This window comes from Mycobacterium sp. NPDC006124 (assembly GCF_040614235.1).
In the GTDB taxonomy this organism is placed as follows: Bacteria; Actinomycetota; Actinomycetes; order Mycobacteriales; family Mycobacteriaceae; genus Mycobacterium.
The window spans coordinates 331,243-382,265 of sequence record NZ_JBEXUA010000005.1; the positions used below are offsets into that span (position 1 = coordinate 331,243).

General features: G+C 68.9%; 51 protein-coding genes and 2 pseudogenes (1 of these 53 running past the window's edge). 23 read left to right on the forward strand and 30 right to left on the reverse strand.

The features are described from left to right. Nucleotides 1–584, forward strand: partial view of a LysR family transcriptional regulator gene (locus ABZ195_RS13580; protein WP_355218413.1) — the 3' portion only. The gene continues 328 nt to the left of window position 1, outside the view; the window shows 584 of its 912 coding nt (coding positions 329–912); its start codon lies beyond the left edge, outside the window; it ends in the stop codon at nt 582–584. Here the strand turns inward: ABZ195_RS13580 and ABZ195_RS13585 are convergent. After that, nucleotides 550–2,121 (reverse strand): DUF222 domain-containing protein, encoded by a 1,572-nt coding sequence (locus ABZ195_RS13585; RefSeq protein ID WP_355218415.1) that lies wholly within the window; start codon nt 2,119–2,121, stop codon nt 550–552. The two genes, ABZ195_RS13580 and ABZ195_RS13585, sit on opposite strands and share 35 nt — an antisense overlap. Nucleotides 2,122–2,235: 114 nt before the next feature. Next, complete coding sequence (aspS, locus tag ABZ195_RS13590; RefSeq protein ID WP_355218417.1) at nt 2,236–4,002, reverse strand: aspartate--tRNA ligase; 1,767 nt, start codon at nt 4,000–4,002, stop codon at nt 2,236–2,238. A gap of 76 nt (nt 4,003–4,078) precedes the next feature. On the opposite strand from aspS, the gene ABZ195_RS13595 reads away from it, so the two are divergent. Together ABZ195_RS13595 and ABZ195_RS13600 are read left to right on the forward strand one after the other, a co-directional pair. Continuing rightward, nucleotides 4,079–4,981 (forward strand): oxidoreductase, encoded by a 903-nt coding sequence (locus ABZ195_RS13595; protein ID WP_355218419.1) that lies wholly within the window; start codon nt 4,079–4,081, stop codon nt 4,979–4,981. Between the two features lie 37 nt (nt 4,982–5,018). Beyond that, entirely contained in the window at nt 5,019–5,543 is a 525-nt protein-coding gene (locus tag ABZ195_RS13600) for an SRPBCC family protein (RefSeq protein ID WP_355218421.1), read from the forward strand. On the opposite strand, the gene ABZ195_RS13605 is transcribed toward ABZ195_RS13600, so the two are convergent. After that, nucleotides 5,512–7,008 carry a carboxylesterase/lipase family protein gene (locus tag ABZ195_RS13605; protein ID WP_355218423.1) on the reverse strand — a complete coding sequence of 499 codons (1,497 nt, stop codon included), beginning with the start codon at nt 7,006–7,008 and terminating at the stop codon, nt 5,512–5,514. The two genes, ABZ195_RS13600 and ABZ195_RS13605, sit on opposite strands and share 32 nt — an antisense overlap. Before the next feature lie 75 nt (nt 7,009–7,083). On the opposite strand from ABZ195_RS13605, the gene ABZ195_RS13610 reads away from it, so the two are divergent. From ABZ195_RS13610 to ABZ195_RS13630, 5 genes are read left to right on the forward strand one after another with little or no spacing between them, the layout of a single operon-like run. After that, nucleotides 7,084–7,983, forward strand: coding sequence for a neutral zinc metallopeptidase (locus ABZ195_RS13610; protein ID WP_355218425.1), 900 nt, complete (start codon nt 7,084–7,086; stop codon nt 7,981–7,983). Continuing rightward, nucleotides 7,980–8,504, forward strand: coding sequence for a DinB family protein (locus tag ABZ195_RS13615; RefSeq protein ID WP_355218427.1), 525 nt, complete (start codon nt 7,980–7,982; stop codon nt 8,502–8,504). Before ABZ195_RS13610 ends, ABZ195_RS13615 begins: the two co-directional genes overlap by 4 nt. Before the next feature lie 32 nt (nt 8,505–8,536). Beyond that, nucleotides 8,537–9,136 (forward strand): TetR/AcrR family transcriptional regulator, encoded by a 600-nt coding sequence (locus ABZ195_RS13620; protein WP_355218429.1) that lies wholly within the window; start codon nt 8,537–8,539, stop codon nt 9,134–9,136. After that, the gene (locus ABZ195_RS13625; RefSeq protein ID WP_355218431.1) at nt 9,133–10,698 is read left to right on the forward strand and encodes an NAD(P)/FAD-dependent oxidoreductase; all 1,566 of its coding nucleotides are present in this window, start codon (nt 9,133–9,135) and stop codon (nt 10,696–10,698) included. Before ABZ195_RS13620 ends, ABZ195_RS13625 begins: the two co-directional genes overlap by 4 nt. After that, entirely contained in the window at nt 10,695–11,522 is an 828-nt protein-coding gene (locus ABZ195_RS13630) for a mycofactocin-coupled SDR family oxidoreductase (protein WP_355218433.1), read from the forward strand. The genes ABZ195_RS13625 and ABZ195_RS13630 overlap by 4 nt, the downstream gene beginning before the upstream one ends. Here ABZ195_RS13630 and ABZ195_RS13635 read toward each other — a convergent pair. Together ABZ195_RS13635 and ABZ195_RS13640 are read right to left on the reverse strand one after the other, a co-directional pair. After that, nucleotides 11,519–12,274, reverse strand: a complete 756-nt coding sequence (locus ABZ195_RS13635; protein WP_355218435.1) for an alpha/beta hydrolase — start codon at nt 12,272–12,274, stop codon at nt 11,519–11,521. The two genes, ABZ195_RS13630 and ABZ195_RS13635, sit on opposite strands and share 4 nt — an antisense overlap. A 57-nt stretch (nt 12,275–12,331) precedes the next feature. After that, on the reverse strand, nt 12,332–13,054 hold the full coding sequence (locus tag ABZ195_RS13640; RefSeq protein WP_355218437.1) for an SDR family oxidoreductase: 723 nt from the start codon (nt 13,052–13,054) through the stop codon (nt 12,332–12,334). A gap of 131 nt (nt 13,055–13,185) precedes the next feature. Between ABZ195_RS13640 and ABZ195_RS13645 the strand changes: the two genes are divergently transcribed. Both ABZ195_RS13645 and ABZ195_RS13650 read left to right on the forward strand, forming a co-directional pair. Further along, nucleotides 13,186–14,025 carry a helix-turn-helix transcriptional regulator gene (locus ABZ195_RS13645; protein WP_355218439.1) on the forward strand — a complete coding sequence of 280 codons (840 nt, stop codon included), beginning with the start codon at nt 13,186–13,188 and terminating at the stop codon, nt 14,023–14,025. 68 nt (nt 14,026–14,093) lie between these two features. Further along, a complete protein-coding gene (locus ABZ195_RS13650) occupies nt 14,094–14,705 on the forward strand; it encodes an RNA polymerase sigma factor (protein ID WP_355218441.1) in 612 nt (203 codons plus the stop codon). A 34-nt stretch (nt 14,706–14,739) separates the two neighbouring features. Here the strand turns inward: ABZ195_RS13650 and ABZ195_RS13655 are convergent, their stop codons facing one another. Further along, entirely contained in the window at nt 14,740–15,762 is a 1,023-nt protein-coding gene (locus ABZ195_RS13655; protein ID WP_355218443.1) for an Rv2578c family radical SAM protein, read from the reverse strand. Between the two features lie 139 nt (nt 15,763–15,901). Between ABZ195_RS13655 and ABZ195_RS13660 the strand changes: the two genes are divergently transcribed. Beyond that, nucleotides 15,902–16,105 carry a cold-shock protein gene (locus ABZ195_RS13660; protein WP_056548397.1) on the forward strand — a complete coding sequence of 68 codons (204 nt, stop codon included), beginning with the start codon at nt 15,902–15,904 and terminating at the stop codon, nt 16,103–16,105. 129 nt (nt 16,106–16,234) lie between these two features. Here ABZ195_RS13660 and ABZ195_RS13665 read toward each other — a convergent pair whose 3' ends face one another. From ABZ195_RS13665 to ABZ195_RS13680, 4 genes are read right to left on the reverse strand one after another with little or no spacing between them, the layout of a single operon-like run. After that, a complete protein-coding gene (locus ABZ195_RS13665) occupies nt 16,235–16,669 on the reverse strand; it encodes a hypothetical protein (protein WP_355218446.1) in 435 nt (144 codons plus the stop codon). Between the two features lie 58 nt (nt 16,670–16,727). Beyond that, complete coding sequence (gene dtd, locus ABZ195_RS13670; RefSeq protein ID WP_355218560.1) at nt 16,728–17,159, reverse strand: D-aminoacyl-tRNA deacylase; 432 nt, start codon at nt 17,157–17,159, stop codon at nt 16,728–16,730. Between the two features lie 44 nt (nt 17,160–17,203). After that, nucleotides 17,204–18,463 carry a histidine--tRNA ligase gene (gene hisS / locus ABZ195_RS13675; protein ID WP_355218448.1) on the reverse strand — a complete coding sequence of 420 codons (1,260 nt, stop codon included), beginning with the start codon at nt 18,461–18,463 and terminating at the stop codon, nt 17,204–17,206. Nucleotides 18,464–18,479: 16 nt separating this feature from the next. Next, on the reverse strand, nt 18,480–19,139 hold the full coding sequence (locus ABZ195_RS13680; protein WP_355218450.1) for an MBL fold metallo-hydrolase: 660 nt from the start codon (nt 19,137–19,139) through the stop codon (nt 18,480–18,482). 101 nt (nt 19,140–19,240) lie between these two features. On the opposite strand from ABZ195_RS13680, the gene ABZ195_RS13685 reads away from it, so the two are divergent. Next, complete coding sequence (locus ABZ195_RS13685) at nt 19,241–20,134, forward strand: peptidylprolyl isomerase (RefSeq protein WP_355218452.1); 894 nt, start codon at nt 19,241–19,243, stop codon at nt 20,132–20,134. Between the two features lie 18 nt (nt 20,135–20,152). Continuing rightward, on the forward strand, nt 20,153–21,178 hold the full coding sequence (locus ABZ195_RS13690; protein WP_355218454.1) for a peptidylprolyl isomerase: 1,026 nt from the start codon (nt 20,153–20,155) through the stop codon (nt 21,176–21,178). On the opposite strand, the gene ABZ195_RS13695 is transcribed toward ABZ195_RS13690, so the two are convergent. Beyond that, nucleotides 21,175–23,940, reverse strand: a complete 2,766-nt coding sequence (locus ABZ195_RS13695; protein ID WP_355218456.1) for a LuxR C-terminal-related transcriptional regulator — start codon at nt 23,938–23,940, stop codon at nt 21,175–21,177. The two genes, ABZ195_RS13690 and ABZ195_RS13695, sit on opposite strands and share 4 nt — an antisense overlap. 232 nt (nt 23,941–24,172) lie before the next feature. Here ABZ195_RS13695 and ABZ195_RS13700 point away from each other — a divergent pair, with 232 nt between their 5' ends. Both ABZ195_RS13700 and ABZ195_RS13705 read left to right on the forward strand, forming a co-directional pair. After that, nucleotides 24,173–24,478 (forward strand): DUF732 domain-containing protein, encoded by a 306-nt coding sequence (locus ABZ195_RS13700; protein WP_355218458.1) that lies wholly within the window; start codon nt 24,173–24,175, stop codon nt 24,476–24,478. A 39-nt stretch (nt 24,479–24,517) separates the two neighbouring features. Further along, on the forward strand, nt 24,518–25,198 hold the full coding sequence (locus ABZ195_RS13705; RefSeq protein WP_355218460.1) for a hypothetical protein: 681 nt from the start codon (nt 24,518–24,520) through the stop codon (nt 25,196–25,198). A 63-nt stretch (nt 25,199–25,261) separates the two neighbouring features. Here ABZ195_RS13705 and ABZ195_RS13710 read toward each other — a convergent pair whose 3' ends face one another. Beyond that, entirely contained in the window at nt 25,262–25,624 is a 363-nt protein-coding gene (locus ABZ195_RS13710; protein WP_355218462.1) for a helix-turn-helix domain-containing protein, read from the reverse strand. 70 nt (nt 25,625–25,694) lie between these two features. On the opposite strand from ABZ195_RS13710, the gene ABZ195_RS13715 reads away from it, so the two are divergent. Next, a complete protein-coding gene (locus ABZ195_RS13715; protein ID WP_355218562.1) occupies nt 25,695–26,891 on the forward strand; it encodes an MFS transporter in 1,197 nt (398 codons plus the stop codon). A gap of 11 nt (nt 26,892–26,902) precedes the next feature. Here the strand turns inward: ABZ195_RS13715 and ABZ195_RS13720 are convergent, their stop codons facing one another. The 6 genes from ABZ195_RS13720 to yajC form a co-directional block, all read right to left on the reverse strand. Further along, complete coding sequence (locus tag ABZ195_RS13720) at nt 26,903–29,209, reverse strand: RelA/SpoT family protein (protein WP_355218564.1); 2,307 nt, start codon at nt 29,207–29,209, stop codon at nt 26,903–26,905. An 81-nt stretch (nt 29,210–29,290) separates the two neighbouring features. Next, the gene (locus tag ABZ195_RS13725) at nt 29,291–29,830 is read right to left on the reverse strand and encodes an adenine phosphoribosyltransferase (protein WP_355218464.1); all 540 of its coding nucleotides are present in this window, start codon (nt 29,828–29,830) and stop codon (nt 29,291–29,293) included. Then, entirely contained in the window at nt 29,827–31,479 is a 1,653-nt protein-coding gene (locus ABZ195_RS13730) for an ABC transporter substrate-binding protein (protein WP_355218566.1), read from the reverse strand. The genes ABZ195_RS13725 and ABZ195_RS13730 overlap by 4 nt, the downstream gene beginning before the upstream one ends. A 9-nt stretch (nt 31,480–31,488) precedes the next feature. Continuing rightward, complete coding sequence (gene secF, locus ABZ195_RS13735; RefSeq protein ID WP_355218466.1) at nt 31,489–32,766, reverse strand: protein translocase subunit SecF; 1,278 nt, start codon at nt 32,764–32,766, stop codon at nt 31,489–31,491. 4 nt (nt 32,767–32,770) lie between these two features. After that, the gene (gene secD, locus ABZ195_RS13740; protein ID WP_355218468.1) at nt 32,771–34,618 is read right to left on the reverse strand and encodes a protein translocase subunit SecD; all 1,848 of its coding nucleotides are present in this window, start codon (nt 34,616–34,618) and stop codon (nt 32,771–32,773) included. A 76-nt stretch (nt 34,619–34,694) separates the two neighbouring features. Next, nucleotides 34,695–35,081 (reverse strand): preprotein translocase subunit YajC, encoded by a 387-nt coding sequence (gene yajC / locus ABZ195_RS13745; RefSeq protein ID WP_355218470.1) that lies wholly within the window; start codon nt 35,079–35,081, stop codon nt 34,695–34,697. Between the two features lie 363 nt (nt 35,082–35,444). Between yajC and gabT the strand changes: the two genes are divergently transcribed. Continuing rightward, a complete protein-coding gene (gene gabT, locus ABZ195_RS13750) occupies nt 35,445–36,785 on the forward strand; it encodes a 4-aminobutyrate--2-oxoglutarate transaminase (protein WP_355218472.1) in 1,341 nt (446 codons plus the stop codon). A gap of 2 nt (nt 36,786–36,787) precedes the next feature. Continuing rightward, entirely contained in the window at nt 36,788–38,221 is a 1,434-nt protein-coding gene (locus tag ABZ195_RS13755) for an aminobutyraldehyde dehydrogenase (protein ID WP_355218474.1), read from the forward strand. Here ABZ195_RS13755 and ABZ195_RS13760 read toward each other — a convergent pair whose 3' ends face one another. Continuing rightward, nucleotides 38,222–38,836, reverse strand: a complete 615-nt coding sequence (locus ABZ195_RS13760) for a hypothetical protein (RefSeq protein WP_355218476.1) — start codon at nt 38,834–38,836, stop codon at nt 38,222–38,224. 627 nt (nt 38,837–39,463) lie between these two features. Between ABZ195_RS13760 and ABZ195_RS13765 the strand changes: the two are divergent. Continuing rightward, a pseudogene (locus ABZ195_RS13765) lies at nt 39,464–40,288 on the forward strand (GGDEF domain-containing protein); the annotation flags it as partial. Nucleotides 40,289–40,320: 32 nt separating this feature from the next. Here the strand turns inward: ABZ195_RS13765 and ABZ195_RS13770 are convergent. Genes ABZ195_RS13770 through ABZ195_RS13795 form a run of 6 tightly spaced genes read right to left on the reverse strand, consistent with a single transcriptional unit; the run spans nt 40,321 to nt 43,993 of the window. After that, complete coding sequence (locus ABZ195_RS13770) at nt 40,321–40,707, reverse strand: DUF1304 domain-containing protein (RefSeq protein WP_355218478.1); 387 nt, start codon at nt 40,705–40,707, stop codon at nt 40,321–40,323. Nucleotides 40,708–40,732: 25 nt separating this feature from the next. Continuing rightward, nucleotides 40,733–41,800, reverse strand: a complete 1,068-nt coding sequence (gene ruvB, locus ABZ195_RS13775) for a Holliday junction branch migration DNA helicase RuvB (RefSeq protein ID WP_355218480.1) — start codon at nt 41,798–41,800, stop codon at nt 40,733–40,735. A gap of 3 nt (nt 41,801–41,803) precedes the next feature. Continuing rightward, nucleotides 41,804–42,394 carry a Holliday junction branch migration protein RuvA gene (ruvA, locus tag ABZ195_RS13780; RefSeq protein ID WP_355218482.1) on the reverse strand — a complete coding sequence of 197 codons (591 nt, stop codon included), beginning with the start codon at nt 42,392–42,394 and terminating at the stop codon, nt 41,804–41,806. Beyond that, complete coding sequence (gene ruvC, locus ABZ195_RS13785; protein WP_355218484.1) at nt 42,391–42,945, reverse strand: crossover junction endodeoxyribonuclease RuvC; 555 nt, start codon at nt 42,943–42,945, stop codon at nt 42,391–42,393. The genes ruvA and ruvC overlap by 4 nt, the downstream gene beginning before the upstream one ends. 53 nt (nt 42,946–42,998) lie before the next feature. Beyond that, on the reverse strand, nt 42,999–43,364 hold the full coding sequence (locus ABZ195_RS13790; RefSeq protein ID WP_355218486.1) for a hypothetical protein: 366 nt from the start codon (nt 43,362–43,364) through the stop codon (nt 42,999–43,001). Nucleotides 43,365–43,372: 8 nt separating this feature from the next. Continuing rightward, nucleotides 43,373–43,993 (reverse strand): TetR/AcrR family transcriptional regulator, encoded by a 621-nt coding sequence (locus ABZ195_RS13795; protein ID WP_355218488.1) that lies wholly within the window; start codon nt 43,991–43,993, stop codon nt 43,373–43,375. A 65-nt stretch (nt 43,994–44,058) separates the two neighbouring features. On the opposite strand from ABZ195_RS13795, the gene ABZ195_RS13800 reads away from it, so the two are divergent. Genes ABZ195_RS13800 through ABZ195_RS13810 form a run of 3 tightly spaced genes read left to right on the forward strand, consistent with a single transcriptional unit; the run spans nt 44,059 to nt 46,001 of the window. Beyond that, nucleotides 44,059–44,892, forward strand: coding sequence for an alpha/beta hydrolase (locus ABZ195_RS13800; protein ID WP_355218490.1), 834 nt, complete (start codon nt 44,059–44,061; stop codon nt 44,890–44,892). Nucleotides 44,893–44,901: 9 nt separating this feature from the next. Then, a complete protein-coding gene (locus tag ABZ195_RS13805; protein WP_355218492.1) occupies nt 44,902–45,345 on the forward strand; it encodes a VOC family protein in 444 nt (147 codons plus the stop codon). After that, nucleotides 45,345–46,001 (forward strand): NAD(P)H-binding protein, encoded by a 657-nt coding sequence (locus ABZ195_RS13810; protein ID WP_355218494.1) that lies wholly within the window; start codon nt 45,345–45,347, stop codon nt 45,999–46,001. Before ABZ195_RS13805 ends, ABZ195_RS13810 begins: the two co-directional genes overlap by 1 nt. A gap of 3 nt (nt 46,002–46,004) precedes the next feature. On the opposite strand, the gene ABZ195_RS13815 is transcribed toward ABZ195_RS13810, so the two are convergent. Then, nucleotides 46,005–46,760 carry a YebC/PmpR family DNA-binding transcriptional regulator gene (locus ABZ195_RS13815; RefSeq protein ID WP_355218496.1) on the reverse strand — a complete coding sequence of 252 codons (756 nt, stop codon included), beginning with the start codon at nt 46,758–46,760 and terminating at the stop codon, nt 46,005–46,007. Nucleotides 46,761–46,820: 60 nt separating this feature from the next. Continuing rightward, entirely contained in the window at nt 46,821–47,444 is a 624-nt protein-coding gene (locus ABZ195_RS13820; RefSeq protein WP_355218498.1) for a TetR family transcriptional regulator, read from the reverse strand. Between the two features lie 63 nt (nt 47,445–47,507). On the opposite strand from ABZ195_RS13820, the gene ABZ195_RS13825 reads away from it, so the two are divergent. Beyond that, entirely contained in the window at nt 47,508–49,247 is a 1,740-nt protein-coding gene (locus ABZ195_RS13825; protein WP_355218500.1) for a CocE/NonD family hydrolase, read from the forward strand. On the opposite strand, the gene pdxT is transcribed toward ABZ195_RS13825, so the two are convergent. The 3 genes and pseudogenes from pdxT to ABZ195_RS13840 form a co-directional block, all read right to left on the reverse strand. Next, nucleotides 49,244–49,825, reverse strand: a complete 582-nt coding sequence (gene pdxT, locus ABZ195_RS13830; RefSeq protein WP_355218502.1) for a pyridoxal 5'-phosphate synthase glutaminase subunit PdxT — start codon at nt 49,823–49,825, stop codon at nt 49,244–49,246. The genes ABZ195_RS13825 and pdxT overlap by 4 nt on opposite strands. Beyond that, nucleotides 49,822–50,670 carry an acyl-CoA thioesterase II gene (gene tesB, locus ABZ195_RS13835; RefSeq protein WP_355218504.1) on the reverse strand — a complete coding sequence of 283 codons (849 nt, stop codon included), beginning with the start codon at nt 50,668–50,670 and terminating at the stop codon, nt 49,822–49,824. The genes pdxT and tesB overlap by 4 nt, the downstream gene beginning before the upstream one ends. Nucleotides 50,671–50,684: 14 nt before the next feature. Beyond that, a pseudogene (locus ABZ195_RS13840) lies at nt 50,685–51,023 on the reverse strand (pyridoxal 5'-phosphate synthase lyase subunit PdxS); the annotation flags it as partial.

Below are 51,023 nucleotides of genomic sequence, written 5' to 3' on the forward strand. Positions count from 1 at the left end.
TGGCCAGGGCGGTCCGCGAATTGCGCCGCCGTCGGCCCGACGTCGAGATCACCGTTCGTCAGCTGTTGTGGAACGGTGCCCATCCGGCGTTGACGGACCGCATCGTCGATGTCGCGGTGACTCGCCTGCCCATTCCCCGCGACGGTGTCGAGGTGACACCGCTCTATCGCGAGCCGCGAGCGCTGCTCGTCGGCCGTGGACACCGACTCGCCGCGAAGGACGCCGTCGAACTCGCCGACATCGACGGCGAGGTGATGCCCCGGGTGAGCGATCCGGTGTGGGACAGCTGGTGGCGTACCGGCCCACGGCCCGACGGTTGGAATGCCCCCGACGGCCCGGTGCTGGACGACGCCGCGGAGATGTTCGACTTCATCGCCGAGAGCGGAGCGGTGCTCATCGTGCCCGCCGACAGCCGCATCCCCGACCTGAATCCTGAGCTGACGACGGTGCCGTTGCGCGGGGTCGAGCCCGGCGTGGTGGCATCAGCTCGCCGCACCGGCGAGCCCAACGCCTTGGTCGACGAATTCGATTCCTGTGCAGCAGAATTCATCACTCCGGGGGCGCCAAGTCCACGTCAGAATTGAGCTCGCCCTCGTGCCGGACGCGGTCGGCGTGGTCTTGGGCGCGGGTGGTCCTGCGGCGGGGCATGGTGAGTCCGGTGGCGTGCGGCGTGGGTTTCCCGGCCGTCGCCACCGTGGCGGTGGGTCTGGACAGTTCCGGAAACAGCAGTCGGCTTCCCGGCGTGGTGATGAAATCTTGGCCATCCGGAGCAATCCACAGAACGGTGCCGTCGTCGAGTTGCTCGTCGCGCCAGCCATTCTCGCCACCCCAGAAGGTTTTCAGAAGGTGGTGTCGACGGCAGAGGCATGTGAGGTTGGATGCCATGGTCGGTCCGTGTGGCCAGGGGATCGTGTGGTCGATGTCGCAATTCGTGGCGGGCGCTCGGCAGCCCGGGAAGCGGCACGTCATGTCGCGGCAACGGACGAAGTCGGCCAGCTTCTTCGACGGTCGGTAGCGGTTCTCCGGTGGGGCTTGGCCGGGATGCATGATCGGGGTGATCTTCGCCCCGATGGTGGCGCGGCAGGCGATCGCGCCGGGGAGGAATTGACCGCCCATCAAGGCCGCGGGCCGAAGGTGGGCCAGGGTGCCGGGGGTGGGGGTCATGGCCGCGGTCAGGGTGAGGTCGCGTAGCGGCTTGTCGAACAGGGGTGGTTGGTCGCCGTCGAGGGCGGCGCGCTCGTCGGCGGGCGGGCCCTCGGGTGGCGGCGCAGGGGTCTCGGGTGGCGGTGCGGGAGTCTCGGGCTCGGGTGCCGGGCCGCTAATCGTGTCCTCTGACGCGATCACGTAGACCACCACCCCCGACGCGGGTGGATTCTGGGCGGCCGGGCAGTCGTCGGTGCCGCACAGGCAGGCCATGCGGTCATTCCCACCAGCGCCGAACGCGTCGGCGCGGAGTTGATCAGCAGTCCGCGGGTCGGCAGGGCAGACGGTGGCGGCCAGGGCGCGTAGCCGGGCCTGCAACGCCTTGGCGTCGTGGGCGAAGAGGGTGGCGTACAGGGTGGCCATACCGCTGCCGTCCTCGTCGATGCTGATTTCGACGGATCGACTTCTGGCCTTGGTCTCGGTGCGCCGCACGGCCTGCGGGTCGACCTGGGCGACGTAGGCGTCGATCGTCTTCTCGGTCTTGTCCACCGACATCGGCTCCCACTCACCAAACGCCTCGGCCAACAATGCGTCCAGGGTCCGCAGCGCGTCGGGGTCGACGATCAGAGCGGCGCGTGTGACCACGGTGCGGACCAGCTGGTAAGTGATCAATCCTTCGGCGAAGACCGCGGCCACCTTCGGGAACCGTTCGTGCAGTGCGACCGCGATCAGCAGTTGATTGCCCGCTGCGCCGGGGGTGATGCGTTGGGCGGCGCCGATATGCGCGGCGACGGCGTCGAAATCGTCCAGACACCAATGGTCCCGATCCGCGGATCCCGACGCGGCATAGGCCTCGTCGAGCATCGCGGCCATCGTCGCCACCCGACGGGCGCACGCCGCGTTCTCCACCCGCGACCACGACGACAACTCCCCAGCACCACGGGTACCAGTCGTCGCGTCCACCAACTGATCGAACATGAACCCAACCTACGGCGTGGGTCTGACGAAAGTCGTTCTGCAACAAGCGTTCTGTGGATGAACACCAGAGTGTGGACAACCCGGCCCGAACCACCGGAATGTCAGTGACGCGTGCTACGAGCCCTTCGGCTTGCCGTCGATGCCCGACTCCTTGCGCTGCTGAGCGGTGATCGGTGCCGGTGCGTCGGTCAGCGGGTCGACGCCGCCTCCGGACTTGGGGAACGCGATCACCTCGCGGATCGAGTCGGTCCCCGCAAGCAGCGCGGTGATGCGGTCCCAGCCGAAGGCGATGCCCCCGTGCGGCGGCGCGCCAAACGTGAAGGCGTCCAACAGGAAGCCGAACTTGTCCTGCGCTTCGTCGTGATCGATGCCCATCATCGCGAACACCCGTTCCTGCACGTCGCGACGATGGATGCGGATCGACCCGCCGCCAATCTCGTTACCGTTGCACACGATGTCGTAGGCGTTGGCCAGCGCGGTGCCGGGATCGGTGTCGAACGTATCCTCCGACTCTGGCTTGGGTGAGGTGAACGCGTGGTGCACGGCCGTCCACGCGCCGGATCCGACGGCCACGTCACCCGACGCGGTCGCCTCGTCGGCGGCCTCGAACAGGGGCCAGTCCACCACCCAGGTGAACGCCCATGCGTCGGGATCGATCATCTCCAGTCGCTTGGCGATCTCGATGCGCGTCGCACCCAGCAGGGCCCGCGCGGACTTGACTGGACCCGCAGCGAAGAAGATGCAGTCCCCCGGCTTGGCGCCGACGTGAGCGGCCAGTCCGTCACGCTCGGCGTCGGTCAGGTTCTTGGCGACCGGTCCGCCGAGCGTTCCGTCCTCGGCCAGCAGCACGTAGGCCAGGCCCTTGTGGCCGCGCTGCTTGGCGAACTCCTGCCATCCGTCGAGGGTGCGACGCGGCTGCGACGCCCCACCGGGCATGACCACCGCACCGACGTGCGGCGCCTGGAAGACCCGAAACGTGGTGTCGGAGAAGTACTCCGTGCAGTCGACCAGCTCGAGACCGAACCGCAGGTCGGGCTTGTCGGAACCAAAGCGGCGCATTGCCTCGGCGTAGGTGATGCGCGGGATCGGCGTCGGCAGGTCGTATCCGACGAGTGCCCAGAGTGCCTTGAGAACCTCTTCTGACACCGCCATCACGTCGTCGGGGTCCACGAAGCTCATCTCCACGTCGAGCTGGGTGAACTCGGGCTGCCGGTCGGCGCGGAAGTCCTCGTCGCGATAGCAGCGCGCGATTTGGAAGTAACGCTCCATGCCCGCCACCATCAGCAGCTGCTTGAACAGCTGCGGGCTCTGAGGCAACGCGTAGAACGAGCCGGGCTGCAACCGGGCCGGCACCAGGAAGTCACGCGCCCCCTCGGGGGTGGACCGCGTCAACGTCGGGGTCTCGATCTCCACGAAGTCATGGCGGGCCAGCACCTCGCGGGCGGCGGCGTTGACCTTGGAACGCAAGCGAATTGCGTGACCGGGACCGGCACGGCGCAGATCGAGGTAGCGGTACTTGAGCCGGGCCTCCTCGCCGGGGGTCTCGTCGAGCTGGAACGGAAGGGGTGCGCTCTCGCTCAGCACCGTCAGCGACGTGGCGTTGACCTCGATGTCACCGGTGGCGATGTCGGAGTTGGAGTTGCCCTCCGGCCTGGTCTCGACGACACCCTGAACCAGGACGCAGAACTCGGCCCGAAGCCGGTGGGCCTGCTCGAGCACCTCGGCATCGCGGAACACCACCTGGCTGATCCCGGACGCGTCCCTCAGGTCGATGAAGATGACACCGCCGTGGTCGCGCCGGCGGTCGACCCACCCGGCCAACGTGACCGTTTGGCCGGTGTCGGTGGACCGCAACGAACCGGCGGCATGACTGCGCAACACGAAGACTCCCTGGGAAGTGCCTGACGAGAGGACTGCCACAGTGTAGTGGTGGCCTCGGCGGCACTACCTTGGCGTGGTGGGCATCTCCATCGCGGTCGTAGGTCCCGGCGCCATCGGCTCGACCGTCGCAGCACTGCTGCATGCGGCCGGCCACCACGTGACGGTGTGCGGTCGCACCGCACGCGCGTCCGTCGAGGTTCGACCCGACCCCGGCATCCTCGGCGGCGAGCCCATGGTGATCCCCGATCCGGTGCGCACGGATCCCGCGTCGGTCGACGGACCGGTCGATGTGGTGATCCTCGCGGTCAAGGACACTCAGAACGAGGCAGCCGCCGCATGGCTCGAGCGGCTGTGCGGTCCCGCCACCACGGTGTGCGTGATGCAGAACGGCGTCGAGCAGGTCGAGCGGGTCGGTCGCCTGTGCCCGGCGGGCACCGCCGTCGTCCCGAGCGCGGTCTGGTTCTCGGCCCAGTCGCAGCCGCAGGGGTGGGTTCGACTGCGGACGCCGGTGCGGCTGGTGCTGCCCGACGACGAGGCGGGTCGCGGGCTGGCCGAGGTGCTGCGCAGCGACTTGCTCACCGTGGAGTGCAGCCCGACCTTCCTCGACGACGCCTGGCGCAAGCTGCTCACCAACGCGGTCGCCGGCCTCATGGTGCTGACGGGCCGCCGCGCGGGGATGTTTCGCCGCGACGACGTGGCGAGCTTGGGCCGCGCCTACCTCGAGGAATGCCTCGCCGTGGCGCGGGCAGAGGGCGCCCGCCTCGGCGACGAGGTGGTCGAGGAGACCACACGGCTGTTCACCGACGTGCCGGAGGATCTGACCACCTCGATCCTCACCGACCGTGAACTGGACCGCCCGCTGGAGTGGGACGTCCGCAACGGCGTCGTAGCGCGCAGGGGCGCGGCGCACGGAATTCCGACCCCGATCAGCGACCTGGTGGTGCCGCTGCTCGCGGCGGCCAGCGACGGACCCGGGTGACCCATCGGGTAGACACCCGGCCATAGAGTGTCCACCCATGGCCAAGACCTACCCCTGCGAACCCGTCGACGCGTCGTTCGTCGACACCGCACCGTTTCGGTTCGTCAGCACCGTCGACCTCTCGGTCACCCCCGAGCGACTCTTCGAAGTCCTTGCCGATGCGGAGTCGTGGCCGCAGTGGGTCAGCGTGATCACCAAGGTCACCTGGACCAGCCCCGAGCCGCGGGGCGTCGGCACCACCCGAACGGTCGACATGCGCGGCGGCATCGCCGGCGCCGAGGAGTTCCTGGCTTGGGAACCCAACGCTCACATGGCGTTTCGCTTCAACGAGAGCACGTCGAACGCCATCGCCGCGTTCGCGGAGGACTACCGGGTGGTGCCGACGCCCGAGGGCAGCCACCTCACCTGGGTGATGGCGATGAAGCCCAACGGAATCGTCGCGCGGCTCGGCATGGAGGTCGCGCGGCCGGTGATGAGGTGGATGTTCCAGCGCTTCCTGCACAATCTGGACCGCTACTGCCAACGGCGGTTCAGTACAAGCCCTCCCACGCCGCCCGCCTGACGGCGTCGGGGTCGGCGACCGTGTCGTCCCGCGTCGAGCGGATCACCCGCGTGCGGCGGGCGACCGCGTCGTAACGCGGCCAGTCCTCGTCGAGTTCGGCGGTCGAGAAGTCGAGCCACGTCCGTTGCATGCGGCGGCCCACCGACGGCTGCACCCGCCTGCCCAGCGGGTGCATCTTGCGGCCCAGGTAGGAGCCGTAGCTGTGCTGCACGTGCACGATCTCGCTGCCGTGCGTGGCGCCGAGTCCCAGCAGCCGCAGACTCCACGCAGCATGGTCGAAGCGGTAGACGTAGGTCGGCGCGTGCGCGGAATAGGCGTCGGCGAACGCCCACGTGGGCGCGCCGAACATCGCGTCGGAGCCGAAGGCGATCAACGCGCGTCGGCGCGGAAAGTCCGGATAGGCGGCCAGCAGCCGGTCCCGGGCGTGCGGTGCGGTCCTGGCGAAGAAATCCTCGACCATCGCCTCCGTAGTCGGCAGCATCGGCGGCTTGCCCCACGCGAACATCGAGGCCTCGTGGCTGTTGGTGCCGACGATCAACGGCACGGATGACACCAGGCCGTGGCGCGCGGCGTCGACCGGGTGCCGAGGCAGTGAGTCGACGCCGTGGGTCAGCCCGTAGGCCAGCGTCGGGGTCTGAGCCGCGCTCTCCCCCTGCAGTCGACCGGCCGCCCGCCGCAGCCGCCGCTGCGGAAGGGACTTCACCTCCTCGACCGGTACGCCGAGCCGCTCGACGAACGTGGCCGCCTGGCGGGCGCGGGTCTCCCGATCGGCGATCAGGGGCAGCGCCGGGCTCTGCGCGATGGCTCGGGAGAACAACCCGTCGGCCAGCGGGCTGGCCAACAACGCCAGCACCGACGTGGCCCCCGCCGACTCGCCGAACACGGTGACGTGGTGGGGATCGCCGCCGAACGAGGCGATGTTCTCGCGTACCCACCGAAGGGCGGCGACCTGGTCACGCAGGGCGAGGTTGTCGTCGAAGCCGGGCCCCAGGTCGCCGAGCTCGAAGCCACCGAAGACCCCGAGGCGGTAGGTCACGTTGACCACGACGACGTCGCCGTTGGCCGCCAGCCGACTTCCGTTGTACAACTGCAGTTGTCCGGCGCCGTAGACGAACGCGCCCCCGGGGATCCACACCATGACCGGCTTCGGGGCGCCCGTCGCCGGAGGGGCGGGTGACCACACCGTCAACGTCAGGCAGGCTTCATCGCGGATCTTCGGGTCGTCGCGCCCACCGCCGACGAAGCTGCGGCCCTGCGGTGGCAACGCACCGTGTTCCGTAGCCTCGCGGATCCCGCTCCACGGCAGCGGAGGCGTCGGCGCCAGGAAGCGCCGCTCGCCGACGGGTTGTTCGGCGTATTCGACGCCCCGCCACACGTGGACGCCGCCCTCGGTGGTGCCGCGAAGGGTGCCGTGGATGGTGTGCGCGACGGTCGGATCCTGCAGGGTTTCGCGCTGGGCAGCCACCGCACGAATCGTAGTGTGGGAAGCTGAACCCGGCTGAAACGGGAGCCATCGGCAGCGTCGACGGACGGGGTGAAGATGACCTTCAACGAGGGTATGCGGATCGACACGAGCACCACGTCGTCCAGCGGCGGAGGTGGTGGCGGTGGGCGCGGTCTGGCCGTGGGCGGCGGCCTCGGCGGTCTGGTCATCGTGGTCATCGCGCTGTTCCTCGGAGTCGACCCTGGCACGGTGCTCCCCCAGCAGGGCACCGGCCAGTACGACCAGCAGGGCGTCGACGCGCCGGGCTTCGACCTGAGCCAGTGCAAGACCGGCAAGGACGCCAACGACATCGTGCAGTGCCGCGTGGTGGCCACGGGCAACTCCGTCGACGGCGTGTGGTCGCAGCTGATGCCCGACTACACCCGGCCCAAGGTCCGGCTCTTCAGCCAATCCGTTCAGACCGCCTGCGGCCCGGCCAGCACCGACGTGGGTCCGTTCTACTGCCCTGGCGACGGGACGGCCTACTTCGACACGTCGTTCTTCGACGTCCTGGTGCAGCAATTCGGCTCCAGCGGTGGCCCGCTCGCGCAGGAGTACGTCGTCGCCCACGAATTCGGCCATCACGTCCAAGACCTGCAGGGCACCCTCGGACGGGCGCAGCAGGGACCCGGCGGAGCCGAGGGCAACGGGGTGCGCACCGAACTGCAGGCCGACTGCTACGCCGGCGTGTGGGCGCACTATGCGGCCATCACCAAGCAGGAGGGCACTGACGTCACCTTCCTGCAGCCCTTGACGGACAAGGACATTCAGGACGCGCTGTCAGCGGCGTCGTCGGTCGGCGACGACCGCATCCAGCAGTCCTCGAGCGGCCGGGTCAACCCGGAGTCGTGGACGCACGGCTCGTCGGCCGCCCGCCAGTACTGGTTCACCGAGGGGTATCGCACCGGCGACGCGAAGCAGTGCGACACGTTCTCGGCCACGGATCTGCACGAGTGACGGACACCAAGGATTGGACCTGGGTCCTCCACGAGCGGTGCCCGGAGTGCGGCTACGACGCCGCCGCCATCCGACCGGATCAGGTCGCCGACCACATCCGGAGTGATGCCGAGGGCTGGGTGAGCAGGCTGGGCGGTGCGTCGGTGACCGGGCGGCCGGCACCGGGCGTGTGGTCAGTGCTCGAGTACGGCTGTCACGTTCGCGACGTGCACCGCATCTTTGGCGAGCGCGTCGGGTTGATGCTCACCGAGGACGAGCCCGTCTTCCCCAACTGGGATCAGGACGAGACCGCGCTGGTCGAGCGCTACGCCGACCAGATGCCCGCGGACGTGGCCGCCGAGCTCGCGCGCGCCGCCCACGAGGTCGCCGACGCCTATGACGCAGTGCCGGACGACGCGTGGTCCCGGCGTGGATTACGCAGCAACGGAAGTGAATTCACGGTCGCCAGCCTGTCGCTGTACCACCTGCACGACGTGGTCCACCACACGTGGGACGTCACGACGGACTCTCGCGGCCGTTGACCACGTTGAACACATATCGCTAGAGTGTTCAAATGCGCGACGGAGCGACACCTGCCCGAGCGGTGTCCCCGGCGCTGCTGACCGCCAATGCCGACACCCTGCGCCGCCTGGGCGCACGACGCTTCAGCCTCACCGCGGTCGCCGAGACCGCCGGGGTGTCGCGCGGCACGGTGCACAACGCCCTCGGCAGCCGTGAACGAGCCATCGGGCTGGCGCTGGAACACCTGGCCGAGACGTTCGTCGACGCCATGGCCGCCGAAGTGGACCGCCACGACACCCTCGCCGAGCAGGTGGCCGCCGCGGCGGTGCTCATTTGCGCCCACCGCCAAGGCTCGGACCTGCTGGCGCCTCGTGGCGTCGACGAGGGAATCCTCCTGCTCTTGTTGCGCAGCACCGGAGACGACCTGGTGCGGCGCGCCGTCGACCTGTGGAAGCCCCTGGTCAAGGCCGCCCGTGGCAACCACGAGGTGGCCCAGTCGACGGATCCCTCACGGGCCGCCGAATGGATCGTGCGCCTCCTGTTCAGCTTCGAACTGCTGCCGCCGATGGGCGTCGACCTCGACAACCCCAGGACGGTCCGACGGTTCGTCGCCGGCCACGCCGTGGCCGGTCTGACCGGAGGGAGCCCGTGATCGAACCCGACGTCGAGGTCGCCGTCATCGGTGCCGGGCCGGGCGGGCTGGCCGTTGCACACGAGTTGCAGCGCAAGGGAATAGCCGACTTCGTCATCCTGGAGCGCGGAGACGACGTCGGCGGCACCTGGCGCGACAACCACTATCCCGGCCTGGCCGTCGACATTCCCACACTGTGGTATCAGCTGTCCTTCGCGCCCAACCCGAACTGGACGCGCCTGTTCGCCCCCGGCCCGGAGATCCAGGATTACCTGCGGGACACCGCGACCCAGCTCGACATCTACCCCCGGCTTCGCACCCGAACCGAGGTGACACGTCAGCAGTGGGACGACGACGCGGGCCTGTGGCGACTGTCGATCCGCGGCCAGCCGGAGATCACGACCCGGTTCCTCGTCAGCTCGGTCGGCGGCTACGTCAACGCCAAACCCGCCGTCGACGTCGACGGCATCGAGGACTTCGGCGGCACCGTCCTGCGGCCCAACTCCTGGGACGACGCCTACGACACCCGCGGCAAGCGCATCGCGGTGATCGGCACCGGTTCCAGCGGAGTGCAGATCGCCGCCGCCCTCTCGGCCGAGGCGGCCCGTCTCGAGGTATACCAACGCACCCCCGCATGGGTCCTGCCCAAGGTCGACTTCGACATCCCGCCGCTGATGCGCCGCGCACTGCGCCTTCCCGGCGTCCTGACCGCCGTCAACGGCGCCGGCCGAACCCTGATGGACCTCGCGATGGTCGCACCGATCGTGCACGTGCTCTCCCGCCTGCCCGACCGCCTGCTGGTGCGGCTCCTACCGGCCTATGACGCCTACTGCCGGGCGCTCTACCGGGTGCTGCTGCGCGCGACCGTCCGCGATCCGGAGACCCGCCGAGCCCTGGTTCCGCGCTACGGCATCATGGCCAAGCGGCCCGTCATCTCCAGCGCGTTCCTGACCGCGCTCAACGACCCGACCACCCACCTGGTCACCACGCCCATCGACCGCGTCACCGTCGACGGCATCCGCACCGTCGACGGTGTCGACCACCCCGCCGACCTCATCGTCGCGGCCACCGGGTACGAGCTGTGGACCGATCCCGAGACCCACCGCCCAGGAACCATCATGGGCGCCAACGGGTTCGACCTCGCCGAGTACTACCGCAGCCACGGGCTGCGCGCTTACGCCGGCACGGCCCACCCGCGCCTGCCCAACAGGTGGGAGATCGTCGGGCCGCTTGGCTTCGTGGGCTTCGCCTGGCCAGACTTCGTCGAGACCACCGCGCTGCACGCCGTCCGGATCATCGACGAGACCCGTCGGCGCGGCCATCGGGTGGCCGCAGTCAGCCAGAACGCGTTCAACCGCTGGAACGCCCTGATGGAGCGCCGCGGCAAGACCGCGCGACTGTACTTCACCGACTGCAACCCCGCACTCAACACCTACTTCGTCAACTCCCAGCGCGACACGGTGTACCACCGCCCCCAAACCATCACCGGTGCACGGCGATTCGCTCGTCATTCTCCGCTGTCGGACTACGAGACGAGCTGCCGCTCCCCCGTGACCGCCCACCCGAAGGAGCAACCGGCATGACGAGCACCGAGCAACCGTTGGCAGGCAAGGTCGCCTACGTCACCGGCGCCGCCCGCGGCCAAGGTCGTTCGCACTGCGTGCGGTTGGCCCGCGCCGGCGCCGACGTCATCGCGATCGACGCCTGCGGACCGGTCGCGGCGCACAACGGATACGAACCCGCCACCTCGCAGGATCTCGCGGAGACCGTCGGCCTCGTCGAGGGCGAGGGCCGCAAGATCATGGCCTCGACCGTCGACGTCCGCGACGCCGAGGGCCAGCTTCGCGTCGTCACCGAGGGCGTCGAGCGCTTCGGCCGCCTCGACGTCGTGGTGGCCAACGCCGGCGTGCTCAATTGGGGCCGGCTGTGGGAGATCTCGGCCCAGCAGTGGCAGGAGACCCTCGACGTCAACCTCACCGGCGTGTGGAACACCATCCGCGCCACCGTCCCCGCGATGATCGCCGCCGGCAACGGCGGATCCATCGTCAACGTCAGCTCCGCGGCCGGCATCAAGGCCGTCCCCGGCTGTGGGCACTACTGCGCGTCGAAGTTCGGCGTCGTCGCCCTGACCAATTCGCTCGCCGTCGAACTGGGAGAGTTCGGCATCCGCGTCAACTCCGTGCATCCCTACGGCACCGACACCCCGATGGGCAACGACGTCTCGATGTACGAGATGTTCGCCGCGCACCCCAACTTCATCCACAGCTACTCGCCCGGTGCGCTGCCCACCGACTCGCTGGCCGCTCCCGACCTCATCTCCGACATCGTCGTCTGGCTGGCCGGTGACGCGTCATCGCTGGTGACCGCCGCCCAAATACCTGCCGACAAGGGTTATCTGAAGATCTAGCGATTCGCCCGCCAGAAGTCGACGAGCACCTGCGCGGTGCCCGCGGGGTCGTGCGTCATCCACCAGTGGCCGAGTCCGTCGAGCACCTCGACCCGGGCGCCCGCGCGGGCCGCGGCACCGCGGCGCTGCTCGTCGGTGCCGACCATGTGATCCTCGGTCGGCAGCAGGGCGAGCCCGGGCCGCGCGGCGGCGGCCTCCAGACGCCGACCCGCGGCGGCCACGGCGGGCTGCGCCGCCGACCGGTACAGCGCCAGGATCGACCGCGCCATCACGTCGTCGAAGCCGGGCGACACCCGAGCCGCGACCTCGGGCGCCATCCCCGCACCGACCAGGAAGCCCGCCCGCTCCGAATCGCCCATCTCGACGAACGCGGCCACGACGTCCTCCCCCACACCGGGGGTCTGCCACTGCTGGGCCAGGTCGTGCCAGACGTACTCCGGATCGAACACACCGGGAATGTCGGAGGCCCAGGTGCGCACCAGGTCCGGCCTCGCCATCACGGCGTTCACCACGTGGCCGCCGCCCCAGTCGTGTCCTAGCAGGTCGACCGGCTCGTCGACGGCCTCGAGCTGGGCGACGAGCCAGTCGCGGTACCCGTCCATCGTGGTGCTGAACCCGTCGGGAACCGGCACGCCGAACCCCGGCGGCGACAACCGGCGAACGTCGTCTTCCCCCATTGCGCTCAGCGCCTCGACCAACCGATCCCACACCGCCGCGGTCTCGGGTACGCCGTGGACCAAGATCACCGTCATCGTCGTCTCACCATCATCGAAGGGTAGATGCCGCGACGACGTCTCGGCACAGCACCCTCACCGCTGCCGCACGGGCCGCACCACGATCTCGTTGACGTCGACCTCGGGCGGCTGTGCCACCGCGAACGCCACGGCGTCGGCGATCGCCGACGCCGGGATCGCGTGCCGTCGGTACTCCGACATCGCCTGCTGCGCAACGGGATCGGTGATGGTGACCGCCAATTCGGATTCCACGACCCCCGGTGAGATCGTGGTGACGCGCACACTCGGGGGCGACTCCAACCGTAGGCCCTCGGTGATGGCCCACGCCGCATACTTCGTCCCGCAGTAGACCGCGGCCGTCGGTGTGACCGCGTGGGCGCCGATCGAGGCGATCGTCACGAAGTGGCCGGCTCCCTGCTCGCGGAACGCATCCGAGCAGGCCGCGATCCCGTGCAGCAGCCCACGCACGTTGACGTCGATCATCTGATTCCACTGCTCGACCAAACCGGCGTCCAGACGCGAGAGTGGCATCACGCCGGCGTTCGCGACGAACACGTCGAGGCGGCCATACCGCTCGACCGCTGCGGCCACGGCGGTACGCACCGCGTCGAGGTCTGTGACGTCCAGGGCGCACGGGTCGACGCCGTCGGTACTCGCCGCGAGATCGTCGAGTAACTCCAGGCGGCGGGCGGCCGCGATCACCCGGTGTCCGTCGGCGGCGAGTCGTTCGGCGATCGCCCGGCCGATGCCGCTGCTGGCACCGGTGACGAAGGCGATCTTCTGCGAGCTGGTGACCATGTCTGGTTCCTCCTGGGCGGGTCGGCGTCGACCACCACCGTGCCGGGGACGAGCAGTCTCGGGGAAGACCGCGCGGCACCTGGGTGCGACACACCCAGGCTGAGGGAACGAGCCGTGGGTACCGTGGGCTCGTGCCGGAAACTCGCCCGGAAGCCGACCTTGGCGCCTTCCTGCGCGCCCGGCGTGCCCGCGTCAGCCCGGACGACGCGAACCTGGGCGCCCACGCGCGGCGGCGGCGGCGCGTCCCAGGCCTGCGCCGCGAGGAGGTGGCGTTGCTCGCCGGGGTGAGCCCGGACTACTACACCCGCCTCGAGCAGGGCCGCGAGCGCCATCCCTCGGCGGAGGTCCTCGCCGGGCTCGCCTCGGCGCTGCAGCTGACCGACGACGCCCGCGACCATCTCTTCCGGCTGGCCGGGGCGGCTCTCTTGACAGTGGCACCCTCCGCGCGCGAGGTCGACCCCGCCCTGGTCACGCTGATGGATGCGTGGCCGCACAACCCGGCGCTGATCTATGACCTCGCCTATGACGTGGTGGCGTCCAACGCCATGGCCGACGCCCTCTTCGGCGGGTGGCAACACTCGCGGAACCTGCTTGAGGTGGTCTTCGGCGACCCTGGCGCCCGCACGTTCTACGTGGATTGGACCCAGGTCGCCGCCGACGCCGTCGCCGGCTTCCGGTTCAACCACGGCAGGCATCCCGCAGACCGCCGCGTCCGAGCGGTCCTCGCGAAGATGCTGGCCGACTCCGCCGAATTCACCGACTCGTGGAACGGCCACGACGTCCGTGGAAAGAGCCTGAGCCAGAAACGCTTTCAGCATGACGAGGTCGGCCGCATCACCCTGACCATGCAAGCCTTCGACGTCCGTTCCCGGCCCGGCCAAGAGCTCGTCGTCTACCACGCCGAGCCCGGCTCGCCCAGCGCCGACGCCCTGAGTCTGCTGGGCTCGCTGACCGCGAGCGTCGAGAACTGACGCGGGCTTCATCGAATCTCCAAGGAAACTTCACCCGGACTCCCGGACCGACCTCGACCATGGGAACCATGACGCCCACCCGGTCACTCCCGCTTCCCGTGCGCACCGCCACCCCGGTACGCCTCACCGGGTCGTTCGACGACGACGTGGCCTCGCAACGGCCGGAGCTGCACCGATACGCGACGAGGCTGACGCGGAACTCCTGCGACGCGGAGGACCTCGTCCAGGAGACACTGCTGAGGGCGTTCAAGGCCTACGGCCGGCTTCGATCCGACACCTACGTGACGGCGTGGTTGTTCACGATCGCGAGAAACACGTGGTTCAGCATGTGCCGCGCGTCGAACCGCCGACCCGAAGTGCTCCTGGCCGACGTCGGCGATCGCGCGGCAACGGCGGCCGAGGCGGTCATGTCCGCCTCCGCGGAGGTCGAGGCGCTTCGGGACGAGATCGATCCCGATCTGGTTGCCGCACTCGCGGGTCTGTCGCAGGAGATGCGCGCCACCGTGTTTCACGTCGTCCTCGGCGACATGCTCTGTCGTGACGCCGCCGACCTGCTGGGGGTGTCGACGAACACGGTGCTCACCAGGATGCACCGGAGCAGGCGGGCATTGCGCCGCGCGCTCACCGTGGCCGACGGTTCGACGAGCCCGACGTGGTTGGCCCACAACGCAATTGCTTGAAGAAACGCATGGAGATCGGCCGGAGACCGTCAGGTCAGAACAGGGTCGGCGGGGCCTCGGCGATCACCGGCGGTGGCGGCGTTGGCGCGGAGCCCAACCGGAACGACCGGTGGTCACCCGCCAACCCGTACTTGGCCAGCAGCGGCGCCGCGCGCTGACGCAGCTCGTCGCGGTAATTGGCCGGCAGATAGGCACCCCGGCCGTACAGCTCGCGGTAGGGCCCGACCAGCTCGGGCCGCGACCGGGCCAGCCAACCCATGAACCAGCCGCGCGTCGACCCCCGCAGATGCAACCCGAACACCGTTGCGCCGGCAGCGCCCGCCGAGGCCACCTGAGCCAACAACCCGTCGAGGTGCTCGACGGAATCGGTGAGCATCGGCAGCACCGGTGCAATCATCACGTGACAGTTCAGGCCGGCGTCGACGATGGCGCGAATCAGCTCGAGCCGGGCTCGTGGCGACGGCGTGCCGGGCTCCACCTCCGCGTGCAGATCGGGGTCCCCCACTGCCAGCGACACGGCCACGCTGACGTCGACTGCTCCCGCGGCGTCCACGATGAGCGGCAGGTCACGGCGCAACAGCGTGCCCTTGGTGAGGATCGAGAAGGGCGTCCCCGAATCGGCAAGCGCACCAACGATTCCCGGCATCAACGCGTATCGCCCCTCGGCACGTTGGTAGGGATCGGTGTTGGTGCCCAGCGCCACCGTCTGACGCGTCCAAGACGCACGCGCCAACTCTCTGCGCAAAACCTCGACGACGTTGGTCTTGACCACGACCTGGGTGTCGAAGTCCGCCCCGCTGTCGAAGTCCAGATACTCGTGGGTGGGCCGGGCGAAGCAATACCGGCAGGCATGGCTACACCCTCGATAGCCGTTGACCGTGAAGGCGAAGGGCAGCTGACTGGCGTTGGGCACCTTGTTCAGCGCCGACTTGCACAGCACCTCGTGGAAGGTGATGCCCTCGAACTGCGGCGTTCGCACCGACCGGACGAATCCGATGCGCTGCAGGCCTGGCAACGCACCGTCGTCTACCCCTACGCCCTGACCGTCCCACCGCATCTACCGAGTCGAACACGTGTTCGATGAAAAAGTCAATCGGCGAATTCGGTGTTCTTTAGTGAGATGCACGAGCGTTTGTGCAGTAGACTTTCCGGTGGGTGTAAGACACATCCGCTCCTGATGAAAGAAGTAAAATAGTATGGCACAGGGAACTGTGAAATGGTTCAACAGCGAAAAGGGCTTCGGCTTTATCGCCCCCGACGACGGCTCCCCGGATGTCTTCGTCCACTACTCTGAGATCCAAGGCGGCGGCTACCGTTCGCTGGAAGAGGCTCAGCGGGTTCAGTTCGATGTCGGACAAGGTGCGAAGGGCCCCCAGGCCACCGGAGTTACCGCGATCTAAGAACTTCCTTCTATGGGCTGGCAAGGTGCAAACCTTGCCAGCCCATAGTTCGTTTTGGGGGTCGCCGACCCCGCCGGCCAACTGCCGCAACGGAATCGGCGCTCGCCCCCGGCTATGCGCCGGGAACGACTACCACTGGCCGAGCTGGCACTGCAGGTTGTAGGGCGCATCCTGTTGAACGGCCACCTGGCCGTCGACGGTGATGTCGCAATGCGGATTGGGCGCGGCGCGGCCACCGTGGGTGGTGCTGCTGACGGTGAAGATCGCCCACTGCGGATCGGCGAGGGTCGTCTCGAACACCCACGGAGCGCCCGGCGACACCGTGACCGACTCCTTCTTCAGGTAGGCGTAGGAATCGGCGTTGTACGCCTGCTTGTCCGGCGGCTGATTGACCAGGTAGAAGAGGTCGAAGTCGGCGGTGTCACCAGTCGAGAGGGTGTACCGGACCTGATGTCCGGCCGGGTTGGGCTCGGCATTCGCCGTGGCCTGCGTGGTGAGACCTGCCGACGCCACCAACGCCGCCACTCCGAGGGCCGCCCCGATCTTGCCTGTCACGTTTCGCATGATGGTCACATCGTCGAACGCTACCGGACCGTTACATCGCACCCCACCCGTCACCCGGTCAGAGCTCCAGCAGCACCGTCACCGGCCCGTCGTTCACCATTTCCACCTGCATGTCGGCACCGAAGACGCCCGTCTCGACGTGTGCGCCGAGGTGTCGCAACTCGTCGCCGAAGGCCGTGACCAGCGGCTCGGCCATCGGCCGCGGGGCGGCGGCATTCCACGACGGCCGCCTGCCCTTGACCGTGTTGGCGTAGAGCGTGAACTGACTGACCACCAGGATCGGCGCCCCCAGGTCCGCGGCCGATCGCTCGTCGTCGAGGATGCGCAGCCGCCAGAGCTTGTCGGCCAGTCGCCTGGCGACGTCCTCGTCGTCGTCGTGGGTCACGCCGACCAGAGCCAGCAGGCCCTGCCCGTCGGGACGGATCTCTCCGACGACCGCACCTGCCACAGTCACGCGCGCCGAGGTCACCCGCTGCACCAGTACCCGCACGCTCGCCGATGCTGCCACGCACGCCCTCGCCACGAGGGGGCAGGTCAGGTCAGGCGGGAGAGGACTTCTGCCACCACGGCGTCGACGCTCGTGTCGACCTGGTCGCCGGTTCCGAGTTCCTTGACCCCGACCGTGCCTGCCTCGACGTCGCGATCGCCCGCCACCAGCGCGATCCGCGCACCGGATCGGTCGGCGGCCCGCATCGCACCCTTGAGCCCGCGGTCCCCGTAGGCGACGTCGACGCGAACGCCGGCTGCCCGCAGGGCCCCCGCCAGCGTCACCAGCGTCAGCTTGGCCGCATCGCCCAGCGGGACGCAGAACACCTCGACACGGGCGGTCTCCCCCACCGTCTTGCCCTCGGCCTCGAGCGCCAGCACGGTGCGGTCGACGCCGAGGCCAAAACCAATGCCCGAGAGGTCTTGTCCACCAAGCTGTTTCATCAAACCGTCATAGCGGCCACCGCCACCGATCCCCGACTGCGCACCGAGACCGTCGTGGACGAACTCGAAGGTCGTCTTCGTGTAGTAGTCCAGACCACGCACCATCCGCGGGTTGATCACGTAGGGCACTCCCAACGCGTCCAGGTGTCCGAGCACTGCGTCGAAGTGCTGCTTGGCGCCCTCGGACAGGTGGTCGATCATCAGCGGCGCCGCGGCCGTCATCTCCCGCACGTGCGGACGCTTGTCGTCGAGCACCCGCAGCGGGTTGATCTCGGCCCGACGTCGGGTGTCCTCGTCGAGATCGAGGCCGAACAGGAAATCCTGCAACAACTCCCGATACTGCGGTCGGCACGTGTCGTCGCCGAGGGAGGTGAGCTCCAGCCGGAAGCCGTCGAGGCCCAGCGAGCGGAAGCCCTCGTCGGCGACGGCGATGACCTCGGCGTCGAGCGCGGGATCGTCGACCCCGATCGCCTCGACACCGACCTGCTGCAACTGCCGGTACCGTCCCGCCTGCGGCCGCTCGTAGCGGAAGAACGGTCCCGAGTAGCGCAGCTTGACCGGCAGCTGACCGCGGTCGAGATTGTGCTCGATCACCGCGCGCATCACACCTGCGGTGCCCTCCGGGCGCAGCGTCACCGAGCGCTCGCCACGGTCGGAGAAGGTGTACATCTCCTTGCTGACCACGTCGGTCGACTCGCCTACGCCGCGGGCGAAGAGCGCGGTGTCCTCGAAGATCGGCAGCTCGACGTGGCCGTAGCCAGCGCGGCGCGCGGCGTCGAGCAGGCCCTCGCGGACCGCCACGAAACGGGCCGACTCCGGCGGCAGATAGTCCGGAACACCCTTGGGCGCTTGAAAGTCACTCACGTGCAGCACATTTCAGTCAGATTCCTTCGAGGAACGGGTTGGTGCGGCGCTCGGCACCGATGGTGGACCTGGGACCGTGCCCCGGCAGTATCACGGTGTCGTCGTCGAGCACCAACAGCTTCGACACGATCGAGGTCAGCAGGTCGCGCCCGCTGCCGCCGTAGAGATCGGTGCGCCCGATCGACTGCTTGAACAACGTGTCGCCGGTGAAGGCGAGCTCCGACGGCCCCTGTGCGACCCGGAAGACGACCGACCCTCGGGTGTGCCCCGGGGTGTGGTCGACGGTGACGGTGACGCCGCCGAGTTCCACCTTGTCGCCGTCGCGGTCGAGTTCGACCACCTGACGCGGTTCGCGGAACATCGTCGACAGGGCAAGCTGCGCAAGACGGGGCCCCAGCCCCTTGATCGGATCGGTGAGCATCTCCCGGTCCTCGGGGTGGATGAACACCGGGCAGCCGTAGGTGTCGCCGACCTTCTGCGCCGACCACATGTGGTCGACGTGGCCATGGGTGAGCAGGACCGCAGCCGGCGTCAGCCGGTTCTCGTCGAGGATCTTGCGCAACGGCGCCATCGCCCGCTGTCCCGGGTCGACGACGATCGCGTCAGCCCCCTGCTTGGTGGCCAGCACGTAGCAGTTGCACTGCAACATGCCGGCTGGAAACCCTGTGAGGAACACGGCACCAGTTTCCCATCCGCACCACCCGTGGGTCGCAGCGCCTCTTCTCAGGCATTGCTGGCACACTCGGTGCCGATCACGAACACGAGGAGGACTTCGCGGTGCCGACTAACGAGCAGCGGCGGGAAACGGCCAAGCGCAAACTGGAGCGGCAGCTCGAGCGCCGTGCCGCCCAGGAGCGCAGGCGACGCCTGGTCACCATCATCGCTTCGGTGGTGGGCGTGCTGCTGGTCATCGGCGCCGTCGTCGCGACCGTGGTCCTGACCGGCAAGGACTCCGACACGCAGGCCTCGGCCGACACCTCGACGCCGTCGAGTTCGGCGGCGGCACCCACCCCCGCCGGCGGCACCCTGCCTCCGTTCGTCGCCCCGGCCAACCTCGGCGCGGACTGCCAGTACCCCGCGACCCCGGGTGAGCCCGCCAGCAAGAAGAACAACCCCCCGCGCACGGGCAAGGTGCCCACCGAACCGGCCCAGATCAGCGCGTCGATGACGACCTCCGAGGGCAATCTCGGTTTGCAGCTCGACAACGCCAAGGCACCCTGCACGGTCAACAGCTTCGCCAGCCTCGCGCAGCAGGGCTACTTCAACGACACCCCCTGCCACCGGTTGACGACGTCGCCGGGCCTGTCCGTCCTGCAGTGCGGAGACCCGACCGGCAAGGGCACCGGCGGACCCGGGTACGGCTTCGTCAACGAATACCCGACCGACCAGTACCGCCCCGACGACCCCGCCCTGCAGGCGCCGGTCGTGTACCCGCGCGGCACGCTGGCGATGGCCAACACCGGAGCCCCCGGCTCCAACGGCAGCCAGTTCTTCCTGGTCTACAAGGACTCCCAACTGCCGCCGAACTACACCGCGTTCGGCACGATCGACGCGACGGGCCTGGCGACACTCGACAAGATCGCCGCCGCCGGCGTCGTGCCCGGTGACCGCGGCGCAGACGACGGCGCCCCGAAGACGCCCGTGCAGATCAAGTCGATCCAGCTGGACTGACGTGGGACCGCGCCCGTCGTGACCACCCCCCCGCCCCCGCCGTACGGCGCGTACCCACCTCCGCCACCCGAAGGGTGGTACCCGCCGCCCGGTGCCGGGGGCTACCCGCCGCCCCAGCCCCCGCGGACCAACGGTCTGGCGATCGCGTCGCTGATATGCGCGTTCGTGTTCTTCCCGCTGGGCATCGTGTTCGGTCACATGTCGCTGTCGCAGATCAAGAAGACCCGCGAGGGCGGTCACGGTCTGGCCGTCGCCGGCCTAGTCGTCAGCTACGTGGTCGCGATGCTGACGGTGGTGGCCGTCGTGGCAACGGTCATGCTGGCCGGCGTCCTGGTTCGCTACGCCGAGGAGATGGACGCCAATCGCCGTTCGGGGGCACCGGGTGCCACGGCCGCCCCGGCGACCGGCCAACCCCTCCCGCCGTTCAAGCCGTCGGCGACGCTCGGGTCCAATTGCCAATACCCGGCGACGACGACACCCGCGAGCAAGCCGGTGCAGCCACCGCGGACCGGCCGCATCCCGACCACCCCGGACACCGTGCCAGCCACGATCACCACCAACGCCGGCGCGATAGGGCTGGAACTGGACAACGGAAAGTCTCCCTGCACCGTCAACAGCTTCGTCAGCCTGGCCCAGCAGGGGTTCTACGACGGCACTTCGTGTCACCGACTGACGACGTCGAGTGACTCCGGGCTGCTGCAGTGCGGCGACCCGTCCGGCGACGGCAACGGCGGACCCGGCTACCGCTTTCCCAACGAGTACCCGACCAACCAGTACCGCCTGGCCGATCCCGGCCTGCAGTCGCCCGTTGTCTACCCGCGCGGCACACTCGCGATGGCCAACTCGGGGCCGGGCACCAACGGAAGCCAGTTCTTCGTCGTCTACCGGGACTCGGACCTGCCGCCGACGTACACGGTGTTCGGCTCGGTCGACGAGACGGGCCTGACCGTCGTCGACCGGATCGCGGCCGGTGGGGTTAAGGACGGCGGCGAGGACGGCACACCCGCGTCCCCGGTGACCATCGCGTCGATCAGGCTGGACTAGTCCTCGTCATTGACCATGCGCTGGCCAAGTTCAGCACGTGAGTGGATGCCGAGTTTCCGGTAGACGTTGGCCAGGTTGGTCTCCACCGTCTTGGGGCTGATGAACAGCGTCGTCGCGACCTCGCGGTTCGTCATGCCGGACGCGGTCAGTTCGGCGACCCGTCGCTCGGAGTTGGTCAGTGTGGTGGCGGCGTGCGGTCCGACGTTGACGCGTCCAAGTTCGGCGCGGGCGCGATTCGCCCACAGCGCGGTGCCAAGACTCTCGAAGGTGGCGAGCGCTTCCCGCAGGATGTGAGCACTGTCGACGTTGCGCCGTTGGCGGCGCAACAACTGGCCCACGAGGAGTTGGGTTCGGGCGCGTTCGAACGGCATGGGAACCCGGTCGTGCTCCGTCATCGCGCGGTGCGCGGCGTGGCCTGCGGCGGTGACGTCGCCGCGGGCGGCAAGCAACATCGCGCGACACCGGCCGCCCACGGCCAACATCCAGGCGCGGTCGAGTCGACGACCGTTCTCCTCGAGCACGCCGACCAATCGTTCGCATTCGTCGAACCGGCCCAGTGCGATCATCGCCTCGGCGGCATCGGGGACGAACGAGCCCAGGAAGATCTCCGTGGCCCGAGTGGCGTCGTTCAGCCTGTGCAGCAACGGTTCTACGCGCGAGAGGGTCGCCTTGTGGTCACCCACCGACAACTCCAGAAATCCTCCGATCGCGATCGGCCAGGCCGCCAGAATGGAAGAGCCTGCGCGGTGGCTGGCCGCCAGCGCCTCGTCCGCGGCGGCGCGCGCCTCGTCGACTCGGCCCGCGTAGACGGCAACGGTGGCCCTCATCGTGAGCGCGGCCGAGAGCATCACGTCGCCGCCCATCAGCAACGCCCTTCCCATGGCGTCCTCGGCCAGACGGGCGGCCTCGACGAACCTCCCCCGCCACACATGCGTGATGAGGTAGTTGAACGCCACGAACATCCACTCGCCGTCGTCACCGCGGTCGACGCAGTCTCGCTCGATCGCCCGGAATTGCTCACTCGACCGTTCGAGCTGACCGGTCCACGCGAGCAGCATCGCATTCTGCATCCGCGGACGAAATGCGACCGGCGTGGCGGCGTGGCGGTCCTCCAAGGCGAGCGCGCGGCACAGGCCGACCTCGTCGAGCCCGTGCCCTGCGAGGAAGCCCACCATGACTCGCATGCCGAGCGCTTGGCTCACGCGATGCGACTGGCCAAGGTGCTCGGCGTGGGTGGTGGCGTCGTCGGCGGTGTCCACGGCTGCGGTCAGTTCCCCGAGGTTCAACAGCGCGAAGGACAGGGCGGTCAACACGTCGACTCGGAGTGGGAGTTCGTCTCCGACGTCGTCGAGTGCAGCCCGCAGAACGGCGACGGCCCCGGGGAGGCTGTCTCCGAACACGAGTACGACACCGAGCAGACTCGCCGCCTGAGCGCGTCGAACGCCCGGTGGCAGCTGGTCGACGATCTCCTCGAGAAGGTCGCGGGCCTGTCCAGGGTTTCCCGCGTCGAAGTGATGCCTGGCCAGACTGATCCGGCGCTCCGGCGTGTCGCCGCCGAGTCCGATCGCCATCTCGACGAGTTCGGCGGCAGCGGCGGGCGCACCGCGAAGGCGCGTCGTTTCGGCAGCCGCGTCGAGTGCGTGCAGGATGCGTTCGTCGCGGCTGGTCGAGGACAGGGCGAGGTGACGGGCGCGGAGTTCTGGTGGCTCGACGACGGCGGCAAGGCGCCGATGCATTCGCCGACGCCGAGCGGGCCCCACGTCTGCGTAGAACCCGTGAGCCAGCAGAGGGTGGGCGAAACGCACTCGGCCAGAGTCGATTACGACGATGCCGTTGGATTCGACTTCCTCGAGTAACTCCATCACTCGCTCGACGTCGACCTCGATGGCAGCCGCGATCTGGTCGACGGTGGGCGCGGCCAGGCACGCCGCGGCGAGCAGAGCGTCACCGGCTGCGCCATCGAGGTGGCCGATCCGCGCCCGCACCACGTTGGCCAGGGTGTCTGGCATCGTCGTGGCGGCATTGGCGTGCGTGGCGTCGACGACGCGGGCGAGTTCGAGGGCGTAGAAGGGATTTCCGCCCGACAGCTCGTGGATGCGCGCCAGCATCGGCCGGGGCAACGACCGCCAGGTGTGTTGACGCACGACCGCGTTCACCTCACCCAGGCTCAAGGGGCCCAGGCGAATCCGGGTGATCGCCTCGGGGCGGTGGGACTGCAACCACGACACCGCGCTGTCATCGCCCTGATCGGCGCGGACCGTGGCCAGGACGCTGGCCCGTCTGGGCAGCCGTCGGATGGCGTAGCCAAGGACCAGGGCGCTGGAGGCATCCAGCCACTGCAGGTCGTCGATGGCCAGCAACACCGGCGCGGACTCCGCCAGATCACCGATCACCGACAACACCCCAGCGGCGACGGCGCGCTGGTCGGTGGCTCCGGTGTCGGCGTCGGCGGTCACCAAGACCTGGTTGACGGCGAGACGCTGGGGGCGGGGCAGAGCCGCCAAGATCCCCCCGTCGAGCGGTCGCAGGAGATCGGCCAGCGCGGTGTAGGCCAGCACCGACTCCGCCGCGGCCGCGCGGGTCGACAGCACGTGAAATCCGAGGTCTCTGGCGAGATTCCGGCCGGCCACCCACAGCGTGGTCTTGCCGATCCCCGGTTCGCCCTCCAACGCCAACGCAGAGGCCTCATCCGCCCCGGTGAGGAAGTTGGCGATGGTCTGCGCCTCCGCCTCGCGGCCGACGACGGACGGCGGACCACCCATGCATCCTCCTTGGAACACGCTGTGAGGAATCGTAACCAACTGACTGCGGCGATGAGCCTCGATCGTCGGGGGTGGCGCTGCTCGGCCGCGGAAGTCGCGAACGCACCGCACCCCCCTACAGGGCTCGCCCGACGATGGGGAAACACCCGATGTAGTTGCGGGTTCGGCCCCCATAACGTCGGTGCCACCGGCGGTCCCGCACGGTCCCGACCACAGAACGGGGGAAGCCACGATGACATCGATCCTGCGCATCATGGCGCCCATCGAGCTCGTCCTCGGCATCGGCCTGCTTAGTGCACCGACTGCTGCCGCGGATCCGGCGAGCTTCCTCGACGAACTCACCGTCAACGACGTGTGGCTCCCGGGGAGGAGCGCCGACGAGGTCGTCGCGGCCGGCTATGCGACGTGCACGGATCTACGCAACGGAGTCTCGGTGCTCGACGCGATGGACGACGTCGAATCGACCTATCGGTTCAACCAGGGAACGCTGTTCGTCAGCGCCTCGTCGACCAATCTCTGCCCCGACTTCGCGGGCTAGCCAGTTCACGCCCATCTCCAACTCTCCAGGAGTCGAACCATGCAATTCACCACATCGGCACGGGCCAAATTACTGGCGGCCGCGTCGGCCGTCGGCGTCATCGGCGCACTCACTTCGGCGATCCCGGCGCAGGCCGCAGATCCCAACTGCACGTTCGTTCGCGACATCCTCACCGTCAATCGCAAGGACGGCACGATGCTGATCGTCCAAGCGCAACCCGGCGGCAAGGCGGTCGGCCCGAAAGCCACCCTCTACGTCACCCAGCAGACCCCCCTGGGGGACACCGACGTACTGAGCAGAGGAACTGCCGGTGGAGCGATACCCGCCCTGGGCGCCATCGTGGAGTTCACCTTCGGCGCTCCGGGCCGAGCGGAACGCTACTACGGCGTCATCACCGACAGAGGCGCAGTCCAGGGCACCGACGGCATCGGTTGGTCGTCCCCCGAGGGTGCGGTCACCTGCACGAAGGACGGATCCGGCGGCGGCGCGAAGACCGCCACCGTGCTTCAGCCCACGGACGTCTACGACGCGCCGAACGGTGCGGGTCGGCCGTACACGGATTCCACCGGCCGCAACCGGTTCGTGTCGAGGGGCAAAGTTCAACTCGTGGCGCCGGAACTCTGCGACGCCGCGACCAATTGGTGCCGCATCGTCCCGCCGTCCGGGGTGAACGGCAAGGCCTTCATCTACATCGGCGACGACCTCGGTACCTATCCGTAGCCGTGTCAGCCGAATCTTCGACCTAGCAGGACGTCTCGGGCTGACCGCACCGCGGCGACCGACCTAACCGCCGACGCGCGCCGTCGATTCCCGGTTCGCGCTCTCGACGATCGAGTCCAGCAGCCCGGGTACGGCGGCGTCGACCTCGTCGACCCGCAACCGCTGATGAGTCTGCCCGTCGATCACCAGACGCTCGGTGATACCGGCTTCCCGCAGGGTCTTGAAGTGATGCGTGGCCGTCGACTTGTTGATCCCGTCGTAGAGCTGGGCGCACTTCATCGGTACACCCGTATTGCGAAGGCGCCGAACCATTTCCAGCCGAACCGGATCGGCGAGGGCAACCAGGAGCTGCTGAACGCCCGCCACCGGACCGGTCGGGTCCGGCGTCGGGGTCGTGTTCTGCGTCACGGCCGGTTTGATGTTCATCTAACCGAGCGTACTCTCGAACGGGTTCGACGTCGGTCGAACCGCACGTCGAGAGGATGTCGTGACAGCGATCGCAGCCAACCGGCTCGTCAGCGAAACCCAACGTGGGGCCTACACGCTGCTGCTGGTCCTCAGCGGTGTGGCACTGGGCGTCTCGGGCCTTCCCGCGCCGCTCTACGGAATGTACGAAGAGCAGTGGCACATGTCCCCGCTGGCCACCACCCTGGTCTTCGCGGTGTATGCCGTCGCCGCCCTCGGCGCAGTCTTGGTGTCCGGCAAGATCTCCGACGTCGTCGGCCGCAAGCCGGTATTGCTCGCCGCGCTGGTGTTGATGATCGTGGGACTCGGCGTGTTCCTTATCGCCGACGACATGGCGATGCTGATGGTCGCCCGCATCATCCACGGCGCGGCCGTCGGGTCGATCGTCGTGGCGGGCGCTGCGGCGCTGCTCGACCTGCGTCCCCACCACGGCGTCAGATCCGGTCAACTCAGCGGTGTTGCGTTCAACATCGGGATGACCGTCGCGATCATCGGCTCGGCGCTGCTGGCGCAGTACGCACCACACCCGATGCGCACGCCGTACGCGATCGTCGCGGGCATCTGCGTCCTCCTGGGCATCGGCCTGCTCGCCCTGCGAGAGCCGCACCTCTCGCGCACCCGCGGACCGATCCGCATCGCCAAGCCCGCGGTGCCTGCCGCGATCCGCGGCGACTTCTGGTTCGCCGCGCTCGGCGTGACCGCGTCGTGGTCGGTGCTCGGCGTGCTGCTCTCGCTCTACCCGTCGCTGGCCGCCCAGCAGACGCACGTCCACAACCTGGTGTTCGGAGGCGCCGTCGTGGGAACGACGGCGTTCTCGGCCGCGATGTCCCAGCTGTTCTCGACGCGCGTGCCCGCACGGATCTCGGCCATCGTCGGCGATGTCGGCATGGCTCTCGCTCTGATCCTCACGGTGCCCGTGTTGGCAACGCACAGTTGGCCTTTGGTGCTCATCGCCGCAGCGGTACTCGGTGCGACCTTCGGGCTGGGGTTCGGCGGCTCGCTACGGCACCTGTCGCACGTCGTCCCGGCGGACCGGCGCGGCGAGACCATGTCGGCCTTCTACCTGATCGCCTACACCGCGATGGCGGTGCCCACCATCATTGCCGGCTGGGCCGCGACGCGCTGGCCGCTCGGGTCGGTCTTCCCGTGGTTCGCCTACGCGGTGGCCGTCGCCTGCCTGGTCGCCGCGGGAGTGGGGGCGTTCACCACCACCCGCGCCTCACGGTGACGGTGGGCTTGCTAAGCGGCTGAGGTCACGCGGTAGACGTCGTAGACGCCCTCCACGTTGCGGACCACGTTCAGCACGTGGCCCAGATGCTTGGGGTCGCCCATCTCGAAGGTGAACCGGCTGATCGCCACCCGGTCGTTGGACGTCGCCACCGAGGCCGACAGGATGTTCACCTTCTCGTCGGCGAGCACCCGCGTCACGTCCGACAGCAGCCGGTGGCGGTCGAGTGCCTCCACCTGGATGGCGACCAGGAACACCGAGGACGGCGACGGTGCCCATTTGACGTCGATGATGCGCTCGGACTGCTCCTCCAGCGAGGTGGCGTTGGTGCAATCGGTGCGGTGCACGCTGACGCCACCGCCCCGGGTCACGAAGCCGAGGATGTTGTCACCGGGCACCGGGGTGCAGCACTTCGCGAGCTTGGTCAGCACGCCCGGCGCGCCGGGCACCGCGACCCCGACGTCCTCGCTGGTGCGCTGCCGTACGGGCATGGTGGCCGGCGTCGACCGTTCGGCGATCTCGTTCTCGGCCTCGTCGTCACCACCGAGCTGGGCGACCAGCCGCTGCACGACGTGTCGCGCCGAGACGTGTCCCTCGCCGACCGCGGTGTACAACGACGACACGTCGACGTAGCGGAGCTCCCTGGCCAGAGCCGCCATCGACTCGGCATTCATCAAGCGCTGCAACGGAAGTCCGCCGCGACGCACCTCCCTGGCAATGGCGTCCTTGCCGGATTCGAGAGCCTCCTCTCGGCGTTCCTTGGCGAACCACTGCCGAATCTTGGCCTTGGCCCGCGGCGACACCACGAAGGTCTGCCAGTCCCGCGACGGACCGGCGTTGAGCGCCTTGGAGGTGAACACCTCGACCACTTCGCCGTTCTCGAGCTTGCGCTCCAGGGCCACCAGCCGCCCGTTGACCCGTGCGCCGATGCAGCGGTGCCCGACCTCGGTGTGCACCGCGTAGGCGAAGTCCACCGGGGTCGACCCAGTCGGCAGCGTCACCACGTCACCCTTGGGGGTGAAGACGAAGATCTCCTGCACCGCGAGGTCGTAGCGCAGCGACTCGAGGAACTCACCCGGGTCGGCGGCCTCCCGCTGCCAGTCGAGCAGCTGCCGCATCCAGGCCATGTCGTCGATCTCGGCAGCGGCGTTGTTGGCCGGAACTCCGTTGCGGCCCTTGGCTTCCTTGTATCGCCAGTGAGCGGCGATGCCGTACTCGGCGGTGCGGTGCATGTCGCGGGTGCGGATCTGCACCTCCAGCGGCTTGCCCTCCGGCCCGACCACGGTGGTGTGCAACGACTGGTACACGCCGTAGCGTGGCTGGGCGATGTAGTCCTTGAACCGGCCCGCCATCGGCTGCCACAGGGAGTGCACCGCGCCGACCGCCGCGTAGCAGTCCCGGATCTCGTCGCACAGGATCCGGACGCCGACCAGGTCGTGGATCTCGTCGAAGTCACGGCCCTTGACGATCATCTTCTGATAGATCGACCAGTAGTGCTTGGGCCTTCCCTCGACGGTCGCGTTGATCTTCGAGGCGTTGACGGTGTTGGCGATCTCGGCGCGCACCTTGGCCAGGTACGTGTCGCGCGACGGCGCCCGGTCGGCGACCAGCCGCACGATCTCCTCGTACTTCTTGGGGTGCAGGATCGCGAACGACAGATCCTCGAGCTCCCACTTGACCGTCGCCATACCGAGTCGATGAGCAAGGGGCGCAATGACTTCCAGCGTCTCGCGGGCCTTGCGCGCCTGCTTCTCCGGCGGCAGGAAGCGCATCGTGCGCATGTTGTGCAACCGGTCGGCGACCTTGATCACCAGCACCCGGGGGTCACGCGCCATCGCGATGATCATCTTGCGGATGGTCTCGCCCTCGGCGGCGTTGCCCAGGACGACCTTGTCGAGCTTGGTGACGCCGTCCACCAGATGTCCGACCTCCACGCCGAAGTCGGCGGTCAGCGCCTCCAGCGTGTAGCCGGTGTCCTCCACGGTGTCGTGCAGCAGCGCCGCGACGAGCGTCGTGGTGTCCATGCCGAGTTCGGCGAGGATGTTGGCCACCGCCAGCGGATGGGTGATGTAGGGGTCACCGGAACGGCGCAGCTGGTCGGCGTGCCGGAGTTCGGCCACCTCGTAGGCGCGTTGCAGCAACGCCAGATCGGCCTTCGGATACACCTCGCGGTGGACGGCGACCAACGGTTCGAGGACCGGGTTCACCGCGCTGCGCTGAGAGGTCATCCGGCGCGCGAGCCGGGCCCTCACCCGCCGCGACGCGCTCGAGGACTTCGAGTTCTCCGGCGCAGCCTGATCGGGCGTGATGACGGGCATCGGCTGCGTCTGAGTCAGGGCATGATCGTCGGCCACCGTGCTCACCTCCTGACCCGTGACGCTATTCGTCGAGGATAAACGCTAAACCACGTAGAGACTGGTGACCGCCGTGTCCGGCAGCTTCGCCCGCCCGCCGAGGGCGGGCAACTCCAGCACGACCGCGCCACCGGCCACCGTCGCGCCACCCGCCTCCAAGAGGGTCACCGCCGCCGCCATCGTGCCTCCGGTGGCGAGCACGTCGTCCACCAGCAGAACGCGCAGCCCGGTCAGTTGCATTCCGTCGGCCGGAATCTCCAGGGTGGCGCTGCCGTATTCCAGGTCGTAGGTCTCACGGTGCACGGGAGGGGGCAGCTTGCCGCCCTTGCGGATCGCCAGCACGCCGGTGCCGAGGCGGATCGCCACGGCGGCACCCAACAGGAAGCCCCGTGCGTCGATACCCGCCACCAGGTCCACGTCACCCGCCACGGCGGCCAGCGCGTCGGTCACCGTCGCCAACCCGTGCGCGTCGGCCAGCACCGGGGTGAGGTCCTTGAACTGAATGCCGGGTTCGGGAAAGTCGGGCACCTCGCGCATCAGCGACTGGATCACCGCGCCGACGTCACCGCCGGTCGACTCGCTCATCGGCTCAACGCCCAACGGTCCACGTTCCACCCCGCACCCCATCGCGTCGGACTGCTGTTCACCGCGGTCATCTTCGACGACGTCAGCAGAGTTCGCTGCTGACGGTACAGCGGCAGGGTGGGCATGTCGTCCCACAGTACGGGCGCGCCCTCCCCCAGCAGCCGTGCGTACTCCTTCGGGTCGGCCGTCACGGCCAGCGCACCGATGACACCGTCGACCTGCTCATTCGCGTAACCGGACAGGTTGTTGCCGTTGCCGCTGAACAGGTCATAGGCATCCATCGCCGACGAACCCGACGACCCACTGCCCGCCGCACCACCGGTGCTCGCCAACAGCACGTCGATCTGGTTCTGCCGCAACGACTCCGGACCGATCGAGTCCGACGCCGCATCGGTGACCGTGATGCCCGCCGGCGCACATGCCTTGGCGATTGCACCCACGTTTGCCGCCAGTCGGGTGTTCGGACTCTGGTAGCCGATCCGCACCGTCAGCGGGTTTCCGCCGAGCGCCTCGCGCGCCGCCACGGGGTTGGAGGTGCTGAACCGGCCGCCTTCGGCCACGTTCTCCGCGGCCGTCATCGAGTCCTCCGTCGTCGGATTCAACCGGCTGTTGGAGATCGGCACCTGTGCGTTCGCGGCGATCGCGTCGCGCGGGGTGCACGACGCGAGCGCCCGACGGGCCGCCGGATCGAGCAGTGGACCACTCGGCGCGAAGATCAGTTGCTCGATACCGGCCGACGGGCTGTCGGTCCGCACGTAGTCGCCGGGCAGGTTCAGCACGCCCGAGGATCCCGCCGCCACGTCGACGACGTCGTACTCCCCCGAGTTCACCCGCTCCTGGACGTCCGCGCCGCGCGGCCACACGGTGATCGTCCCCGTCACCGGTTTCGTGCCCCACCACTTGTCGTTGGCGACCAGCACGACCGCACCGTCGTCGCGGACCGAGCTCAGCTTGTAGGGCCCCGACGACGGGAAGCGCTTGAGGTCCACACCGGGGCTCAGGTTCCAGACGGTGTTCCACGACTGGGCGATGCGTTCGATCCGGGGCACGTCACCGGACTGGATGGCGGCGGTGACGGCGCCGTCTCCCTCGCCCAGCTCGTCGGCGATCACGTGCGACGGCATCATCGCCGTCGCGGCGAACAACTGGCCGAAGTCGACGAACCCACGGTCCTGGGCGAAGGACACCCGGGCCTTCTTCTGCCCCGGCGCGCAGTCGACGCTGGCGATGTCGCCGTACCCGGCTCGGCTGGCGGCGTCGAAACCGGGGAACCGGCCGGACTGGGCTGCCCACGCCAGCACCATGTCGTCACACGTGACGGGCTTGCCGTCGGAGTAGACGGCATCGTCGTCGATGACGTAGTCCAAGACCAGCGGCGCCCGACCCACCACCGAGATGGTGCCGAAGTCACGGTCGCCGACGACCTGGCCCTCTGGCCCGTGGTAGTTGAATCCGGTGAGCACGCGTGCGAAGGCCTGCGGACCGGCCGACGCCGCGCCTGCCACCGTATTGGTGTTGTAGGTGGTCAGGGTGCCGTCGACGGCGTAGTCGATCTCGTCGGCCGGACCGCTCGCGCACGAGGACAGGCCCAGGCAGCCGACCAACGAGACCACGGCCGCCAGGATCGAGACCCGCCGGGGTCGGACCATCATCGAGGCTTACCGCCTGGTGTTCCGCTTACCCGACGGCCTGCCGGTGGGACGGCTCGGCTTGACACCAGGGGCGGGCTTCTCGGGCGCAGGGGTGGCCGCGACGGACACCTTCTCCGGCTCGGCGTCGGACACCGGGCTCGCCGAGTCCAGCGCACCCGAGCCACGACCCTTGCGTCGGTTCATCACTCGGCGGGTGTGGGACTTGACCAGATCGGTGCGCTCACGCATCGCCACCAGCAGCGGGGTGGCGAAGAAGATCGACGAATAGGTGCCGACCACGACGCCGACCAACTGCACCAGTGCCAGGTCCTGCAGGGTTCCGACGCCGAGCAGCCAGACCGCGACGACGATCAGCGCGAGGATCGGCAGCACCGAGATCAAGCTGGTGTTGATCGACCGCATGAACGTCTGGTTGATCGCCAGGTTGGCCTGTTCGGCGAAGGTCCGTCGGGTCGTGTGCTCGAAGCCGTGCACGTTCTCCTCGACCTTGTCGAACACGATGACCGTGTCATAGAGCGAGAAGCCAAGAATCGTCAGCAGACCGATGACCGTCGCGGGCGTGACCTCGAATCCGACCAGTGAGTACACCCCGGCGGTGACGGAGAGGTCGAACACCAGCGCCGCCAGCGCGGCCGCCGCCATGTACCGCTCGTAGCGCACGGCGATGTAGGCGGAGACGAGCACGAGGAAGACCACCAGCGCGATAAGCGCCTTCTTGGTGATCTGGTCACCCCAGGTGGACGACACGTCGGAACTGCTGACCTCGTCCTTGCTGGGCTGACCGTTGGCCGCCTTGGGCTGGAACGCGTCGAACAGAGCGGTACGAAGCTTCTCGTTGTCCGGGTTGCTCAGCTTCTCGGTGCGGATTTGGATGGTGGCCGAGGCGCCGTTGCCGACCTGCACCACCGACTCCGGGGCCGCGCCCAGGGTCTTGCTGAACACGTCCTCGACCTGCTGGGTGGTCACCTGGCCCTGTGCGCCCGTCGCGGGCATGGCCACCTTGGTGCCGCCCTCGAAGTCGATGCCGAAGGTGAAGCCGCGGATGAGGATGCTGGCGAGGCAGATCAGGACGATCGCAGCGCTGATGCCGAACCACAGCTTGCGCTTGCCGACGACGTCGAACGCACCGGTGCCCGTATAGAGGCGGACGAAGAAGTTGTGCCGCGGTGCCCCGGAGGACCCCGTACCCAGTTCCTCGGCAGCAGAGGCGTCGTCGAGTTCGAGCGCTGCGCCCTCGTCCGTCACGTCGTCCTGGGGTTCCTGCTTGGATTCGTGCTTGGCCATGTGGCTACCTCCCTCCCGCTGACGTGGCGGCGGCCCGGCGCTCCCGAGCGATCTGCTGCACCGCACCGAGACCGTTGAATGCCGGCTTGGACAACATCGCAGACTTGGACGCGAGGAACACCAGTGGCCAGGTCACCAGGAACACCACGACGACGTCGAGGATGGTGGTCAGGCCGAGGGTGAACGCGAAGCCCTTGACCTGTCCGACCGCCAGGACGTATAGCACCGCGGCGGCCAGGAAGCTGACCGCGTTGCCCGACAGGATCGTCTTGCGCGCACGGGCCCAGCCGCGGGGCACTGCCGAGCGGAACGAACGGCCCTCGCGGATCTCGTCCTTGATGCGCTCGAAGAACACCACGAAGGAGTCGGCCGTCGTGCCGATGCCGATGATCAGACCGGCAATGCCGGCCAGGTCCAGCGTGTACCCGATGTACCTGCCGAGCAGCACCAGGATGGCGAAGACCATCAAGCCCGAGGCCACCAGCGACAGCGCGGTCAGCACGCCGAGCACGCGGTAGTACAGCAGCGAGTACAGCAGCACCAGCCCCAGGCCGATCGCGCCGGCGATCAGGCCGGCCCGCAGCGAGGTCAAACCCAGTGTCGCCGATACGGTTTCGGCCTCAGAGGACTCGAAGGACAGCGGCAGCGAGCCGTACTTCAGGACGTTGGCCAGCTCACGGGCCGAGTCCTGGGTGAAGTTACCGGTGATCTGGGTGCGGCCACCGGGGATCGCCTCGTTGATCTGCGGCGCGCTGACCACCTGCGAGTCGAGGGTGAACGCCGTCTGCGTCCCCACGTTCGCGGCGGTGAAGTTGGCCCAGACGTCGGCGCCCTGGCTCTTGAACTGCAGGTCGACGACGTACTCGCCGCGCTGCTGGTCCAAACCGGAGGACGCGCTCTCGATCTGCTCGCCGCTGATGATCGACTTGTCGAGCAGGTAGACCTCCTTGTGATCCTGCGAGCAGGTCACCAGGGGCAGGTTCGGGTCGTCGTTACCAGCCAGCACGTCCTCGTCGTTGCAGCGCGTCGCCTGGAACTGCAGGGCCAACAGCTGGATCTGCTGATCGGCGCTCTGCCGCAGGGCCTTCTCGTCGGAGATCCGCTGCGCCAAATTCGCACCCTTGGGTTTGGGGTCGGGCTTGGCGGGGCCACCGGGTGCGGGCGCACCCGGGGCCGGGGCGGGCGACGGAGCGGGCGTGGGGGCCGGCTCCTCGGGGAACGGCCGCGGCTGCGGGGCCGGTTCGGCCGGCGGCGGCTCGGCGGGAGCGGGGGCGCCGGCGGGAGGCGCGGTTGCGCCCTGGCCGTCCTGGCTGGGCGGCACGATCGGTGCGCCCGGCTCCGCGGGTGAGATCAGGGGCGGCATTCCCGGTGCGCCAGGGGCTCCCGGCGCTCCGGGCAGGCCGGGAATGACGCCGGGCGCGCCCTGCGGCGCACCGGCGGGCGCCTGCTGTCCCGGCGGGGTCTGACCCGACGCGGGGATGGCGTGGATCACGGGCCGGATGTAGAGGCGAGCGGTTTGTCCGAGGTTGCGGGCCTCGTTGCCGTCGTTGCCGGGCACCGTGATGACCAGGTTGTCGCCGTCGACGACCACCTCGGAGCCGGACACGCCGAGACCGTCGACGCGGGAGCTGATGATCTCCTGCGCCTGGGCCAGCGATTCACGGGTGGGAGGGGTGCCGTCCGGGGTCCGGGCGGTCAGGGTTACGCGGGTGCCGCCCTGCAGATCGATGCCCAGTTTGGGCTTCGCTTGCTTGTCTCCGGTCAGGAACACCAGCAGATACGCACCGATGAGCAGAACCAGAAAAAGCGTCAGATAGCGGTAGGGATGCACCGGCGCCGAAGGCGATGCCACGTTCTTGGTTCTCCTCAGATCGGTACGTCAACCCGCAAAGAGTACGTGGTTGCGCTGTGTGCTCAGCCGTCAGTCGTCAGGTGAGACGGTCCGGGTCGGACCTGACCTCGGTACCGGTGCCGGGCCGGTCGAGCTCGCGGGCCGCCGATCCCTCGACTACCTCGGTGCCGTCCTGGACGGTGTCGTCCTCGTCGTAGTCGTCCTCGTCGACCGAGGTCTTCTCCTTGACGGCGAGCTTGAGCATGGTGACCACGACGCCGGGGGCGATCTCGAGGTCGACCTTGGAATCGGACACCGCGGTGATGGTGCCGAACAGCCCCGCCGTGGTCATGACCTCGTCGCCGGCGGTCAGAGAGTCGTGCAGGTTGATGGTCGCCTGCATGGCCTTCTTCTGCTTGCGCGACGCGAAGAACATGAAGGCGCCCATGACGACGAGCAGCGGGACGAAGATGGCGAGATCCATGTCAACTCAAACTTTCGTATCGATTTCGGTCGTGACTCCCCGGAACGGACGCGAACACACGGGGGCCCAGTCACCGACCAGTGTGCCATCACCGCGGCCTCCAACCGACCCGCCCCTTCGGCGCGAGCAGGAGGTTAGGACCACTAAACTCTGGTTTCGTCGCGGGAGGCCGTGGATACCACCGAAAGCAGCGCAGAACCGTCCGGTGACAGACGTTCTCCCCCGTGGGGTCGGGTTCGCGCCGAGGTTTCCGTTCGTGTCGGTCGACCGGCGGCTAGGCTTCGACCAGACATTCCAAGGTCGCCACCCCGCATTCCCTCCCCTACCTCCACGACCAGCCAACCCCTCCGCAGGAGTCATGACGTGAGCACCATCGACCAGAGTCGCCACCTCGCCACCGCCATTCCCGGCCCCAAGTCGTCGGCCCTGGTCGACCGCAAGAACGGCGCCGTCGCGCGTGGCGTCGGCACCACCATGCCCGTCTACGCCACGCGGGCCGGCGGCGGCATCGTCGAGGACGTCGACGGCAACCGCCTCATCGACCTGGGATCCGGCATCGCCGTCACCACGATCGGCAACGCCTCACCCCGCGTCGTCGAGGCCGTCGCCGCCCAAGCCGCTCAATTCACCCACACCTGCTTCATGGTCACGCCCTACGAGGGGTACGTCGCGGTGTGCGAGCACCTCAACCGGTTGACACCCATCGCGGGCGAGGCCCGCTCGGCCCTGTTCAACACCGGATCCGAGGCGGTGGAGAACGCCGTCAAGATCGCCCGCACCTACACCGGCAAGCAGGCCGTCGTCGCCTTCGACCACGCCTACCACGGCCGGACCAACCTGACGATGGCGCTGACGGCGAAGTCGATGCCCTACAAGCACGGTTTCGGTCCGTTCGCGCCGGAGGTCTACCGGGCGCCGATGTCCTACCCCTACCGCGACGCCGAGTACGGCAAGGAACTCGCCACCGATGGCGAACTGGCCGCCAAGCGCGCGATCAACGTCATCGACAAGCAGGTCGGCGCCGCCAACCTCGCGGCGGTCATCATCGAACCGGTGCAGGGCGAGGGCGGCTTCATCGTGCCCGCCGACGGCTTCCTCCCCACGCTGCTCGACTGGTGCCGCGAGAACGACGTCGTCTTCATCGCCGACGAGGTGCAGTCCGGCTTCGCCCGCACGGGCGCGATGTTCGCCTGCGAGCACGACGGCATCGAGCCCGACCTCATCGTCACCGCCAAGGGCATCGCCGACGGGTTGCCGCTGGCGGCCGTGACGGGCCGCGCCGAGATCATGGACGCACCCCACGTCGGCGGCCTGGGCGGCACCTACGGCGGCAACCCGATCTCGTGCGCCGCCGCCCTGGCGACCATCGAGACCATCGAGGCCGAGGGCCTGGTGGCCCGCGCCCGCGAGATCGAGACGTTCATGAAGGAACGCCTCGGCCGGATGCAGGCCGACGACGACCGCCTCGGCGACGTACGCGGCCGTGGCGCCATGATCGCCGTCGAATTGGTCAAGTCCGGCACCACCGAGCCCGACGCGGAGCTGACCAAGGCGCTGTGCGCCGGTGCGCACGCGGCCGGTGTGATCGTGCTGTCGTGCGGAACCTACGGCAACGTGCTGCGCTTCCTGCCGCCGCTGACGATCGGTGACGACCTCCTGGAGGAGGGTCTGGACGTTCTCGCGCTCGTCCTCAAGGACCTCTGAGCGTGACCACCACCGTCAAGAACTTCGTCGGCGGTGAGCTGGTCGACTCGGTGAGCGGCGCGACCATGCCGTTGGTCGACCCCAGCACCGGGGAGCGTTACGGCACGGCGCCGGTGTCGAACCAGGAGGACGTCGACCGCGCCTACGCGGCGGCGGCCGCGGCCTTCGGCGACTGGAAGCGCACCACGCCCTCGGCCCGGCAGAAGGCGTTGCTCGACTTCGCCGACGACGTGGAGCGGGCCGCCGAGGAGCTGGTGGCCGCGGAGGGCCGCAACACGGGCAAGCCCAATCACGTCACGCGGGTCGAGGAGCTCCCCCCGATGGTCGACCAGATTCGCTTCTTCGCCGGCGCCGCACGGGTTCTCGAAGGCAAGTCGGCCGGGGAGTATCTGGCCGACCACACGTCCTGGATCCGCCGCGAGCCCGTCGGCGTCGTCGGGCAGGTGGCGCCGTGGAACTACCCGATGATGATGGCGATCTGGAAGTTCTGCCCCGCCGTCGCAGCCGGCAACACCGTGGTGCTCAAGCCCAGCGACACCACCCCGGTCACCACCGTCATGCTCGCTCAGTTGGCGGCCAAGCACTTCCCGCCCGGCGTGCTCAACGTCGTCACCGGCGACCGGGTCACCGGCGCCTCGGTCGTGGGGCATCGCACGCCGGCGATGGTGTCGATCACCGGATCGGTGGAGGCCGGTCGCGCGGTGGCCGTCAGTGCCGGTGGGCACCTCAAGCGCACGCATCTCGAACTCGGCGGCAAGGCGCCGGTGGTCGTGTTCGGCGACGCCGACGTCGCGGCCGCCGCCGCGGGCATCGCCACCGCCGGCTACTTCAACGCCGGGCAGGACTGCACGGCGGCCACCCGGGTGCTGGCGCACGAGTCGATCGTCGACGACCTGACCGCGGCCCTGGCCGAGCAGGCCGGCGAGGCGGTGACGACGTTCGGCAGGACCGACGACGAGGACGCGTGGGTTCCCCCGGTCAACAACGTCGACCAGATGAATCGCGTCCTCGGCTTCCTCGACGACGTTCCCGACCACGCGACCGTCGCCGCGGGTGGACACCGTCAGGGCGACGCCGGTTTCTACGTCGCGCCGACGGTCATCGGCGGCCTGCGGCAGGACGACCGGCTGGTTCAGTCCGAGGTGTTCGGCCCCGTCATCACGGTCCAGTCGTTCGCCGACGAGGCCGACGCGCTGGAGTTGGCCAACGGCGTCGAGTACGCCCTGGCGTCATCGGTGTGGACCAGGGACGTCTCGACGGCCATCCGGATGTCCAACGCGCTGGACTTCGGGTGCGTGTGGATCAACACCCACATCCCGTTGGTCGCCGAGATGCCCCACGGAGGCTTCAAGTCCTCCGGCCACGGCAAGGACCTGTCGATGTACGGCCTCGAGGACTACACCCGCATCAAGCACGTCATGGTCTACACCGGCTGACTAACGGCCGAGCGTGCCGGTTTGCGTCATCGGCGGCGTTCCGGGGCGGTGCATGACGGTCGTCGGTTGCTCGCCGTCGTCGAGGTGCTCGGCCCGGTCGGCGGTCGCGCGCCGTTGGGCGTAGTCGACGTCGCGGACGCTGCGCACCGACAGTCGCCCCACGCCCATCGCACCCAGGAACACGATGAGGGCGCCCAGACCGTGGAAGTACGTCAGCTCGAGCCAGGCCGCCTTGGTGTCGGTCTGCGCGACGGGGCGTCCGATCTCACCGATCGTCAGCGTCGTGGCCATCACCCGTCCGATGACGAACCACGCGCCGGCGACGACACTGAGCCAGCCGCCGATCATCGCCGTCGCCCGATTACGCGACGTCAGCAGCAGAACCCCACCGACGACCGCGACGGCCCCCGGCAGCACCTCCAGCCAGCCCCGCGCGTTCGTCCACGACGAGCCGACCCCGGGGTCGTAGGCGAAGTCGAACAGCGGTCCGACGAACGGGACCAGCGCGCCCCACAGCCCGAACAGGATGATCAGCAGTCCACTGGCCGCACCGCGACTTCGCGGAATACGCATCCTGCCGCCCTGGACGTCTTCGTGTGCGACGACTTGTGGCATGTCGACCTCCTCGTTCGCCCCGGAGTACCCATCTCTACGGCGAAATCAACCCTCCGACGGCGGTCATCTTGGCGACCCCAGCGAAGGTTGCCAGGAGCGAGGAGTGAGGCTGGTTTGCCCGCTCGACGCGTCGTGTCGGGGCTCGTCGAGCAGTCGCCACCGCCGAGTCGGCAACGCGGACAACCGTTGCCCACCACGGCAGATTCGTCACCCGCGATGATTCGAGGACCCGCCACGCCGCAGCGCCCCCGTGGCGCCGGGAGACGCTTCATGGCGGGATCTCGTCGACCTCCGGCAAACAGTCGGCAGTTCTTGTACGATCCGGCTGGGGAGTTCGTCACTTGAGCTGAGATCACGCGTGTGACGGCTGAGGCACACGACTGGCAAGGGCGAACAGGCAACGTGGAGTTCATGGGCCGCTGGTGGCGGCAGCCCGATCACTACCAGTGGCTGTCTGCGTACCTGGCCGTCCGCAACCTCCAGAGGTTCACGCGATACATGATGGCGGTCATCGTCGCGGCGCTGGGCGCGGTGCCGGTGTTGATGCTGTTCACTCCGGCGGGCCCGCAGGCCACGGCCGCCCGGGTGGCGTGCATCGCGGTAGCGGTCGGCTGTGCGGTGATGGCCATGCTGTGGGCAGCGAGGTGGCCCAGCCGCAACCAGTCCGCAGTGTTCGTGGCCGTCGCCAATGCCTCCGTCGCGGCGACGTGCCTGCTCGCCTTCCAGCCGGGCAGCGGAATCCAGGGTGTGACGGCGTTCGCCGCGCTGGCCGGTTACGTCGCGTTCTTCCACACCGCCCGCTATCTGGCCCTGACCCTCGCCGCCGCCGTCGCCACCGCGCTCGCGTGCGCCGCGCAAATCGTCGCCGCCGGTGACGCGCCCCTGGCTGCGAGCAGTCTGCTGATCCTTGGTGCCGGCGTGCTGGCGGTGCCGTTCAGCGTCCAGGTGCTGGTACACACGCTCGGCGTCGACGCCCTCAACTCCGACGTCGACCCCCTGACCGACCTGCCGAATCGGCGCGCCTTCCGGCGGTCGGTGCGCATTCTGGCCGCCGAGTCGAGCCGGGACGGATCGGCCCACATGTCCGTGGTCATGGTCGACCTCGACGACTTCAAGCGCATCAACGACACCGCCGGGCATGCGGCCGGTGACCAGACGCTGGTGGCGGTCGGCGGCATCCTGCGCAATATCCGCCGGGGCGACTCAATCGCCGCTCGGATCGGCGGCGAGGAGTTCGTCGTCGCCATGTCCGGGGACCGTGGGGATGCCGTCGGACTGGCCGAACGGATCCGCCGCGAGATCGCGCACGCACCCATGCGGGTCACCGCAAGCATCGGCGTGGCGAGCGCGTCGTTGCACCGGGTACCGTCCCGCGACCTGGTCAACCACGTCGACTGCCTGGTCGAATCGGCCGACCGCGCGATGTACCGGGCGAAGCGCTCAGGCGGCAATCGGGTCCACGTGGTCGGCCACCCGCGCGACGCCTACGTCGAGAAGCCGACGGCGAGCAATGCGACGGCCAACAACGGGAACGCCCCCTGGATGACCGCCGAGCGAGCCTTGGCTGGAGCCGACGCGAGGAGCACCACCGCGGCCGCCAGCATCGACCCGACGCCGGCGAAGAGAAGCGCGGCCCCGACACGAGTGCCACCGGAGATCGTGAACCCCACGCCCACCGCGGTGACCACGGCCAAGAAGAGGTTGTAGAACCCCTGGTTGAACGCCATCAGCTTGGTGGTCTCGGCTTCCTCGGCCGTCGTGCCGAAGGCCGCCCGGGTGCGCGGCGCGGTCCACCGGAACGCCTCGAGAATCCAGATGTAGACGTGCAGGAGGGCGGCCAGCCCCGCGCAGATGACTCCAGCCGTGATCATGGTGGTTCGTGGGTCCGTTCCGTCGTCAGTCGTAGAGGGCTTGCTGCCCGAGTCCCATGACACCGCTGGGCGGCGTCATGCCCAGATGCATCCAAGCCTGACTCGTCGCCACCCTGCCACGCGGGGTCCGAGCGATCATGCCCGCCCGTACCAGGAACGGCTCGCACACCTCTTCGACGGTCGTCGCCTCCTCGCCGACGGCCACCGCCAGGGTCGACACGCCGACTGGGCCACCGCTGAAGCTGCGCGTCAGAGCACCCAGCACGGCGCGGTCGAGCCGGTCCAGCCCCAGCTCGTCCACGTCGTATACCGCCAGGGCGGCCTTCGCTACGTCGCGCGTGATCACCCCGTCGGCGCGAACCTCGGCGTAGTCGCGCACCCGGCGCAGCAGCCGGTTGGCGATTCGTGGCGTGCCGCGGGAGCGCCGGGCGATCTCGGCGGCGGCGTCGGCGCCAACCTGGATGCCGAGGATGCCCGCCGACCGCGTCAGCACCCGCTCCAGTTCGGCGGGCTCGTAGAAGTCCATGTGGGCGGTGAACCCGAAGCGATCGCGAAGCGGACCCGTCAGCGCACCCGATCGCGTGGTGGCCCCGACAAGCGTGAACGGAGCGACCTCGAGCGGAATCGACGTCGCGCCCGGGCCCTTGCCGACGACCACGTCGACGCGGAAGTCCTCCATCGCCAGGTAGAGCATCTCCTCGGCGGGACGTGCGATGCGGTGGATCTCGTCGATGAAGAGCACGTCGTGCTCGACGAGGTTCGACAGCATGGCGGCCAGATCCCCGGCGCGTTCCAGCGCGGGCCCGGAGGTCAGCCGCAGCGACGTGCCGAGCTCGGCGGCGATGATCATGGCCAGCGAGGTCTTGCCGAGGCCGGGCGGCCCCGACAGCAGGATGTGATCGGGTGTGCCACCCCGGTTCTTGGCCCCCTCGAGCACCAGCTGCAGCTGTTCACGCACCCGGGGCTGGCCGATGAACTCCTTCAGCGAACGGGGTCGCAGGCTGGCGTCGACGTCGCCCTCCCCGACCGTCAGGGCGGCGGACACCTCGCGGTCGGTGGTGTCCTCGTGATCGTCGGAGTCGAATCGGCCCACGCGCTAATTCTTCCCCAGCATGGACAGCGCAGCGCGCAGCGCGCTCGACGTCGTGGCCTCGGGGTCCGCGGAGAGCACTACGGTCGTGGCCTCCTCGGCTTGTTTCACCGGGAAGCCAAGTCCGACGAGGGCTTCGACCACCAGTCCGCGGACGGCGTGCCCGCCGACGGCGGCGCTACCGCCGGTCGCCGCGACCGTTCCGATCTTGTCCCGAAGTTCGAGCACCATGCGTTCGGCCCCACGCTTGCCGATGCCGGGCACCCGGGTGAGTGCGGTGACGTCACCGTCGGCCAGCGCCTGACGCAGCGTCTGGGCGTCGTAGACGGCGAGGGTCGCCAACGCGATCTTGGGCCCCACGCCGGATACCGAGAGCAGGACGGTGAACAGGTCCCGCGACTCGGCGTCGGCGAAGCCGTAGAGCGTCATCGAGTCCTCGCGCACGATCATCGCGGTGACGAGCCTGGCCTCGGCGCCGCGACGCAGCGTCGCCAGCGTCGTCGGCGTGGTCAGCACCTTGTAGCCGACTCCGGCGGCCTCGATGACGGCATGGTCGAGGGCGATGTCGAGGACCTCTCCCCGCACCGAGGCGATCACGTCGCCGCCTTCAGCCGGGCCTTGTACTTGCGGCGTTGTTCGGCGGCCAGCGCCTCGGCCTCGGCCATGCGGGCGATCATCGGCGCCCGCCAGCAGTGGCAGATGGCCAGCGCCAGCGCGTCGGCGGCATCGGCGGGTGTCGGTTTGGCTTGCAGCGCAAGGATTCTGGTCACCATCTCGGTGACCTGAGCCTTGTCTGCGCGACCGTTGCCCGTGACGGCGGCCTTGACCTCACTCGGCGTGTGGAAGTGCACGTCGATGTCGCGCCTGGCGGCGGCCAAGGCGATGACGCCACCCGCCTGCGCGGTGCCCATCGCAGTGTTGGCGTTGTTGTTGGCGAAGACCCGTTCGATCGCGAGCACGTCGGGCCGGTGGGTGTCCAGCCAGTGCTCGACGGTGTCGCTAATCGTCAGCAACCGCTTGTGCAACGGCTGGTCCGAGGGCGTCCGGACCACGTCGACGTCGAGGGCGATCACCTTGCGGCCGCCGCCGGTCTCGATGACCGACAGACCACACCGTGTCAGCCCAGGATCGACGCCCATCACCCGCACTGCGACTCCCTACGACGACGCGCTGCCGACGGTACGAACAGCTGTTCGATACCTTAACGGCTCCGGTACGGGTCAGGGGTCAGCGACATGCCCGCCTCGCCGGGCTCACCCTCGGGCGGGCGTGGCACGGACAGTTCCTCGACGAGTTCGACCATTCGTCGCCGAGACGCGGCCAGACCCTTCACCTTCTCCGACCGTACGACCTTGCCCCGTCGTCGGATCTTGATCGTCCACGGCGAGAGGTTGGTCAGTTTCGCCACCAGCCAGACCGGCCAGCCGATCACCACGAATACGGTGTAGAGCGCCGCGATCCAGAACAGCGGACCCGCGTCGTCGGAGGACCACAGGCCCTCACCGAAGGGCCACCAGCTGCGCCGAACGGTCCAGCGCACACCCTCGGCATCGCGACACCACCGCATTCCCGCATTCAATCAGAGGTGCTGTTGGCGTGGGGGCGCGCGGATTCGGCCTCGGCGGTCAGCGCCACGCCGCGGTATCGGGCACCGAGGACCCGGCCGACGGCGCGCAGCGGTTCGACGTCACGCAGGCTGCGGGCGAGGATGAACGCGCCCTCCAGCGCGCTGACCACGGTGACCGTCAGGTCGCGGGCGGCGTCGGACGGCACGCCCCGCGAGGCGAAGTAGGCGGTGCCGCCCTCGACCCATCCGGTGAAGACTGTCGCGGTCGCCTCCCGGAGTTCGTCGACCGTGTCGGCGACTTCGGCCGCCACGCTGCCCACCGGGCACATGTTCGCGTAGCCGGTCTCGGCCATGTCGGTCGCGGCCTGGCCGAACACGGCCTCGAGGCCGTCGCCCAGATCGTGGTGGGGCGCCATCAACGTGGGGATCAGCAGTCCGTAGGCGGCGCCCGCGTCGACGAGCGCCTCCCGGGCGATCTGGGTCTTGCCGCCCGGGAAGTGGTGGTAGAGCGACCCGATGGGGGCGCCGGATGCGGCGACGACGTCCTTCATCGCCACCGCGCCGAACCCCTTGACCCGCATCAGTTCCGCGGTCGCGGTCACGATCGACTCCCGCGTGGACCTTGCCATCGTCGCCTCCTCGGACCACACTAGAGCGCACGTTCTAGAACAGTGATTCTAACGGAGGTGCGGCCATGCAGTCCGTCGAACTGACCGCAGGCACGATCGAATACCGACAGGAGGGCGACCCGACCGGTCCCCCGGTGGTGTTGCTGCACGGGCTCCTCATGAACGACGCCCAGTGGAACCTGGTGCTACCCCTTCTCCCCGGCGGCTTCCGGTATCTGCTGCCGGTGCTGCCGTTGGGTGGCCACCGCGTCCCGATGCGCGAGGACGCCGACCTCACGATGCCCGGCATGGTGGCCCTGGTCGCCGACTTCCTCGACGCCCTCGACCTCGTCGACGCCGTGCTCGTGGTCACCGATTGGGGCGGGCCGCTCTTCCTCACCGACGCCGGACGCGACCACCGCGTGCGGCGGTTGGTCGTCTGCCCATCGGAGGCGTTCGACAACTTCCCGCCCGGCCTGCCCGGCAAGGCCACCCGGGTACTGACCCTCAGCCCCGCGACGGTGTCGCTGGCGATGCGGCTCCTCTCGGTCGACTGGTGGCGGCGGCGTTATCTGCTGTTCGGGATGATGGCCAAGAAGCCCATCCCCCAGCCGATCGTCGAGAACTGGTTCGCCCATGCGCTGCAGAACCCGGCGCTGCGTCGAGACCTGATCAAGTACGCAAGGACCCGGTTCGACCCGCGGGAGTTGGTGCGGGCCACCGAGAGCCTCGCCCGCTTTCGAGGCGACGTGCTGATGCTGTGGAGCCGCAATCCGGTGATGCCCGATGCGCACGCCCACCGGCTGGCCGAGTTGACCGGCGCCACCCTGCGCTACGTCGACGACGCCCACGTGCTCGTCATGCTGGACCAACCCGAACAGACCGCCCGGGCGATCGGAGCCTTCCTCGCAGGGGGATAGCTTGGAGGGGTGACCGATCCTCACTCCCGCCTCCCACGCTTCCACCTGGCGGTGCCCGTCGACGACCTCGACGCGGCGCGGCACTTCTACGGCACGGTGCTGCACCTGGAGCAGGGCCGCAGCGCGGAGTCGTGGGTCGACTGGAATCTGCACGGCCACCAGTTCGTCACCCACCTGGCTCCCACGGGCCCGACCCGAACGCACAACCCGGTCGACGGTCACGACGTCCCGGTCCCGCACTTCGGGTTGCTGCTCACCGTCGACGAATTCCACCGCCTCGCCGAACGACTGCGTGCTCACGGCACCGAGTTCGTGATCGAACCGTATCTGCGCTTCGCGGGCCTACCCGGTGAGCAATGGACGATGTTCCTACTCGATCCGGCGGGAAATGCGTTGGAGTTCAAGGCATTCGCCGATGATTCTCAAGTATTCGCAACGAAGGAGAGCAACTGATGCGCGTCGTCATCGCGGGCGGACACGGCAAGATCGCCCTGATCCTGGAGAAGCTGCTCGCCGATCGAGGCGACTCGGTGGCCGGCCTGATCCGCAACCCCGATCACGCGGGTGACCTGGAGGCCGCGGGCGCCGAACCCGTCGTCGTCGACCTGGAGAACGCGACGGTCGACGAGGTTGCCGGGCACCTGCGCGACGCGGATGCGGTGGTGTTCGCCGCGGGCGCAGGCCCGGGAAGCGGGATCGAGAGGAAGACCACGGTCGACCGCGACGCGGCCATCCTGCTGGCCGACGCCGCCGAGAAGGCCGGAGTCCACCGCTACCTCATGGTCTCGGCGATGGGCGCCGACGAACCCGACACCGGCGACGACGAGGTGTTCACCGCGTATCTGGCCGCCAAGGCGGCCGCCGACGCGGCGGTCCGCGAGCGGTCGGCCCTCAACACCACCATCGTGCGACCCGGCGGGCTCACCGACGACCCAGCCAACGATCGCGTGCGTGTGGCGGAATCAACCGGTCGTGGCACCATCCCGCGCGCCGACGTCGCGGCGATGCTGCTGGCACTGCTGGACGCCCCCGCCACCGGCGGGGTGACGTTCGAGCTCGTCGCCGGCGACGCCTCGATCGCCGAGGCGGTCGCGGTACTGACGCCCTAGCGGTCAGTCCTCGTCGAGTTGGGCGGCGACCTCGTCGGAGATGTCGACGTTGGTCCAGACGTCCTGCACGTCGTCGCTGTCCTCGAGGGCGTCGACCAGCTTGAGCACCTTGCGGGCCCCCTCGACGTCGACGGGCACCGACACCGAGGGCTGGAAGCTGGCGTCGGCCGAGTCGTATTCGATGCCGGCGTCCTGCAGCGCAGTGCGCACGGCCACCAGGTCAGTCGGCTCGGAGACGATCTCGAAGGTGTCGCCGTGGTCGACGACGTCCTCGGCACCGGCGTCGAGAACCGCGGTCAGGACGTCGTCCTCGGTCAGGCCGTTCTTCTCCAGCGTCACCACGCCCTTGCGGGTGAACAGGTAGGACACCGAGCCGGGGTCGGCCATGTTGCCGCCGTTGCGGGTCATCGCGATGCGCACCTCGCTCGCGGCGCGGTTCTTGTTGTCGGTGAGGCACTCGATGAGCACGGCCACACCGTTGGGCCCGTAGCCCTCGTAGGTGATGGGCTGCCAATCGGCGCCGCCCGCCTCTTCCCCGCCACCGCGCTTGCGGGCCCGTTCGATGTTGTCGTTGGGGACCGAGGTCTTCTTCGCCTTCTGGATGGCGTCGTACAACGTCGGGTTGCCCGCCGGGTCACCGCCACCGGTCCGGGCCGCCACTTCGATGTTCTTGATCAGCCGGGCGAACTCCTTGCCGCGGCGCGCATCCTTGACAGCCTTCTGGTGCTTGGTGGTGGCCCACTTGGAATGGCCGCTCATGCAGGTACTACCTCTTCTTCTCTACTGCGAAGTTGGTGCTCTATGGCGAAGTCCGATCGATCAGTCTACGTGCTGCGACGTCGGTTCGACCGCGAGCTCCCCTTCGACGTAGTGCTGCAGATTCGGGCCCACCGCACCGACGAGCTCGTCGTCGGTCATCGAGGCGATCGGTTCCACCCGCCACACGTATCGCATCAGCGCCAGACCCATCATCTGCGACGAGATCAACCCGCTGCGCACCGCGCGGTCGCGGTCGTCGGCGCCCAGCCGGGACACGCCCATCAGGCTGCCCTCGACGATGCGGCGCAGCTTCTCCCTGGTGGACTGCTCGTGCGCGGCGGTCAGCAGCACCGCGCGCAGCACGGGCCCGATCTCGTCGTCGGCCCACGCGCTCAACATCAAGCGCAGAAGCGCGGCCCCGAGCTCGTCGGGCGCCGTGTTCCAGGTCGCCGCAACGGCGTCAAGCCATCGCTGCGGCGGCGTCGTCGCAGCGTCGAGCAGCCCCTCCTTGGAGTCGAAGTAGTGGTAGATCAGGGCGGGGTCGACGTCGGCGGCCCTGGCAACGGCCCGCAGGGTGGTGCCCGCCCACCCGTGGGTGGCGAATTCGTCGCGGGCGGCGGCCAGGATGCGCCCCGACAACACGCCCCGCTCGTCGCGAGGACCGGGCGAGGTCTTCTTCGGCATTCCGGAAGCCTAGCAAGAGTTTCCCCTTGCGTTGAGACTATGTCTCAACGTAGCGTGAAACTCATGTCGCCGACGCTTCTCAACGGCCCGCAGACCACCGGCCGGGACTATCGCCACCTCAGCGAGCCGACGCATCGCGTCCGCCACGACCACGACCTCGCCGTGCCGATGCGCGACGGCGTCGACCTGCTGGCCGACGTACACCGCCCCGACGCCGACGGGCGCTTCCCGGTGCTCATCGCCGCCTCCCCCTATCCCCGCCAGATCCAGAACCTCGGCGCGCCAATGGGATTCGTCGAGGCCGGCGACACCGACTTCTGGGTGACCAGGGGTTACGTCCACCTCATCGCCAACGTGCGCGGTACCTGCGGCTCCGGGGGCGAGTTCGGCTTCTTCGACGCCCAAGAACGCCGGGACATGTACGACCTCGTCGAGTGGGCCGCCGCCCAGCCGTGGTGCGACGGCAACGTCGGCATGATCGGCATCAGCTATTTCGCCATGACCCAACTCGAGGCCGCCGTCGAACGCCCGCCGCACCTCAAGGCGATCTTCCCGCTCGCCGTCACCGCCGACCTGTATGACTCCGCCACCCACCACGGATTGACCAGTTCGTCGTTCATCACGCCGTTCCTGTCCATGGTGGGGCTGACTTCGGAGCGCAGCAGCGCGTTCTGGCGGAGTCCGCCACTGGACGTGGCGCGCAAGGTATTGCACGCTCCCCCGTTGCACCGCCGGTTCGGCACGATGAACGGCGAAGCGGCCGTGACCGTGCTGCGCCAGATGCTCAAGCTGCCCCACGACCCGCACCCGTGGGACGACCTGTGGCTGGACGTCATGGTGAAGCACCCGGTACGGGATGCCTGGTGGGACGACCGGGATCTCACCGGCCTGCTCGACCGGATCGAGGTGCCGGTGTACCTCGGTTGCGACTGGGAGAACGTTCCGCTGCACCTGCCGTCGACCTTCGTCGCGTGGAGGGCGTTGGCGCACAACCCGAACGTTCGCATGGGGATGCTGGGGCGATTCGGCCTGACCTGGCCGTGGGAGAGCCTCCACACCGAGGCGCTGGCCTGGTACGACCACTGGCTCAAGGGCCGTGACACCGGAATCATGGACGGGGCGCCAATTCGGTACGTGCTACCCGGCGCTGACGGCTGGCGCACCGCCGACCAGTGGCCACCCGCGGAGTCGAGGCTGACCGAGTGGGCGTTGCGCGCCGACGGAGTGCTGGCCGTCGATGAGGGCACCGCCGGGGCGAGGGAACTGATGGCGCTCGGCGGCGGTCTCGGCCGGGTCGCGTCCAGCCCCGTCGACCCGCCCGCGCTGCTGTCCTGGACCAGCGCCCCGTTGCCGACCGCGCTCGACCTCGTAGGCAACGTGGAACTTCGAATGACCGCGGCGGCCACCGCCGCCGACACGGCGTGGATGGCGACGCTGCAGCACGTCGCTGCGGACGGCACCGTCGAGGACGTCACGGCTGGCTGGCTGCGGGCCAGCCTGCGAGACGTCGACGAGGCCGCCAGCACCCCCGGCGCCCCGGTGCTGCCGTGCCGAACCGCGGTGGCGGTGCCCGTCGGCCAGGACGTAGAGTATCGAATTCCGTTGGTGGCCAACGCCCGTCGATTCGCGGCCGGCGACCGCATCCGGTTGACCGTCACCAGCGACGATCAAAATCCCGAGACGCCCGCCATCATGGGATTCCGGCACGCCACCGTCGGAACCAGCAGCGTGAACACCATCCGATCCTCGTCGCGGCTCGTCCTCCCAACGCTCCCCGCCGACGACGCCGGCACGAACCGCTAGAGGGAGTCGACGAAGAGGCGGTGCACGCGCCGGTCGCCCGTCATCTCCGGATGAAACGCCGTGGCCAGCGTGCGGCCCTGGCGCACCGCGACGGGATGCCCACCGGCCCGCGCCAGCACCTCGACCGAGGGTCCGACCCGCTCGACCCACGGGGCCCTGATGAACACCGCGTGCACCGAACCGTCGAGCCCGTCGAAGGCGACGTCCTCCTCGAAGGAGTCGACCTGTCGACCAAAGGCGTTGCGCCGCACCGTCATGTCGATTCCGCCCAGCGGCAGGGCCTCGCGGCCCGGCACTCCGGCGTCGGCGATCTCGCTGGCCAGCAAGATCATCCCGGCGCACGATCCGTAGGCGGGCATGCCGTCGGCGAGCCGGCCGCGCAGCGGTTCCAGCAACTCGAAGTCACGCAGCAGCTTGCTCATCGCGGTCGACTCGCCACCCGGGATGACCAGCGCGTCCACCGAGTCCAGTTCGGCGCGCCGTCGCACCGTGACCGCTTCGGCGCCGGCCTCGGTCAAGGCCGCCACGTGCTCCCTGGTGTCACCCTGCAGGGCCAGCACGCCGACGCGGACCGTCACGTGGCGGACGGGCTGACGTCGCGCACGTAGCGGGTCAAACCCTCCTGCATCACCGAGGCGACCATCTCGCCGTACTGGTTGAAGAGCTTGCCCTCGGTCAGCGAACGGCCACCGCACGCCGACGGCGACGACTGGTCGTACAGCAGCCATTCGTCGGCCCGGAACGGCCGCATGAACCACATCGCATGGTCCAGCGAGGCGACCATCAGGTGCTTGCGCTCCTCGACGTGGTTGACCTGCGCCGAGCCGAGCAGGGTCAGATCGCTCAGGTAGGCCAGCGCACAGATGTGCAGCACCGGGTCGTCGGGCATCGGGTCGCGGTGCCGGAACCAGACCTGCTGCTGGGACGCCTTGCCGGGCAGGAACGTCATCTGGTCGCGCGGCACGATCCGGACGTCCCACTCGTCGAACTGCCGGAAGCTGGCGTCGTCGAACACCTTGCTCGCCGACTTGAAGTCGGGGATGTCGTCGGGTGGTGGCGCCGCGGGCATGACGTCCTGGTGCTCGATGCCGCTCTGGTCGGTCTGGAACGACGCCGACATCGAGAAGATCGTCTCGCCGTGCTGGATCGCCGAGACACGGCGCGTGCAGAACGACCCGCCGTCGCGTAGCCGTTCGACGCTGTAGACCGTGGGGGACCTCGCGTCGCCGCCGCGCAGGAAGTACCCGTGCAGCGAGTGCACCTGGTACTTCGGGTCGACGGTGCGGACCGCCGACACCAAGGACTGCCCCGCGACGTGGCCGCCGAACGTGCGCTGGAGGAATCCCGACTCAGGGCTGAACACCCCGCCGCGGTAGATGTTGACCTCGATCTGCTCCAGATCGAGGATCTCTTCGATCGCCACTCGTCGTCCGCTCGCTACCAGCCGCGCTCGGCGAGCCGGTGCGGCTGCGCGATCTCCTCGACGTTGATGCCGACCATGGCCTCACCCAGCCCGCGCGACACCTTGGCCAGCACGTCGGGGTCGTCGTAGAAGGTGGTGGCCTTCACGATCGCCGCGCCCCGCTCCTCGGGGTTGCCCGACTTGAAGATCCCCGACCCCACGAAGACACCCTCGGCGCCGAGTTGCATCATCATCGCCGCATCGGCCGGGGTGGCGATGCCGCCGGCGGTGAACAGCGTCACCGGCAGCTTGCCGGCCCGCGCCACCTCGGCCACCAGATCGTAGGGCGCCTGCAATTCCTTTGCCGCGACGAA

What these genes read in the sequence shown, in the direction of transcription:
- ABZ195_RS13585 (WP_355218415.1), bottom strand. Translation starts at nt 2,121, where the DNA reads ATGTTCGATCAGTTGGTGGACGCGACGACTGGTACCCGTGGTGCTGGG.
- ABZ195_RS13600 (WP_355218421.1), top strand. Translation starts at nt 5,019, where the DNA reads ATGGCCAAGACCTACCCCTGCGAACCCGTCGACGCGTCGTTCGTCGAC.
- ABZ195_RS13610 (WP_355218425.1), top strand. Translation starts at nt 7,084, where the DNA reads ATGACCTTCAACGAGGGTATGCGGATCGACACGAGCACCACGTCGTCC.
- ABZ195_RS13620 (WP_355218429.1), top strand. Translation starts at nt 8,537, where the DNA reads ATGCGCGACGGAGCGACACCTGCCCGAGCGGTGTCCCCGGCGCTGCTG.
- ABZ195_RS13630 (WP_355218433.1), top strand. Translation starts at nt 10,695, where the DNA reads ATGACGAGCACCGAGCAACCGTTGGCAGGCAAGGTCGCCTACGTCACC.
- ABZ195_RS13635 (WP_355218435.1), bottom strand. Translation starts at nt 12,274, where the DNA reads ATGACGGTGATCTTGGTCCACGGCGTACCCGAGACCGCGGCGGTGTGG.
- ABZ195_RS13640 (WP_355218437.1), bottom strand. Translation starts at nt 13,054, where the DNA reads ATGGTCACCAGCTCGCAGAAGATCGCCTTCGTCACCGGTGCCAGCAGC.
- ABZ195_RS13650 (WP_355218441.1), top strand. Translation starts at nt 14,094, where the DNA reads ATGACGCCCACCCGGTCACTCCCGCTTCCCGTGCGCACCGCCACCCCG.
- ABZ195_RS13655 (WP_355218443.1), bottom strand. Translation starts at nt 15,762, where the DNA reads ATGCGGTGGGACGGTCAGGGCGTAGGGGTAGACGACGGTGCGTTGCCA.
- ABZ195_RS13660 (WP_056548397.1), top strand. Translation starts at nt 15,902, where the DNA reads ATGGCACAGGGAACTGTGAAATGGTTCAACAGCGAAAAGGGCTTCGGC.
- ABZ195_RS13665 (WP_355218446.1), bottom strand. Translation starts at nt 16,669, where the DNA reads ATGCGAAACGTGACAGGCAAGATCGGGGCGGCCCTCGGAGTGGCGGCG.
- ABZ195_RS13695 (WP_355218456.1), bottom strand. Translation starts at nt 23,940, where the DNA reads ATGGGTGGTCCGCCGTCCGTCGTCGGCCGCGAGGCGGAGGCGCAGACC.
- ABZ195_RS13700 (WP_355218458.1), top strand. Translation starts at nt 24,173, where the DNA reads ATGACATCGATCCTGCGCATCATGGCGCCCATCGAGCTCGTCCTCGGC.
- ABZ195_RS13705 (WP_355218460.1), top strand. Translation starts at nt 24,518, where the DNA reads ATGCAATTCACCACATCGGCACGGGCCAAATTACTGGCGGCCGCGTCG.
- ABZ195_RS13710 (WP_355218462.1), bottom strand. Translation starts at nt 25,624, where the DNA reads ATGAACATCAAACCGGCCGTGACGCAGAACACGACCCCGACGCCGGAC.
- ABZ195_RS13720 (WP_355218564.1), bottom strand. Translation starts at nt 29,209, where the DNA reads ATGCCCGTCATCACGCCCGATCAGGCTGCGCCGGAGAACTCGAAGTCC.
- ABZ195_RS13725 (WP_355218464.1), bottom strand. Translation starts at nt 29,830, where the DNA reads ATGAGCGAGTCGACCGGCGGTGACGTCGGCGCGGTGATCCAGTCGCTG.
- ABZ195_RS13730 (WP_355218566.1), bottom strand. Translation starts at nt 31,479, where the DNA reads ATGGTCCGACCCCGGCGGGTCTCGATCCTGGCGGCCGTGGTCTCGTTG.
- secF (WP_355218466.1), bottom strand. Translation starts at nt 32,766, where the DNA reads ATGGCCAAGCACGAATCCAAGCAGGAACCCCAGGACGACGTGACGGAC.
- yajC (WP_355218470.1), bottom strand. Translation starts at nt 35,081, where the DNA reads ATGGATCTCGCCATCTTCGTCCCGCTGCTCGTCGTCATGGGCGCCTTC.
- ABZ195_RS13760 (WP_355218476.1), bottom strand. Translation starts at nt 38,836, where the DNA reads ATGCCACAAGTCGTCGCACACGAAGACGTCCAGGGCGGCAGGATGCGT.
- ABZ195_RS13770 (WP_355218478.1), bottom strand. Translation starts at nt 40,707, where the DNA reads ATGATCACGGCTGGAGTCATCTGCGCGGGGCTGGCCGCCCTCCTGCAC.
- ABZ195_RS13790 (WP_355218486.1), bottom strand. Translation starts at nt 43,364, where the DNA reads ATGCGGTGGTGTCGCGATGCCGAGGGTGTGCGCTGGACCGTTCGGCGC.
- ABZ195_RS13795 (WP_355218488.1), bottom strand. Translation starts at nt 43,993, where the DNA reads ATGGCAAGGTCCACGCGGGAGTCGATCGTGACCGCGACCGCGGAACTG.
- ABZ195_RS13800 (WP_355218490.1), top strand. Translation starts at nt 44,059, where the DNA reads ATGCAGTCCGTCGAACTGACCGCAGGCACGATCGAATACCGACAGGAG.
- ABZ195_RS13810 (WP_355218494.1), top strand. Translation starts at nt 45,345, where the DNA reads ATGCGCGTCGTCATCGCGGGCGGACACGGCAAGATCGCCCTGATCCTG.
- ABZ195_RS13815 (WP_355218496.1), bottom strand. Translation starts at nt 46,760, where the DNA reads ATGAGCGGCCATTCCAAGTGGGCCACCACCAAGCACCAGAAGGCTGTC.
- ABZ195_RS13820 (WP_355218498.1), bottom strand. Translation starts at nt 47,444, where the DNA reads ATGCCGAAGAAGACCTCGCCCGGTCCTCGCGACGAGCGGGGCGTGTTG.
- ABZ195_RS13825 (WP_355218500.1), top strand. Translation starts at nt 47,508, where the DNA reads ATGTCGCCGACGCTTCTCAACGGCCCGCAGACCACCGGCCGGGACTAT.